Origin of the sequence: Variovorax sp. 770b2 (assembly GCF_900115685.1) — a bacterium.
Lineage (GTDB): Bacteria > Pseudomonadota > Gammaproteobacteria > Burkholderiales > Burkholderiaceae_C > Variovorax.
Genome location: NZ_FOXJ01000008.1, coordinates 224,155 through 276,526, shown reverse-complemented (window position 1 = coordinate 276,526; position 52,372 = coordinate 224,155). Strand labels below are relative to the sequence as shown.

General features: G+C 66.8%; 53 protein-coding genes, 1 tRNA gene and 1 pseudogene (1 of these 55 cut by a window edge). 21 read left to right on the top strand and 34 right to left on the bottom strand.

From position 1 onward, the window contains the following. Positions 1 to 794, bottom strand: a pseudogene (locus BM133_RS30755) (hypothetical protein); the annotation flags it as partial. Positions 795 to 1,106: 312 nt separating this feature from the next. Between BM133_RS30755 and BM133_RS30750 the strand changes: the two are divergent. Beyond that, positions 1,107 to 1,541, top strand: a complete 435-nt coding sequence (locus BM133_RS30750) for a DUF1841 family protein (protein WP_013543530.1) — start codon at positions 1,107 to 1,109, stop codon at positions 1,539 to 1,541. On the opposite strand, the gene BM133_RS30745 is transcribed toward BM133_RS30750, so the two are convergent. Beyond that, a complete protein-coding gene (locus BM133_RS30745) occupies positions 1,542 to 2,525 on the bottom strand; it encodes a LysR substrate-binding domain-containing protein (protein WP_093442671.1) in 984 nt (327 codons plus the stop codon). It lies immediately after the preceding gene. Positions 2,526 to 2,629: 104 nt separating this feature from the next. Between BM133_RS30745 and pcaH the strand changes: the two genes are divergently transcribed. After that, positions 2,630 to 3,355 carry a protocatechuate 3,4-dioxygenase subunit beta gene (gene pcaH / locus BM133_RS30740; RefSeq protein WP_093442668.1) on the top strand — a complete coding sequence of 242 codons (726 nt, stop codon included), beginning with the start codon at positions 2,630 to 2,632 and terminating at the stop codon, positions 3,353 to 3,355. A 12-nt stretch (positions 3,356 to 3,367) separates the two neighbouring features. Further along, positions 3,368 to 3,979 carry a protocatechuate 3,4-dioxygenase subunit alpha gene (pcaG, locus tag BM133_RS30735; protein ID WP_093442665.1) on the top strand — a complete coding sequence of 204 codons (612 nt, stop codon included), beginning with the start codon at positions 3,368 to 3,370 and terminating at the stop codon, positions 3,977 to 3,979. A 69-nt stretch (positions 3,980 to 4,048) separates the two neighbouring features. Here pcaG and BM133_RS30730 read toward each other — a convergent pair whose 3' ends face one another. Next, positions 4,049 to 4,744, bottom strand: coding sequence for a c-type cytochrome (locus BM133_RS30730; protein ID WP_093442661.1), 696 nt, complete (start codon positions 4,742 to 4,744; stop codon positions 4,049 to 4,051). Between the two features lie 162 nt (positions 4,745 to 4,906). Between BM133_RS30730 and BM133_RS30725 the strand changes: the two genes are divergently transcribed. The 7 genes from BM133_RS30725 (at position 4,907) to BM133_RS30695 (ending at position 14,342) form a co-directional block, all read left to right on the top strand. After that, positions 4,907 to 5,761 carry an AAA family ATPase gene (locus BM133_RS30725; protein ID WP_093442657.1) on the top strand — a complete coding sequence of 285 codons (855 nt, stop codon included), beginning with the start codon at positions 4,907 to 4,909 and terminating at the stop codon, positions 5,759 to 5,761. Next, positions 5,758 to 6,009, top strand: coding sequence for a hypothetical protein (locus tag BM133_RS30720; protein WP_093442654.1), 252 nt, complete (start codon positions 5,758 to 5,760; stop codon positions 6,007 to 6,009). The genes BM133_RS30725 and BM133_RS30720 overlap by 4 nt, the downstream gene beginning before the upstream one ends. 29 nt (positions 6,010 to 6,038) lie before the next feature. Further along, positions 6,039 to 6,626, top strand: a complete 588-nt coding sequence (locus tag BM133_RS30715) for a GNAT family N-acetyltransferase (protein WP_093442651.1) — start codon at positions 6,039 to 6,041, stop codon at positions 6,624 to 6,626. Positions 6,627 to 6,643: 17 nt separating this feature from the next. Beyond that, positions 6,644 to 7,831 carry a vWA domain-containing protein gene (locus BM133_RS30710; RefSeq protein WP_093442648.1) on the top strand — a complete coding sequence of 396 codons (1,188 nt, stop codon included), beginning with the start codon at positions 6,644 to 6,646 and terminating at the stop codon, positions 7,829 to 7,831. An 84-nt stretch (positions 7,832 to 7,915) separates the two neighbouring features. Continuing rightward, on the top strand, positions 7,916 to 9,856 hold the full coding sequence (locus BM133_RS30705; protein WP_093442645.1) for an autotransporter assembly complex protein TamA: 1,941 nt from the start codon (positions 7,916 to 7,918) through the stop codon (positions 9,854 to 9,856). Between the two features lie 14 nt (positions 9,857 to 9,870). Continuing rightward, positions 9,871 to 13,959: a translocation/assembly module TamB domain-containing protein gene (locus tag BM133_RS30700; protein ID WP_093442642.1), complete on the top strand. Its 4,089-nt coding sequence runs from the start codon at positions 9,871 to 9,873 to the stop codon at positions 13,957 to 13,959. 80 nt (positions 13,960 to 14,039) lie between these two features. Beyond that, positions 14,040 to 14,342: a hypothetical protein gene (locus BM133_RS30695; protein ID WP_093442640.1), complete on the top strand. Its 303-nt coding sequence runs from the start codon at positions 14,040 to 14,042 to the stop codon at positions 14,340 to 14,342. 52 nt (positions 14,343 to 14,394) lie between these two features. On the opposite strand, the gene BM133_RS30690 is transcribed toward BM133_RS30695, so the two are convergent. From BM133_RS30690 to BM133_RS30665, 6 genes are all read right to left on the bottom strand, one after another. Continuing rightward, positions 14,395 to 14,703, bottom strand: coding sequence for a formate dehydrogenase subunit delta (locus BM133_RS30690; RefSeq protein WP_093442637.1), 309 nt, complete (start codon positions 14,701 to 14,703; stop codon positions 14,395 to 14,397). Between the two features lie 49 nt (positions 14,704 to 14,752). Further along, positions 14,753 to 15,634 (bottom strand): formate dehydrogenase accessory sulfurtransferase FdhD, encoded by an 882-nt coding sequence (fdhD, locus tag BM133_RS30685; RefSeq protein ID WP_093442635.1) that lies wholly within the window; start codon positions 15,632 to 15,634, stop codon positions 14,753 to 14,755. Between the two features lie 19 nt (positions 15,635 to 15,653). Continuing rightward, the gene (gene fdhF, locus BM133_RS30680) at positions 15,654 to 18,530 is read right to left on the bottom strand and encodes a formate dehydrogenase subunit alpha (protein WP_093442633.1); all 2,877 of its coding nucleotides are present in this window, start codon (positions 18,528 to 18,530) and stop codon (positions 15,654 to 15,656) included. Between the two features lie 62 nt (positions 18,531 to 18,592). Further along, the gene (locus BM133_RS30675; protein WP_093442630.1) at positions 18,593 to 20,152 is read right to left on the bottom strand and encodes a formate dehydrogenase beta subunit; all 1,560 of its coding nucleotides are present in this window, start codon (positions 20,150 to 20,152) and stop codon (positions 18,593 to 18,595) included. Beyond that, positions 20,149 to 20,652 carry a formate dehydrogenase subunit gamma gene (locus tag BM133_RS30670; RefSeq protein ID WP_371286367.1) on the bottom strand — a complete coding sequence of 168 codons (504 nt, stop codon included), beginning with the start codon at positions 20,650 to 20,652 and terminating at the stop codon, positions 20,149 to 20,151. The genes BM133_RS30675 and BM133_RS30670 overlap by 4 nt, the downstream gene beginning before the upstream one ends. 161 nt (positions 20,653 to 20,813) lie before the next feature. Further along, a complete protein-coding gene (locus BM133_RS30665; RefSeq protein ID WP_093442627.1) occupies positions 20,814 to 21,689 on the bottom strand; it encodes a LysR family transcriptional regulator in 876 nt (291 codons plus the stop codon). Positions 21,690 to 21,806: 117 nt separating this feature from the next. On the opposite strand from BM133_RS30665, the gene BM133_RS30660 reads away from it, so the two are divergent. Continuing rightward, the gene (locus tag BM133_RS30660; RefSeq protein ID WP_093442626.1) at positions 21,807 to 22,043 is read left to right on the top strand and encodes a hypothetical protein; all 237 of its coding nucleotides are present in this window, start codon (positions 21,807 to 21,809) and stop codon (positions 22,041 to 22,043) included. A gap of 15 nt (positions 22,044 to 22,058) precedes the next feature. Here BM133_RS30660 and oxlT read toward each other — a convergent pair whose 3' ends face one another. After that, entirely contained in the window at positions 22,059 to 23,348 is a 1,290-nt protein-coding gene (gene oxlT / locus BM133_RS30655; protein ID WP_177224990.1) for an oxalate/formate MFS antiporter, read from the bottom strand. A gap of 694 nt (positions 23,349 to 24,042) precedes the next feature. Between oxlT and BM133_RS35270 the strand changes: the two genes are divergently transcribed. Further along, complete coding sequence (locus BM133_RS35270; RefSeq protein ID WP_177224989.1) at positions 24,043 to 24,219, top strand: hypothetical protein; 177 nt, start codon at positions 24,043 to 24,045, stop codon at positions 24,217 to 24,219. Between the two features lie 50 nt (positions 24,220 to 24,269). Here BM133_RS35270 and BM133_RS30650 read toward each other — a convergent pair whose 3' ends face one another. The 11 genes from BM133_RS30650 to oxc form a co-directional block, all read right to left on the bottom strand. Continuing rightward, positions 24,270 to 25,220, bottom strand: a complete 951-nt coding sequence (locus BM133_RS30650) for a LysR family transcriptional regulator (protein ID WP_093442620.1) — start codon at positions 25,218 to 25,220, stop codon at positions 24,270 to 24,272. Positions 25,221 to 25,287: 67 nt separating this feature from the next. After that, on the bottom strand, positions 25,288 to 26,709 hold the full coding sequence (gene pyk, locus BM133_RS30645) for a pyruvate kinase (RefSeq protein ID WP_093442618.1): 1,422 nt from the start codon (positions 26,707 to 26,709) through the stop codon (positions 25,288 to 25,290). Positions 26,710 to 26,725: 16 nt separating this feature from the next. Beyond that, the gene (locus tag BM133_RS30640) at positions 26,726 to 27,736 is read right to left on the bottom strand and encodes a 2-dehydropantoate 2-reductase (RefSeq protein ID WP_093442616.1); all 1,011 of its coding nucleotides are present in this window, start codon (positions 27,734 to 27,736) and stop codon (positions 26,726 to 26,728) included. Positions 27,737 to 27,798: 62 nt separating this feature from the next. Beyond that, positions 27,799 to 28,569 (bottom strand): fumarylacetoacetate hydrolase family protein, encoded by a 771-nt coding sequence (locus BM133_RS30635; protein WP_093442613.1) that lies wholly within the window; start codon positions 28,567 to 28,569, stop codon positions 27,799 to 27,801. Between the two features lie 50 nt (positions 28,570 to 28,619). Continuing rightward, positions 28,620 to 29,519: a succinate--CoA ligase subunit alpha gene (gene sucD / locus BM133_RS30630; RefSeq protein ID WP_093442611.1), complete on the bottom strand. Its 900-nt coding sequence runs from the start codon at positions 29,517 to 29,519 to the stop codon at positions 28,620 to 28,622. A gap of 1 nt (position 29,520) precedes the next feature. Then, on the bottom strand, positions 29,521 to 30,693 hold the full coding sequence (gene sucC / locus BM133_RS30625; RefSeq protein WP_093442608.1) for an ADP-forming succinate--CoA ligase subunit beta: 1,173 nt from the start codon (positions 30,691 to 30,693) through the stop codon (positions 29,521 to 29,523). 10 nt (positions 30,694 to 30,703) lie between these two features. Further along, positions 30,704 to 31,036, bottom strand: a complete 333-nt coding sequence (locus BM133_RS30620; RefSeq protein ID WP_371286366.1) for an HAD family hydrolase — start codon at positions 31,034 to 31,036, stop codon at positions 30,704 to 30,706. A 227-nt stretch (positions 31,037 to 31,263) separates the two neighbouring features. Further along, on the bottom strand, positions 31,264 to 32,511 hold the full coding sequence (frc, locus tag BM133_RS30615) for a formyl-CoA transferase (RefSeq protein ID WP_093442605.1): 1,248 nt from the start codon (positions 32,509 to 32,511) through the stop codon (positions 31,264 to 31,266). Positions 32,512 to 32,526: 15 nt separating this feature from the next. Beyond that, entirely contained in the window at positions 32,527 to 32,961 is a 435-nt protein-coding gene (locus BM133_RS30610) for a PAS domain-containing protein (RefSeq protein ID WP_093442603.1), read from the bottom strand. A 44-nt stretch (positions 32,962 to 33,005) separates the two neighbouring features. Next, on the bottom strand, positions 33,006 to 34,262 hold the full coding sequence (gene frc, locus BM133_RS30605; protein WP_093442600.1) for a formyl-CoA transferase: 1,257 nt from the start codon (positions 34,260 to 34,262) through the stop codon (positions 33,006 to 33,008). 27 nt (positions 34,263 to 34,289) lie between these two features. Further along, positions 34,290 to 36,113 (bottom strand): oxalyl-CoA decarboxylase, encoded by a 1,824-nt coding sequence (oxc, locus tag BM133_RS30600; protein ID WP_093442597.1) that lies wholly within the window; start codon positions 36,111 to 36,113, stop codon positions 34,290 to 34,292. A 152-nt stretch (positions 36,114 to 36,265) separates the two neighbouring features. On the opposite strand from oxc, the gene BM133_RS30595 reads away from it, so the two are divergent. Next, positions 36,266 to 36,874 carry a Crp/Fnr family transcriptional regulator gene (locus BM133_RS30595; protein ID WP_093442594.1) on the top strand — a complete coding sequence of 203 codons (609 nt, stop codon included), beginning with the start codon at positions 36,266 to 36,268 and terminating at the stop codon, positions 36,872 to 36,874. Positions 36,875 to 37,030: 156 nt separating this feature from the next. Here BM133_RS30595 and BM133_RS30590 read toward each other — a convergent pair whose 3' ends face one another. The 4 genes from BM133_RS30590 to BM133_RS30575 form a co-directional block, all read right to left on the bottom strand. Further along, the gene (locus BM133_RS30590) at positions 37,031 to 37,867 is read right to left on the bottom strand and encodes a cytidylate kinase family protein (RefSeq protein ID WP_093442591.1); all 837 of its coding nucleotides are present in this window, start codon (positions 37,865 to 37,867) and stop codon (positions 37,031 to 37,033) included. Between the two features lie 28 nt (positions 37,868 to 37,895). Then, a complete protein-coding gene (locus BM133_RS30585) occupies positions 37,896 to 39,428 on the bottom strand; it encodes a tripartite tricarboxylate transporter permease (RefSeq protein ID WP_093442588.1) in 1,533 nt (510 codons plus the stop codon). A gap of 19 nt (positions 39,429 to 39,447) precedes the next feature. Next, on the bottom strand, positions 39,448 to 39,969 hold the full coding sequence (locus BM133_RS30580; RefSeq protein WP_093442585.1) for a tripartite tricarboxylate transporter TctB family protein: 522 nt from the start codon (positions 39,967 to 39,969) through the stop codon (positions 39,448 to 39,450). 205 nt (positions 39,970 to 40,174) lie between these two features. Continuing rightward, positions 40,175 to 41,197 carry a Bug family tripartite tricarboxylate transporter substrate binding protein gene (locus BM133_RS30575; RefSeq protein ID WP_093442582.1) on the bottom strand — a complete coding sequence of 341 codons (1,023 nt, stop codon included), beginning with the start codon at positions 41,195 to 41,197 and terminating at the stop codon, positions 40,175 to 40,177. 260 nt (positions 41,198 to 41,457) lie between these two features. Between BM133_RS30575 and BM133_RS30570 the strand changes: the two genes are divergently transcribed. Beyond that, positions 41,458 to 41,532: transfer RNA gene (locus BM133_RS30570), tRNA-Arg, on the top strand. A gap of 137 nt (positions 41,533 to 41,669) precedes the next feature. On the opposite strand, the gene BM133_RS30565 is transcribed toward BM133_RS30570, so the two are convergent. Beyond that, positions 41,670 to 42,413 carry a nitroreductase gene (locus BM133_RS30565; RefSeq protein WP_093442580.1) on the bottom strand — a complete coding sequence of 248 codons (744 nt, stop codon included), beginning with the start codon at positions 42,411 to 42,413 and terminating at the stop codon, positions 41,670 to 41,672. 311 nt (positions 42,414 to 42,724) lie between these two features. On the opposite strand from BM133_RS30565, the gene BM133_RS30560 reads away from it, so the two are divergent. Further along, positions 42,725 to 43,909: an MFS transporter gene (locus tag BM133_RS30560; RefSeq protein ID WP_093442709.1), complete on the top strand. Its 1,185-nt coding sequence runs from the start codon at positions 42,725 to 42,727 to the stop codon at positions 43,907 to 43,909. 39 nt (positions 43,910 to 43,948) lie between these two features. Here BM133_RS30560 and BM133_RS30555 read toward each other — a convergent pair whose 3' ends face one another. Continuing rightward, positions 43,949 to 44,140, bottom strand: coding sequence for a hypothetical protein (locus tag BM133_RS30555; RefSeq protein ID WP_143100240.1), 192 nt, complete (start codon positions 44,138 to 44,140; stop codon positions 43,949 to 43,951). Between the two features lie 95 nt (positions 44,141 to 44,235). Next, a complete protein-coding gene (locus BM133_RS30550; protein WP_093442574.1) occupies positions 44,236 to 44,757 on the bottom strand; it encodes an STM3941 family protein in 522 nt (173 codons plus the stop codon). Positions 44,758 to 45,011: 254 nt separating this feature from the next. On the opposite strand from BM133_RS30550, the gene BM133_RS30545 reads away from it, so the two are divergent. The 5 genes from BM133_RS30545 (at position 45,012) to BM133_RS35265 (ending at position 46,749) form a co-directional block, all read left to right on the top strand. Continuing rightward, positions 45,012 to 45,197, top strand: coding sequence for a hypothetical protein (locus tag BM133_RS30545; RefSeq protein WP_143100239.1), 186 nt, complete (start codon positions 45,012 to 45,014; stop codon positions 45,195 to 45,197). Between the two features lie 134 nt (positions 45,198 to 45,331). Next, positions 45,332 to 45,667 carry a hypothetical protein gene (locus BM133_RS34920; protein ID WP_143100238.1) on the top strand — a complete coding sequence of 112 codons (336 nt, stop codon included), beginning with the start codon at positions 45,332 to 45,334 and terminating at the stop codon, positions 45,665 to 45,667. A gap of 315 nt (positions 45,668 to 45,982) precedes the next feature. Next, positions 45,983 to 46,354, top strand: coding sequence for a hypothetical protein (locus BM133_RS30530; RefSeq protein ID WP_093442564.1), 372 nt, complete (start codon positions 45,983 to 45,985; stop codon positions 46,352 to 46,354). Between the two features lie 97 nt (positions 46,355 to 46,451). Next, a complete protein-coding gene (locus tag BM133_RS35615; protein WP_256219398.1) occupies positions 46,452 to 46,574 on the top strand; it encodes a hypothetical protein in 123 nt (40 codons plus the stop codon). 22 nt (positions 46,575 to 46,596) lie between these two features. After that, complete coding sequence (locus BM133_RS35265; RefSeq protein WP_177224987.1) at positions 46,597 to 46,749, top strand: hypothetical protein; 153 nt, start codon at positions 46,597 to 46,599, stop codon at positions 46,747 to 46,749. A 351-nt stretch (positions 46,750 to 47,100) separates the two neighbouring features. On the opposite strand, the gene BM133_RS30520 is transcribed toward BM133_RS35265, so the two are convergent. The 6 genes from BM133_RS30520 to BM133_RS30495 form a co-directional block, all read right to left on the bottom strand. Further along, complete coding sequence (locus BM133_RS30520) at positions 47,101 to 47,847, bottom strand: lysophospholipid acyltransferase family protein (protein WP_093442559.1); 747 nt, start codon at positions 47,845 to 47,847, stop codon at positions 47,101 to 47,103. 26 nt (positions 47,848 to 47,873) lie between these two features. Next, positions 47,874 to 49,157 (bottom strand): dihydroorotase, encoded by a 1,284-nt coding sequence (locus BM133_RS30515; RefSeq protein WP_093442556.1) that lies wholly within the window; start codon positions 49,155 to 49,157, stop codon positions 47,874 to 47,876. Continuing rightward, positions 49,154 to 50,116 carry an aspartate carbamoyltransferase catalytic subunit gene (locus BM133_RS30510; RefSeq protein ID WP_093016831.1) on the bottom strand — a complete coding sequence of 321 codons (963 nt, stop codon included), beginning with the start codon at positions 50,114 to 50,116 and terminating at the stop codon, positions 49,154 to 49,156. The genes BM133_RS30515 and BM133_RS30510 overlap by 4 nt, the downstream gene beginning before the upstream one ends. 88 nt (positions 50,117 to 50,204) lie before the next feature. Beyond that, positions 50,205 to 50,702 carry a bifunctional pyr operon transcriptional regulator/uracil phosphoribosyltransferase PyrR gene (gene pyrR, locus BM133_RS30505; protein ID WP_093442707.1) on the bottom strand — a complete coding sequence of 166 codons (498 nt, stop codon included), beginning with the start codon at positions 50,700 to 50,702 and terminating at the stop codon, positions 50,205 to 50,207. Positions 50,703 to 50,707: 5 nt separating this feature from the next. Further along, positions 50,708 to 51,157, bottom strand: a complete 450-nt coding sequence (gene ruvX, locus BM133_RS30500) for a Holliday junction resolvase RuvX (RefSeq protein WP_093442552.1) — start codon at positions 51,155 to 51,157, stop codon at positions 50,708 to 50,710. Then, positions 51,154 to 51,753 (bottom strand): YqgE/AlgH family protein, encoded by a 600-nt coding sequence (locus BM133_RS30495; protein ID WP_042581910.1) that lies wholly within the window; start codon positions 51,751 to 51,753, stop codon positions 51,154 to 51,156. Before BM133_RS30495 ends, ruvX begins: the two co-directional genes overlap by 4 nt. Here BM133_RS30495 and BM133_RS30490 point away from each other — a divergent pair, their 5' ends adjacent. After that, positions 51,754 to 52,372: the 5' portion of a cryptochrome/photolyase family protein gene (locus BM133_RS30490; RefSeq protein ID WP_093442550.1), read on the top strand. It continues 881 nt past the right edge of the window; 619 of the gene's 1,500 nt are visible here — the first part of the coding sequence; its start codon is at positions 51,754 to 51,756; its stop codon lies beyond the right edge, outside the window.

Sequence of the window (52,372 nt, the reverse complement as noted above, 5' to 3'; positions counted from 1 at the left end):
GCATCGGCATCGGCATCAGCGTCTGCATCGGCATCGGCATCGGCATCGGCATCGGCATCGGCATCAGCGTCTGCATCGGCGTCGGCATCGGCGTCGGCATCGGCATCGGCGTCTGCATCGGCATCACCGTCTGCATCCGCATCGGCGTCCGCATCCGCGTCGGCATCTGCATCGCCGCCATCGCCGAGGCCAGGAACCAGGAACGGCACGCCGCTGCTGTCGCCGCCGCCACCGCCGCTCAGCGCGGCGCCCAGTGCCGCGGCACCCAGGGCACCCAGCGCGAATTCACCCAGGCCGATGCCGCTGCCGGCCGCGAGCTTCTTGGTCACGGCCAGGGCGGCCGCATCTGCATCGCTGTCGGGCGGGGTGACCTGCAGGTCACCCGAGGCCACATCCACATTCACTTGTTCGAGGCCGCCGGGCAGCTTGGTCGAGCCGATGGTCGCATCGGTGCCGCCGGTGAAGACGCCGGCCAGCGGCGCCTTGTTGGAAGCCGAGCCGGGGAACAGGACGTTGGCATGTCCGTCCTGGGGAACGATCACGCGGTCACCCGCGATCAGGGTCTGGTTGCCATCCACCGGGATGCGGACACCGTCGCGCATCACGGCAGTGCCGGGCGTAGCATTGGACAATGTGCCGATGCTGGCAGGCCCGGACGGGGCAATGGAGCCCGCCGAACTCGCGATGGCAGGACTGCCTAGCGGAGTGACGGTGGCTTGGGCGAGAAGCACAGGAGCTGCGCTGGATGCGGCAAGTCCTTCGGTCGAATCGGTCGATGCTTGTGGAGCGTTCATGGCAGCCTCTGTGACAAAAGATGCATGTACAGGGGCAACTTGCGTGCCGCTTTTTGCAAGCCTTGCCAACACGGCGCCGCCATCGATTCAAGTCGTTGATTTGTATGAAAAAATTTCTGAAAACCGCCGCCGCGACGGCACATCGAAACATCGCGTAAGGAGGTCATTTCGCGATTCGTTACGTAACGATGTAACGCCTCGTACCCGGAACGCCGCGCATGTTCCGGGTCGCCAAAGAGGTCGATCGCGATGGCCTTGCACTGCGTCTTCTCCTGTCTTTTTTCTCTTCGCTTTTCTTCTCCCTATCTATATATGTTCAACCCCTCCCAGGAAGACGTGCGCCGCTTCTTCTGCGACGTGTACGCCAAGCACCGGCAGGGCCTTCCGATGGAAGCGCTCGAGACCATCGCCGCCGGCTGGATCGACGAGCACCCCGAGTACCACGAGGACCTGGCCGATGCCGATGCCGCGGTGGCGCGCGTGTACGACGGATCGAACGGGCGCGAGAACCCGTTCCTTCACCTGTCGATGCATCTGTCGATCAGCGAGCAGTGCTCCATCGACCAGCCGCGCGGCATTCGCCAGGCCGTCGAGCTGCTGGCCGCGCGCCGCGGCTCGCTGCTGCATGCGCATCACGAGGCGATGGATTGCCTCGGGCAGATGATGTGGGAGAGCCAGCGCGCGGGGCGCCCGCCCGACGGCGACGGCTACGTGGCCTGCGTGCAGCGCCGCGCAACGAAAGACTGATCAGGGTTTCTGCCTACCTCGCGATGGCAACGCGCCCTGCTGCTTCGCGCCCTCGCGCAGCAACGCGGCCATCGCAACGCGCAGCGAGGAGGCCTCGGCATCGCTGCGCAGCAGCAGGCCGACCGGCTCTTGCGTGCCAGCGGTGTCGATGCGCAGGCGCACGAGCCGGCCTTGCGCCAGCTCATCGCGCGCGGCGCCGAGCGGCGTGATCCAGACCGCATCCGACACCGCCACCAGCGCGCGCGCCACCGCCACGTCGAGCGTCTGCAGCGCATGGGTCGGCAGCACCAGGCCGCGCGCCGACAGGAAGCTCTCGGTGTTGTGGCGCGGGATCGTGCCCTCGCCGTACACCACCAGCGGGTAGTCGAGCACCGCCTGCACGGGCGCCGGCTTGAGCGCGAGCGGATGGCCCGTGCGCACGGCGAACACCAGCGGCTCGGTGTAGAGCAGCTCGAAGCTGAGCCCCCCCATCAGGCGCGGATCGCTCATGCGGCCAACCACCAGGTCGAGCTCGCCGGCGCGCAACTCGTCGAGCAGCACCGCGTTGGCGGCGCTCTTCACGGCGATCTGCGCGGCGGGCCAATGCGCCCGCAGCCGCGCGAGCGCCGGCGGCAGCAGCGCGGGCGCCACGCTCGGCAACGCGCCGATGCGCAGGCGCTCGATGCGGCCGCCAGCCGTGGGCGCCACCGCCTCGGCGCTGGCCTCCAGCGCTTCGAGCACGCGCAGCGCATGCGCCAGCAGTTGCTCGCCGGCCGGCGTGAGCCCCTGCACGCCGCGGCGGCCGGCCTGGCTGCGATCGACCAGGCGCGTGCCCACGATGGCTTCGAGTTCCGACAGCGTCTTGGACACCGCGGGCTGGCTCAGCGAGAGCCGCGACGCCGCGCGCGCCAGGTGGCGCTCCTGCGCCACGGCGACGAAGGCGCGCAGGTGCCGCAACTGCACGTTGCGGACGAAATCCTGGCGAAGGTCGGCGGGTTTTTTCAATGCCTAATGGTTATGGAAAATGGAGAAATCTTCAATTTACATCATCGGATGGCGCTTCTAAAGTGGCGATTCGAGAATTCGTCCCACGACAGGAGACAACGCACATGACGACCCCCACCAAGGGCAACCTTCCCACGCTCACCCCGCGCGATTGGGAATCCCATCCCGCCTACGTCTACCCCGGCTACAAGTCCACGGTGAAGCGCGGCCCGCAGAAGCCGCTGATTCCGCTGAAGGCCTCGCTCGGCGAACTGCAGCAGCCCGTGTACGGCCACGACAGCATCGGCGAGTTCGACCATGACTTGACGCGCAACGCGCGCCGCAATGGCGAGCCGCTGGGCGAACGCATGATCCTCACCGGCCAGGTGCTCGACGAGCGCCGCCGCCCGGTCGCCAACACGCTGGTGGAGCTCTGGCAGGCCAACGCGTCCGGACGCTACGTGCACAAGGTCGACCAGCACGACGCGCCGCTGGACCCCAACTTCCTGGGCGCGGGCCGGTGCCTCACCGACAGCGAAGGCCGCTACCGCTTCCTCACCATCAAGCCCGGCGCCTACCCGTGGGGCAACCATCCGAACGCCTGGCGCCCGCAGCACATCCACCTGTCGCTGTTCGGCCAGAGCTTTGCGAGCCGCCTGGTCACGCAGATGTACTTCCCCGGCGACCCGCTGATGCAGTACGACCCGATGATCACCGGCACGCCCGAGCGCTACCGCAACCGCCTGATCGCCGACTTCAGCCTGGACATCACCGAAGAGGGCTACGCGCTGGGCTACCAGTTCGACATCGTGCTGCGCGGCGCCGACGAGACGCCGTTCGAAAACCGCTGAAAGGAATTCCCCATGTCATTGATGACCGCACAGGAAGCCGACTTCGGCCAGACCCCCTCCCAGACCGTAGGCCCCTACTTCGCCTACGGCCTCACCGCCACGCAGTACGGCTACGACTTCGACCAGCCCTTCGACGCCGTGCTGGCCCTCGACGGCGCCGCCGGCCAGCGCATCCGCCTGGAAGGCCGGGTGATCGACGGCGACGGCAACGCGATCGGCGATGCGCTGGTCGAGATCAGCCAGCCCGATGGCGAAGGCCGCTACCCGCAGACGCCCGAAGAAGCGCGCGCGCTGGGCTTTCGCGCCTTCGGCCGCGTGGGCACCGGCACCGACGCACAGAGCCGCTTCGTGTTCCACACCATCAAGCCCGGTGCACAAGCGCCCGGCGAAGCGCCGCACATCAACGTGATCGTGCTGATGCGCGGCATGCTGCTGCATGCGTTCACGCGCGTGTATTTCAGCGACGAGGCCCAGGCCAACGCGAAGGACGCGGTGCTGCAGGGCGTACCGGCCGAGCGCCGCCATACGCTGGTCGCCGAGCGCGTGGAGCAAGGCGGCGCGGTGAGCTACCGCATCGACATCCGCATGCAGGGCGCCGACGAGACGGCCTTCTTCGACGTCTGATCTCAGGGAAATCCCGGACATGAAAAAAGCCCGCATCGCGCGGGCTTTTTTTGTTGGGGAGCGAAGTGCTTACTGCGCTGCGTGGTGGACGCGCGACTCGGGCACCGTCTTCAGTTCGCCGGGCACCGAGCTGATGTAGCTGGCCAGCGTCTTGAGTTCGGCATTGGTGAACTTCTTGGGTTCGACCTGGCCGGCCATCACCGCGTTCGAGCGGCCCAGGTGAGCGTTGTTCTTCACGCGGTACGACTTGAGCGCCACGAAGAGGTAGTCGGCATGCTGGCCGGCCAGCTTGGGCACGGTGCCGTCGTTCGGGGTGTTGAAGTTGGCGCCGTGGCACTTGGTGCAGCTGTTGTCGGGGCCGTTGCGGCCGACCAGCGCGGTGATGTTGTCAGGCATGGCCTTGGCGAGCGCGGCCGGGGGCGCATCGCCTTCCTTCACGCCCAGCTGGCTGTAGTAGGCGGCCACGTCGGCGATGTCCTGCTCGGAGAGCGAATCGGCAATGGCGCGCATGGTGGGGTGCTTGCGGTCGCCGCCCTTGTACTGGGTGAGCGCGGAGACGATGTAGGTGGCGCTCTGGCCCGCGATCATCGGCACCTTGTGGATCTCGGGGAAGCTGGCCTGGTAGCCGATGATGCCGTGGCAGCCCACGCACATCTGAACCTTCTTGGACCCGTTCTGGGCGTTGCCCGTGACTTGTTGGGCTTGTGCCGTGAGCGTCACGCAAGCGACAGCAAGGGCAAACATCGTGGTCAACAGCTTGTTCATTTTGCGCGCACAATCTCGTGGAGATACAGTTTTTCGAATCAACATTCGATTATATGCAAGGGTCCCACGGGATCCCCGCAGAGGCCGCCAAGAGGCTGTGCGATGCGAGTCGAGTGTGTTCTTTTCTCCACCCCGCCTTTCCACTTCGCTTCGCGTTCACTCATGAAATTCAAGGGCTCAGACAACTACGTCGCCACTCAGGACCTGATGCTGGCAGTCAATGCCGCCATCACGCTCAAGCGCCCGCTGCTGGTCAAGGGCGAACCCGGCACCGGCAAGACCATGCTGGCCGAGGAAGTGGCCGAGGCGCTGCAACTGCCGCTCCTGCAATGGCACATCAAGTCGACCACAAAGGCGCAGCAGGGCCTGTATGAATACGACGCGGTGAGCCGCCTGCGCGACTCGCAGCTCTCGGGCGTCGAGGGCGGCGAGCGCGTGAAGGACATCAACAACTACATCGTCAAGGGCGTGCTCTGGCAGGCCTTCACGTCCGACCAGCCGGTGGCCCTTCTCATCGACGAGATCGACAAGGCCGACATCGAATTCCCGAACGACCTGCTGCGTGAAATCGACCGCATGGAGTTCTACTGCTACGAGACGCGCGAACTCATCCGCGCCAAGCACCGGCCGGTGGTGTTCATCACCTCCAACAACGAGAAGGAACTGCCCGACGCATTCCTTCGCCGCTGCTTCTTCCACTACATCAAGTTCCCCGATGCCGAGACGATGAAGCACATCGTCGCCGTGCACTTCCCCGGCCTGAAGCAAGAGCTGCTCACGGCCGCGATGAAGACCTTCTACGACGTGCGCAACCTGCCCGGCCTGAAGAAGAAGCCATCGACCTCGGAGCTGCTCGACTGGCTCAAGCTGCTGGTGGCCGAGGACATTCCCCTCGAAGCCCTGCAGAGCAAGGACGACAAGGTCGCCGTGCCGCCGCTGGTGGGCGCGCTGCTCAAGAACGAGCAGGACGTGACGCTCTTCGAGAAGCTCGTCTTCATGCAGCGCAACAACCGATGAGCGAATCGCCCCGGCCGCATCCCACGGGCCAGCTGCTCAAGCTGGGCGTGGCCCAGGCGGTGCTGTTCGTCGCGGGTGCGCTGCTCGGCCGTTGGGTCGGGCTGCTGCTGGGCCTGGATGCCTTCGGTGCCGGCGGCTACGGCAACAAGGAGATCTTCGGCATCCTGCTCATCGGCCTGGGCGGCGGTGGCGGGGTGCAGATCGCACGCGCCTGGTACGTGCGCAAGTACGGCAATCCGAGAAGCTGAAGCAACTGAACCCCGGGGGTGTTTGAAAGATGGCGTTTGTCGAACCTGTCACGCTGAAGGCCCGCGACATCGCGCTGGTGCCGCTCGCGCTCGCCCATGAAGAGGGCCTGCGCGCCGCGGCGGCCGACGGCGACCTCTGGAAGCTGCGCGTCACCTCCGTGCCCGAGCCGGAGAACACCCGCGCCTACATCGAGACCGCGCTGAAAACGCCCGACCGCTTCGCCTTCGCCGTGACCGAGGCCGCCACCGGCACGGTGCTCGGGAGCACCAGCTTCCACGACATCCTGCCCGGCGTGAAGCGCGTCGAAATTGGCTACACCTGGTACGCCGAACGCTGCCAGCGCACCCACGTCAACACCACTTGCAAGCTGCTGATGCTCACGCACGCGTTCGACACGCTCGGCTGCAACGTGGTGGGCTGGCGCACCGACAACTTCAATTTCGCCTCGCAGCGCGCCATCGAGCGCCTGGGCGCGAAGAAGGACGGCGTGGTCCGCGGCAACGCGATGCGCCGCGACGGCACCATCCGCGACACCGTCATGTACAGCCTGCGCTCGGGCGAGTGGCCCGAGGTGAAGGCGCAACTGCTGTACCTGCTCGACAAGCCGCGCGACTGAACACAAAGGAGCGCCCCATGCTCATCGATTTCTTCTACACCCTGCGTTCGGCCAAGCTGCCGGTGTCCGTCAAGGAATACCTCACGCTGCTGGAGGCGCTGCAGGCCGACGTGGTGGGCCCCAACTCCGACGGCGCCTTCGGCCTGGACGACTTCTACTACCTCTCGCGCACCTCGCTCGTGAAGGACGAGAAGCACTACGACAAGTTCGACCGCGCCTTCGCCGCCTACTTCAAGGGCGTGGAGATGCTCACCGACTTCACCAAGGAAGTGCCGCTCGACTGGCTCAAGAAGACGCTGGAGCGCGAATTCACCGCCGAAGAAAAAGCCAAGATCGAAAAAATGGGCTGGGACGAGCTCATGGACACGCTCAAGAAGCGCTTCGAGGAGCAGAAGGAGCGCCACGAGGGCGGCAGCAAGTGGATCGGTACCGGCGGCACCTCGCCCTTCGGCAATGGCGGCTACAACCCGCAGGGCATCCGCATCGGCGGCGCGGGCAAGAACAAGAGCGCAGTGAAGGTGTGGGACCAGCGCGCCTACAAGGACTACGACGACAGCCAGGAGCTGGGCACGCGCAACATCAAGGTGGCGCTGCGGCGCCTGCGCAAGTTCGCGCGGGAAGGCCACGAGGAAGAGCTGGACCTGGACAACACCATCCACTCGACGGCCGCCAATGCCGGCTACCTGGACATCAAGATGCGGCCCGAGCGCCACAACAACGTCAAGGTGCTGCTGCTCATGGACGTGGGCGGCACGATGGACGAGCACATCCAGCGCGTCGAAGAGCTGTTCTCGGCCGTGAAGACCGAGTTCAAGCACCTGGAGTTCTATTACTTCCACAACTGCGTCTACGACTTCATGTGGAAGAACAACAAGCGCCGCTTCTCCGAGAAGTTCGCGACCTGGGACATCCTGCGCAAGTACAACAAGGACTACAAGCTCATCTTCGTGGGCGACGCGACCATGAGCCCCTACGAGATCCTGCAGCCCGGCGGCAGCGTCGAATACAACAACGAGGAAGCCGGCGCCGAGTGGATCCAGCGCCTGACGCACACCTTCCCCAAGTTCGCGTGGATCAACCCGGAGCCCCAGGGCGTGTGGCAATACCGGCAGAGCATCGCGGTGATGCAACAGCTCATGTCCAACCGCATGTACCCGCTCACGCTGCGCGGGCTGGAAGACGCGATGCGCATGCTGTCCAAGTGATGCGCCGGTAGGACACCAGCAGGACGGCACCGTCTGTATCCGGAAGCTTCAGGAACCGGCAAATCTTGCTGTCAGAATCCGCCCATGGTCAGGGTGGTTTCCGTTTCTTCGCCGGCGTGGTGGCCGGCTTTGCTTTTTTGTGGCGTCCTTCTTTTGCAAGGCTGCAGCTTGCTGCCGAAAAAAGAAAGCACCGAAGGCAAGCCCGTGGCGGGCCTGGTGCGCAGCGGCGACGCCGACAGCACGCCTGCCAAGGACGGCAAGGACGAGAAAAAAGCCGACAAGCGCGACGCCTTCACCGTCGACGTGCGCGGGCCTGAAGCGGTGCGCGACTACCTTGCGCTGCACCTGGAAATCCAGCGCTACCGCGAACTCGACGACCTCGGTGCGACGGAAATCTCCCGCCTCATGGTCGCCGCCGAAGCCAATGCCCGCGAACTCCTCGGCACCCTCGGCTACTTCACCCCCACGCTGACGCTCGAACTCAACGAGACGCCCGAGAGCGCCAAGGCCCCGCGCGAGATCGTCATCACCGTCGCGCCCGGCGAGCCCACCAAGGTGAGCAACGTGCAGATCAGCTATGCCGGCGAGATTGCCAAGGATGCGGCCGACGACACCGCCGCCGAGGCGCAGCGCGACTCGATCCGCACCGGCTGGGCCCTGCGCGCGGGCCTGCCCTTCACCCAGCAGGCCTGGGACGACGCCAAGACCACCGCGCTGCGCAGCCTCACGGCCAAGCGCTTCCCGACCGGCAACATCGAGGTGAGCCGCGCCGAGGTCGATGCCGACCGCAGCGAGGCGCGCCTGAGCGTCACCTACCAGTCGGGCCCCGCGTACAAGTTCGGCCCGCTCATGCTGCGGGGCCTTTCGCGCTACGACCCCGACGGTGCGCGCCGCATCGCCCGCCTGCCCACCGGCACCGACTACGACCAGCAGAAGCTGCTCGACGCGCAGCAGCGCCTGGCCAGCAGCGGCTATTACGACTCGGTGTTCCTCACGCTGGACACCGAGAGCGGCAACCCACTGGCCGCGCCCGTCGTCGCGCAGCTGCGCGAGGCGCCGCTGCAGAAGGTGGTGCTGGGCGCCGGCTTCACCACCGACAACGGCCCGCGCCTGTCGATCGACCACATCCACAACCAGATTCCGCTGCTCGGCTGGCGCGCGGTCTCGCGGCTCTCGGTGGACAACGACATCAAGTCGCTGGGCACCGAGTGGAACGCGATCCCCGACGACAAGGGCTGGCGCTGGTTCTCCGGCGCCGAGCTCAAGCGCGAGGAATCGGGCAGCTACATCGTGGACAGCGGCCGGCTGCGGGGCGGCCGCAACAAGTCCAGCGACCACATCGACCGCAGCTACTTCCTGCAGTACGACTACGCGCAGAACCGCGGCATCAACGCGCCGCCCTCGGCCTCGGCGGTCACCGCCAACTGGGGCTGGACCGGGCGCTACTTCGACAACAACTCGGCGCCCACGCGCGGCTACGCGCTCGCGCTCGAACTGGCGGCCGGCTACACGCTCACGGGGGAGCAGACGCCCTTCACCCGCACCTATGTGCGCGGGCTGGGCATCCTGCCGATCGGCTCGGCCGAGGACACCGAATCGCGCGCCCGCCGCAGCCGCCTGCAGCTGCGCGTCGAGGCCGGCGCGGTGTCGGCCAAGGACAGCGCACAGATCCCGTCCACGCTGATGTTCCTGACTGGCGGCGACACCACCGTGCGCGGCTACAGCTACAAGCAGATCGGCACCGTGCGCGCCGACGGCCAGATCGTCTCGGGCCGCTACCTGGGCGTGGCGAGCGTCGAGTGGCAGCGGCCCTTCGTCTACAACAACAAGCTCACCGAATGGGAGAGCGTGGTGTTCGTCGATGCCGGCGCAGTGGCCGACAAGCCCGGCGAGCTCAAGCCCAAGGTGGGCGCAGGCGTCGGCGCGCGCTGGCGCAGCCCGGTCGGGCCGGTGCAGGCCGACCTCGCCTACGGCGTGGACACGAAGAAATTCCGCCTGCACTTTCGCCTCGGCTTCACCTTCTGACCCCGCAGCTTTCGATGCCGAACGAAGAAGCCGTCCCCACCCCCGTGCCCCCCGTGCCGCCCGCGGCCAAGCGCTCGCGCGCGCGCCGCGTGATGCGCGCGCTGGCATGGACCTTCGCGGGCCTCGTCCTCGCCGTGCTGCTGCTCGTCGCGGGCGCGTGGTGGTGGCTGGGCTCGAACACCTCGCTCGCCTTCGCGCTGGCGCAGGCCGCGCAGCGCCTGCCCGCGGGCCAGACGCTCGAGAGCCGCGACGTAACCGGGTCGCTGCGCACCGGCGGGCACATCGGCTGGCTCAAGTACCAGAGCGAGAGCATCGCCGTCGAGGTGAACGACGCGACCATCGGCTGGCAGTTCGCGCCCCTCTTCCAGCGCAAGGTGCAACTGGGCGAAGTGCACGCGAAACAGGTGCTGATCGAAAAGCGCGGCCCGCCGAGCGAAGAGCCCGCCAAGCCGCTGGAGCAGCTCGTGCTGCCGGTCGACGTGGACGTGCCCTTCCGCATCGACGAGGTGCGCTGGGCCGGCCCGCCGGTGCCGCAGGCGACGAACCTCACGGGCAGCTACATCTACAAGAACGCGGAGCACGCGCTCGAAGTGAAGGGCGTGGACATCGCCGACGGCCACTACAGCGCGCGCGTCAAGCTGCAGGGCCCCGCGCCGATGGCGATCGACGCGGCGCTCGATGGCCGCGTGAAGGCACCGCTGGCCGAAGACCACGACATCGATGTGATCGCGCAGGCCACCGTGAAGGGCACGCTCGCCGGCACCGCGGCGCGCCTGCAGGTCGCCGCCGAACTCAAGCCCGCTGAAGAAAACGCCGATGCACCGATGGAAGCGAAGCTGCAGGCGCAGATCGCGCCGTGGCTGCAGCAACCGGTGATCGATGCCAAGGCCGATCTCAGCAACGTCGATGCGTCGAGCCTCTGGCCCGGCGCGCCGGAGACGCAGCTGACCGGCACCGTTTCCGTCGAACCCGATGCGGACGCGGGCCCGTCCGCATGGAAGGCCTCGGCCGACATCCGCAACGCCCTGCCCGGCCCGTGGGACCAATCGAAGCTGCCGGTCGAACAGGTGCAAGGCCGCGTCGGCTTCGACGGCACCAACTGGACGATCCCCGAAGCCACCGTGCGCGCCGGCGGCGGCCGCATCGACGCCGAAGGCCGCTGGAGCCCCGCGCCCGCGCCCTGGCAGATCCGCGCCACGGTGCGCAGCGTGCGGCCCGGTGCATTGCACAGCGAACTCGCGGGCGCGCCCGTCAGCGGCCAGGTCACCGCGCAGCAGCGCGAAGACACCATCACCTTCGATGCGGCGCTCAAGGCCGAAGGCGGCGCGGGCAGCAAGTCGCTGCCCGGCTTCGCGCTCGACCGCGCACTGGCCCAGGGCCAATGGAAAGACCAGGTGCTCGACCTGCGCACGCTGCGCATCGAGGCCCAGCGCGCGAGCATCGACGGCAAGCTGCAGGTGCGCGTGGCCGACCAGGCCGCGAGCGGCAAGCTGAACCTCGTGCTGCCCGGTGGCGGCGCGCAACTTGAAGGCCGCATCGCGCCGAGCGCGGGCGCAGGCGACATCAAGGCGCGCATCGACGATGCCGACACCGTGCAGCGCTGGATCGAAGGCCTGCCCGGCCTCTCGGGCGTGTTCGCGGGCGCGACGGCCAAGGGCTCGGCGCGGCTCGACGCGAGCTGGCAAGGCGGCTGGCAGACCATCCAGCGCCGGATCCAGAACGCGAACGCACCCGCGCAGCGCGGCATCGCGGAGCCCACCCTCAAGGCCGCGCTCACCGTGCCCCGCCTCGACCTCAGCTTGCCGGCCGCGCAGGCCGGCAGCACCGCCACTGCGGTGCAGTTGCGCGAACTGCAAGCCGACCTCTCGGGCAGCCTCGCCCAAGCTGCGCTCACGCTCAAGGGCGAAGCCACCACCGGCACCCAGAAGATCACGCTCGACACGCGCGCGAGCGGCGGCATCGCGGGCGCCAACCAATGGCGCGCCGCCCTCGCCAGCCTGCGCCTGCAGGCACAGGACAGCGCCCGCCCCGGCAACCCGTGGGTCGTGGAACTGAGCCGCGAAGTCACCGCCACCATCCGCGCGGGCGCCAGCGGTAGCAATCTGGCACGCCTGGACGTCGAGGCCTCCGCCGCCTCCGCCACGCTGCGCGGCCCCGTGCCCGGCACCGTGCGCATCGACTGGCAGCCGCTGCGCTTCAGCCAGAGCGGCGCGGCGCCGAACAAGGTGTTCCGCGTGCAGTCCAAGGGCCAGATGCAGGGCCTGCCGATGGCCTGGGCCGGCGCCTTCGGTGCGAGCTCGACGCTGAGCGACCTGGGCATCAGCGGCGACCTGATGTTCGATGGCGACTGGGACATCGACGCCGGCGACACGCTGCGCGCCAAGGCCCGCATCGCGCGCCAGAGCGGCGACATCCGCGTGCTGGCCGGCGAGGCCGCGCTGGTCACACGCATCACGAGCACCGGGACCGGCACCGCGAGCGAGCGCACGATGAATTCCGCGTCCGTGGCGAACACCGAAGCCCCCGCCACGCCGGCGGGCCTGCGCCAGGCCGAGCTGCGCCTCGATGCCGAAGGCGACGCGGTGCGCGCCACCCTCGCCTGGGACAGCGAACGCGCCGGCAAGATCAACGCCGACATGAACACGCGCGTCACGCAGCGCGCGGGCGGCTGGCAGTGGGCGCCCGATGCGCCGCTGGGCGGCAGCATCAAGGCCTCGCTGCCCAACCTGGGCGTGTGGTCGATGCTCGCGCCGCCGGGCTGGCGCATCGCCGGCACGCTGGACGCCAACGCCGCGCTCTCGGGCAACCGCGCGGCGCCGCGCTGGAACGGCACGCTCGGCGCCGACAAGCTCGCGCTGCGCGCACCGGTCGAAGGCCTCGACCTGCGCGACGGGCGCCTGCGCGCCAGCTTGACCGGCGAGCGCATCGAGATCACGGAGTTCACGCTCAAGGGCGGCGCCGGCAGCTCGGCGCGCATCGGCGGCCAGAGCGGCAACCGCAGCACCGCGGCGAGCGAGGCGGGCACCGACGGCGGATCGCTCTCGGCGCGCGGCGACATGAGCTGGGGGAGCGCACCGGGCACCTCCACGCCCAGCATCCGCATGGCCCTGCAAGGCGAGTTGCGCGCGCTGCGCGTGCTGGTGCGCACCGACCGGCAGGTCACGCTCTCGGGCGACCTGCAGGCGCGCCTGGACAACGGCCAGTTCACCGTGCGCGGCAAGCTCAAGACCGACCGCGCCGTCATCATCCTGCCCGACGAAACCGCGCCCAGCCTGGGCAGCGACGTGGTCGTGCGCTCCGCCGCCAAGGACCGCGAGGCGGCCGAAGCCGCGCAGCGCGAATCGGCCCGCGCCGATGCGCAAGCGGCCAAGCCGCAGACCGCGAAGCCGCCCGACATCGTCGTGAACTTCGACCTGGGCGACGACTTCGCGGTGCAGGGCCGCGGCATCACCACGCGGCTCGAAGGCGACCTGGAGATCCGCAGCACCAAGCTCAATGCGCCGCCGCGCATCACGGGCGAAGTGAAGACCGTGAAGGGCCAGTACCGCGCCTACGGCCAGCAGCTGGATGTGGAAACCGGCGTGGCGCGCTTCAACGGCCCCTTCGACAACCCGCAACTGGACATCCTCGCGATCCGCCCGAACATCTCGCAGCGCGCGGGCGTGCAGATCTCGGGCAGCGCGCAGTCGCCGCGCGTGAAGCTTTATTCGGAGCCCGCGCTGTCCGATGCGGAAACGCTCTCGTGGGTGATCCTCGGGCGCGCCTCGGCCACCAGCGGCGGCGAGTCGGCGTTGCTGCAGCAGGCCGCGCTCGCGGTGCTGGGCAAGATCGGCAAGGCCGGCAGCGGCGGCAGCCTCGCGAGCCGCTTCGGGCTGGACGAACTCGGCTTCAAGGGCCCGGGCACCGGCGGCGACCTGCGCGAGTCGGCGGTCACGCTGGGCAAGCGGCTGTCGAAGGATTTCTACATCACCTACGAACGCAGCATCGGCGGCACCTTCGGCACGCTCTTCATCTTCTACGACCTCACGCAGCGCCTCACGCTGCGCGGACAGGCGGGCCAAACGAGCGGCCTGGACCTGATCTACACGGTGAAGTACGACTGATCGAAATCCTAGGGACTTCGATCTTGACCGGGCCGAACCCGGAGTTAACAATTCATCGACGCCTTCACCGAGGAGCGACGATGAAAAACGATGGAGACAAGGGCGGCCACAGCCCGGTGCACGACCGCCAGATGCACGACGCGCCGACGTCCTCGCGGATCGCGCTCGTGCGCAGCGCGCTGCATGTGGTGATCGCGGCCGTCGCGCTGCTGGCGATCGCCACGTCGATCCCGCACTGGGGCGGCGACAACTTCCCCGTGCTGAGCCTGGTGATCTACGTCGCGGGCATGGTGTTCATCGCGATGCCGCTGTGCCTTTGCTACGAGGCGCTGCTGAAGTCGTACACCGAGCAGCAACAGACGCGGCGAACGAGCCCGACCTGATCCGACTCAGCTCGAATCGATCCGACGCAACCCGGTTTCGCCGGGCGGCACGCTAGCCCGCGTCGCCCCCGCCCTGCGGAAACTGCTCCTTCTTGTCGGCAGGCTCGACGGCCCCGCCCGGCAGCAGGTTCGCGCGGTGGCTGCGCACCGCCGACGCCACGACCGGCATCAGGTGCGTCGCGCCGCCCGCCTCGAGCGCGCGGATCAGCTGCAGGCGCATGCTCGGCGCCCAGAACGATTTCAGGTGCGCCGCGATCGCGTCCGTCGCCATCGTCGCGTTGTCGGGCGACTGGGCCTGGAAGAAGCTGCCGATCTGGTTGGCCATCTTGACCAGTTGCGCCGTCGGATCGTGGTCGTGCATGCACTGCCTTTGAGAAGATGAAATTGCCGGTCGCTCGCTCGCGTCGGTGTCAGTGCGCGCGGCGTCCGGTCGGTGTGGATGCCTGTCCGGCCGTCGTCGTCACGCGCCCGGGGTGGCTGTAGACGGCCAGGTCGTCCTTGCGCGCGAAGCCGACCAGCGTGAGCCGCGCGCGTTCCGCCGTGGCCACCGCGAACGAAGTGGGCGCAGATACCGCCGCCAGCAGCGGCACGCCCGCCATCGCGGTCTTCTGCACCATCTCGAAGCTCGCGCGGCTGGTGACGGCGATGAAGCCCGTCGATGCATCGACGTCGTTGCTCGCGAGCGCGCCGATGAGCTTGTCCAGCGCGTTGTGGCGGCCCACGTCTTCGCGCAGCCACATCACCTCGCCCTCGGCCGAGCACCACGCCGCCGCATGCACCGCGCCCGTGGCCTGCTGCAAGGTCTGCAGCGACTGGAACTGCGACATCGCACGCGCGATGGCCTGGCGCTCGAGCGCCACGGCATCGCCGAGCACTGGCAGTTCGCGCGAGACGTGCGCCAGGCTCTCGGTGCCGCACAGGCCGCAGCCGGTACGGCCCGCGATCGTGCGGCGCCGCTGCTTCAAGCGCGTGAACGCCGCGCTCGATACCTGCAGACGCACCGTGATGCCGAGATCCGAAGGCGCAATCTCCACCGCGTAGAGCTCGTGCGCCGCATCCAGGATGCCTTCGCCGAGCGAGAAGCCGAGCGCGAAGTCTTCCAGGTCCAGCGGCGTCGCGAGCATCACCGCGTGCGAGATGCCGTTGAACTCCAGCGCCACCGGCACTTCCTCGGCCACCCAGTCCTGCACCGCATAGGCCTCGCCGCCGCGCACGCCGTGCACCGGCAGCAGCAGCGCGCCTTCGCAGAAGGTGTCGGCGCCTTCGGCGGCCGGCAAGGTGGCGATGTTCATGCCCGTTGCTGCCTGCCGTCTACTTGGCCGGAACCGTCTCGTTGCGTTTTTCCGGCAACGCACCTGCGGTCGCCAGGTCGATCTGCGTCTTGTTGAAGCGGCTGTACTCCTGCTGCCAGCTCGAAGGCTGCATCACCGGCATCACCTGCACGGCTGTCACCTTGTACTCGGGGCAGTTGGTGGCCCAGTCGGAGTTGTCGGTGGTGATCACGTTGGCGCCCGACTCGGGGAAGTGGAAGGTCGTGTAGACCACGCCCGGCTGCATGCGCTCGGACACCGTGGCGCGCAGCACCGTCTCGCCCGCGCGGCTCTGGATGCCGACCCAGTCGTCGTCCTTCACGCCGCGTTCTTCCGCGTCGTGCGGATGGATCTCCAGCCGGTCTTCGCCATGCCACAGGTTGTTGTCGGTGCGGCGCGTCTGCGCGCCCACGTTGTATTGCGAGAGGATGCGCCCGGTCGTCAGCAGCAGCGGGAACTTGCGCGTCACCTTCTCGTCGGTGGCCACGTACTGCGTGACGATGAAGCGGCCCTTGCCGCGCACGAAGGTGTCGATGTGCATCGTCGGCGTGCCTTCGGGCGCGTCGTCGTTGCAGGGCCACTGGATGCTGCCCAGTTCGTCCAGGCGCTTGTAGCTCACGCCGTGGAAGGTCGGCGTCAGCGCGGCGATCTCGGCCATGATGTCCTCGGGGCTCTTGTAGCTCATGGGGTAGCCCAGCGCCTGCGCGAGCTTCACGGTGATCTCCCAGTCGGCCAGGCCCGCCTTCGGCGGCATCACCTTGCGAACGCGCGAGATGCGGCGCTCGGCATTGGTGAAGGTGCCGTCCTTCTCCAGGAACGACGAACCCGGCAGGAACACGTGCGCGTACTTGGCGGTTTCGTTCAGGAACATGTCCTGCACCACCACGCACTCCATCGCCATCATGGCCGCGGCCACGTGCTGCGTGTTGGGGTCCGACTGCACGATGTCCTCGCCCTCGCAGTACAGGCCCTTGAAGCCGCCGCCGATGGCGGAGTCGAACATGTTGGGAATGCGCAGGCCCGGCTCCGGGTCGATGGTCACGCCCCAGGCCGCTTCGAACGAGGCGCGCGTGGTGCTGTCCGACACGTGGCGGTAGCCCGGCAGCTCGTGCGGGAACGAGCCCATGTCGCACGCGCCCTGCACGTTGTTCTGGCCGCGCAGCGGGTTCACGCCCACGCCTTCGCGGCCCACGTTGCCGGTGACCATCGCGAGGTTGGCGATGCCCATCACGGTGGTGGAGCCCTGGCTGTGCTCGGTCACGCCCAGGCCGTAGAAGATCGCGCCGTTGGCGGCACTCGCAAAGAGGCGCGCGGCGGCGCGCATTTCGGCGGCCGGCACGCCGGTGGCCTTCTCGGTGGCCTCGGGCGACTGCTCGGGCTGCGCGACGAAGTCTCTCCAGGCGGCGAACGAAGCGGTGTCGCAGCGCTCGGCGATGAAGGCGTCGGCCGCGAGCCCCTCGGTCACGATGACGTGCGCGAGCGCGGTGACCACGGCCACGTTGGTGCCGGGCTTGAGCTGCAGGTGGTGCGAGGCCTTCACGTGCGGCGACTTCACGATGTCGATGCGGCGCGGATCGACCACGATCAGCTTGGCGCCTTCGCGCAGGCGCTTCTTCATGCGCGAGGCGAACACCGGGTGGCCGTCGGTCGGGTTGGCGCCGATCACCATGATCACGTCGGCCTTCTCCACCGACTTGAAGGTCTGCGTGCCGGCCGATTCACCGAGCGTCTGCTTCAGTCCGTAGCCCGTGGGCGAGTGGCACACGCGGGCGCAGGTGTCCACGTTGTTGTTGCCGAAGGCCGCGCGCACGAGCTTCTGCACGAGGTACGTCTCTTCGTTCGTGCAGCGCGACGAGGTGATGCCGCCGATGGAGTCCTTGCCGTACTTGGCCTGCAGGCGCTTGAATTCGCCGGCGGCGTAGCCGAGCGCGGTCTCCCAGCTCACCTCCTGCCACGGGTCGCTGATGTTCTTGCGAATCATCGGCTTGAGCATGCGGTCCTGGTGCGTGGCGTAGCCCCAGGCGAAGCGGCCCTTCACGCACGAGTGGCCTTCGTTGGCCTTGCCGTCTTTCCACGGCGTCATGCGCACGACTTCGTTGCCCTTCATCTCGGCCTTGAAGGCGCAGCCCACCCCGCAGTACGCGCAGGTGGTGATGATGCTGTGCTCGGGCTGGCCGAGCCAGATCACCGACTTCTCCTGCAGCGTGGCCGTGGGGCACGCATCGACGCAGGCGCCGCAGCTCACGCATTCCGAATCCATGAAGGCTTCGTCCTGGCCCGGCGACACGCGCGACTCGAAGCCGCGGCCGCTGATGGTCAGTGCGAAGGTGCCCTGCGTTTCCTCGCAGGCGCGGACGCACCGGTTGCAGACGATGCACTTGGAAGGGTCGTAGGTGAAGTACGGGTTCGACTCGTCCTTCTGGTCCTTCAGGTGGTTCGCGCCATCGAAGCCGTAGCGCACGTTGCGAAGGCCCGTGACGCCCGCCATGTCCTGCAGCTCGCAGTTGCCGTTGGCCGAGCAGGTGAGGCAATCCAGCGGATGGTCGGAGATGTACAGCTCCATCACGCCCTTGCGCAGGTCCTGCAGCTTGGGCGTTTGCGTGCGCACCTTCATGCCGGCTTCGGCCGGCGTGGTGCACGAGGCCGGAAAGCCCTTGCGGCCTTCGATCTCGACCAGGCACAGGCGGCACGAGCCGAAGGGCTCCAGGCTGTCGGTGGCGCAGAGCTTGGGCACGTTGATGCCGGCATCCACGGCCGCGCGCATGAGCGAGGTGCCCGCGGGCACGGTGACTTCGTTGCCGTCGATCTCCAGCGTCACTTCGCGCGTCGATTCGCGTTTGGGGGTGCCGTAGTCGATTTCTTTGAGATGGTCGAGCATGTGTTCTTGTCTCCTGCTGCTTGTGTGCTGTGCGGTGCGCGATGCGTTGCGTTGCGTTGCGTTCAAGCAGCTTTGCGATCGGGGACCACGAGACCGAAGTCCTGTGGGAAATGGTCGAGTGCGGAAAGCACCGGGAACGGCGTCATGCCCCCCATGGCGCACAGCGAACCGTGGACCATGGTGTTGCACAGGTCGCGCAAGAGGATGACGTGCTCCACGCGCTTGTTGTCCGCGCGGATCTTGTCGATCACCTCCACGCCGCGGGTCGAGCCGATGCGGCACGGCGTGCACTTGCCGCACGACTCGATGGCGCAGAACTCCATCGCATAGCGCGCGAGCTTGGAGAGGTCGGCCGTGTCGTCGTGCACCACGATGCCGCCGTGGCCCACGGTGCCGCCCACGGCCGCGTAGGCCTCGTAGTCCAGCGGCAGGTCCCATTGCGATTCGGGGAGGTACGCACCCAGCGGCCCGCCCACCTGCACCGCCTTGATCGGCCGGCCCGAGGCGGAGCCGCCGCCGTAGTCGTACAGCAGCTCGCGCAGCGTGACGCCGAAGGCCTTCTCGACCAGGCCGCCATGCTTGATGTTGCCGGCCAGTTGCATCGGCAGCGTGCCGCGCGAACGGCCGACGCCGAAGTCGCGGTAGTACTCCGCGCCGCGCGCCAGGATCAGCGGCACGCTCGCGAGCGTGATCACGTTGTTGATGAGCGTCGGCTGTCCGAAGAGACCGGTGATCGCCGGCAGCGGCGGCTTGGCGCGCACGATGCCGCGCTTGCCTTCCAGGCTTTCGAGCAGCGCGGTTTCTTCGCCGCACACATACGAGCCCGCGCCCTTGCGCACTTCGAGCCAGAAGGTCTGGCCCGAGCCCAGGATGTTCTCGCCGAGGAAGCCGGCGGCTTCTGCCGCGCGGATCGCCTCGTTCATCGTCGCGATGGCGTGCGGGTATTCGGAGCGGATGTAGACATAGCCCTTGGTCGCGCCGGTGGCGATGCCCGCGATGGTCATGCCCTCGATGAGCATGAGCGGATCGCCCTCCATCGTCATGCGGTCGGAGAAGGTGCCCGAGTCGCCTTCGTCGGCATTGCAGACGATGTACTTCTGCGCGGCCGGCGTGGCCATCACGGTCTTCCACTTGATGCCGGCCGGAAAGGCTGCGCCGCCGCGGCCGCGCAGTCCCGAGTCGAGCACCTGCTGCACCACCTCTTCGGGCTTCAGGCCCAGCGCGCGGCGCAGGCCCGCATAGCCTTCGTGCGCTTCGTAGTCGGCAACGGACACGGGATCGGTGATGCCCATGCGCGCGAAGGTCAGGCGCTCCTGCTTCTTCAGATAAGGAATTTCTTCGGCCAGGCCGAGCGACAGCGGATGCGTCTGCGCGCCTTCGGCAAAGCCCGCATCGAAGAGATCGGCCACGTCGTCGATGGTCACGGGGCCGTAGGCCACGCGGCCAGCGGGCGTGCTCACCTCGACCATCGGTTCCAGCCAGAACAGGCCGCGCGAACCGTTGCGCACCATGCCGAAAGAGATGCCGCGCACGGCCGCCTCCTGCGCGATGCGCTCGGCCACGCGCTCCGCGCCCACTGCCAGCGCGGCGGAATCGCGCGGTACGTAAATGGTGATGCTCATGCGCAGTCTCCGTACTGCGCCACCAGCGCATCGAACGAACGCGTGGTCATGCGTGCGTGCGGTTCTTCGTTGATCGTCATCGCGGGCGACGAGGCGCACAGGCCCAGGCAGAAGGCCGGCTCCAGCGTGAACGTGCCGTTCTTCGAGGTGCCGCCGTGCGCGCTGCAGCCCAGGCGCAGCTCGGCGTGGGCCAGCAGCGCATCGGCGCCCATCGACTGGCAGGCCTCGGCCCGGCAGATCTGGATCACGTGGCGCGCCGCGGGTGCGGAGCGAAAGTGGTGGTAATAGGTGATGACGCCGTGCACTTCGGCGCGCGAGAGGTTCACGCCCTCGGCGATCGTGGTCACGGTGTGCGGCGGGATGTAGCCCAGCGCGTCCTGCACGTCGTGAAGGATCGGGAGCAACGCCCCCGGCTCTTCGGCGCGCTCCTGCAGCACCTGGCGCACCGCGGCCAGTTCATCGGATTCGCTCATCGTGGCGTGTCGGCCCACTTCGTTCATGCGGCGCTCCTTGCCGGGTTTTTATTCATCGTGGTCTCGCTGTCCCGGCTTTTTCATCCTACGACCGAAACCGCTCGCAGACACTGCCGATTGCCCTAGGAAAAATTGCGGTTTCCCGCTCTGAGGGCACTGTCGGGGAATACGCAGGCAAAGGCCTTGACTCAGGTCAATTTCCCGGAAACAAGGGGCCGGGCGCCACCGGCCGAGACCTCGCGCAGCCCCGCGAGCGCCGGCTCGACGATGGCCGGGTCGGCCCCCACTGCGTAGACGGCATACGCGGGGTAGAGGAACTCCGGCGTGTTCGGCACGCGCCGCAGGTGCCCCGATTCGAGGTGGCCGCGCACCACGTCGAGCCGGAAGTAGCCCGTGCCGCCTGCAGCGAGCAAGTACTCGCGCCCGAGCGGGCCGAGGCCGGCCTTCACCGCCGCGTTGGAAAGCTCGGGGAACGCGAGGCCGTGCTGCGCCGCGAACTCCGGCCCCCAGTCGACGTACACGTAGTCCGCCGGCCGCGGCACGCGCGGGCGCCTGGCGGTGGTGACCATCACGAGCTTTTCCTCGATGAGCAATTCCACGCGCAGCCCCGGCCGCTGCTGCGGCGCATAGACGATGGCGACATCGAGCACGCCGCCCGCCACCTTGTCCAGCAGGTCCTGCGGAAAGCCGACCTCGGTGCGAATGGCCAGCTGCGGCGCGGTCTGCCGCAGCCACAGCAGCCAGCGCAGCAACAGCGGGTCCCACAGGCTGATCTCGCAGCCGGCCGCGAGCACCGCCTGGCTGCCGTCGGGCACCGCCACCTGGTGGCGCGCCCGCTCCCACACCTGCACCAGCGTGGTCGCGTGCGGCAGGAATTGTTCGCCCGCGCGCGTGAGGGCTGCCCCGGACTTGTTGCGCACGAAGAGCTTGCGTCCGAGCAGTTCTTCGAGCGTTCGCACGCGAGCGCTCACCGAGGTCTGCGTCACATGCAGGCGCTCCGCGGCGCGCTGGAAGCTGCGTGTCTCGACGATCGCGAGAAAGGTCCGGGCCAGGTTGATGTCCATCGAGGCGCCCTCTTTGAATGCATTATTTTTGCATTCAACTGGCAATTAATCTCGTTTTACTTATGCAGCGGCCGGACAGAAGATGAAGGCCATTTCAACGCAACCTGGGAGCCAGTCATGCCGACCCTTGGTCAGTCCATGCAAGCGAAGGGCGCCGGGCGCCTCGCCGATGCGCTCAGGAGCCTTGCCGACGAGGCCTTCATGCTCGTGGAGGCTTTGCTCAGCCCCCGCAAGCTCATCGAGGACGTGGAGCAGATGCGCGCCTTGCAGGTCGCGGCGGACACCCTCGAAGCCACCGACCCGTGGCGAGCCGATGTGCTGCGCTCGCGCGCCTCGCGCATCGGCCTTCGCTGAAGAACGACGATGGCGTTACGACGCCTGGCGGCTGGCCTCGATGTGCTTGCGGCGCATCGGGCGCAACACGAACCACGCCATCAGCGCCGCGGCCGCATTGACCGCGCTGGCAACGATGAACACCGCATGCCAGCTGCCGGTGGATGCGGCGAGCACGCTGGACAGCGGCACCAGCAGCGAGGCCGTGCCCTTGGCGGTGTAGAGCATGCCGGCGTTGGACGCGGCGAACTTGGAGCCGAAGGTGTCGGCGCAGGTCGAGGGGAACAGGCTGTAGATCTCGCCCCAGGCGAAGAACACCATGCCGGTCAGCAGCACGAAGAGGATGGGGTTCTGGCCGTAGTAGTACAGCGCCAGGATGCCGACCGATTCGAGCGCGAAGGCGATGAACATCGTCTGCTCGCGTCCGATCTTGTCGGAGACCCAGCCGAAGAAGGGCCGCGTCAAGCCGTTGAGCACGCGGTCGATCGCCAGGGCGAAAGTCAGCGCGGGCAATACCAGTCCCATGATGTTGACCGGTACGTCCATGATCTTGAAGTCCTGCGCGATCGGTCCGAGCTGCGCGGTGGCCATCAAGCCGCCGGCCGCCACCATCACGAACATCGCGTACATCACCCAGAAGATGGGCGAGCGCAGCACTTCGGCGGGCGAGTAGTCGCGCTGCGACTGCTGGACGTTGCGGCTGGTGGATGCCGCCTTCACGTGGTCGGGTGCGCGGGTGAGCAACCAGGCCAGGGCGAAGACGATCACGCCCTGACCGATCCCAAAATACAGAAACGCAGACTCGTAGCCGCTGGTCTTGATCATCACGGAGATGGGGATGATCGTGAGGGCCGAGCCGGCGCCGAAGCCCGCGGCGGTCATGCCCGCTGCGAGCCCGCGGCGATCGGGGAACCACTTGAGCGCATTGCCCACGCAGGTGCCGTACACCGCACCGGCGCCGATGCCGCCGACGGCCGCCGCGATGTAGAGCATCGGGAGGGAGGCAGCGAACGAATTCAGCACCCAGCCCAGACCGCAGAGCACGCCGCCCACGAGCACCACGGGGCGCGGGCCGAAGCGGTCGACCAGGTAGCCCTCGATGGGCACGAGCCAGGTTTCGGTGAGCACGAAGATAGTGAAGGCCACCTGGATCGCTGCGCGGCTCCAGCCGTGCTTTTCAGCGATGGGGTTGACGAAAAGGGTCCAGCCGTACTGCAGGTTCGCGATCATCGCCATGCAGACGATGCCGATCAGCAACTGTCCCCATCGGTACGCCTCGGATCGTTTGGCGGTGACACCGTGGGTGGAATCCGATGGTGGATACATCGCGGGATTGGAACCCGCAATCGTGGTTGTTGGCCGAGTCATGGCGTTGTCCTTAATGTTTTGATGAGTCCGACGGTCTCGGGAAAAACGACGCAATCAGTCGAGTGAAAAAAGAGAAATGAATCACTTGTTTTTGCGCGTGGATGACTGTCGGACGGCACGACTCAAAAACTCTTGACCGCAGTCAAGTTCACACGAATCGCGAGCTGTTGGGACCCCCGTGATATCCCTAGCAAACGAACATCCGCATGCGCTTGCGTTGGGTGGCTTTTGGCGCTGTTGTTCAGGGCGAGATCACGGCGACGGTGGGCTCTGTTTCGCGAATGTCCTCCGGCCTGCGGCCTCCCCCTTGATTTCGCGAAACAGGGCCCACCATCACCGCGACCTCATCAGGGCGGTCGTTGATCGGCCGATCACCGCAGCGTGCCCAGTGCGCAGGGCATCGGGTGCTCCCCGCAGCGAAATCAAGGGGGAGGCCGAAGGCCGGAGGACATTCGCGGAGGGGAGTACCCGGTGGCCTGCGCACACGCCCCGAACAAAGGCCCCGAATACGGGCTTGCAATGCCCATTTGCAAGGAGAAAAATTGACCTAGGTCAAGAAACGCGAAATCAGCGTTTGCGTGCGTCTAGGGTAAACCCTAAAATTGCGGGTAATCCCTTCAGTCTTTTTGATTCAACCTTCAGGAGCATTTCCATGAGCAACACCACCCTCGATTCCCGCGCGATCCGCAACGCATCGCCCGCCACCACCACCAACGAAGATGCGCTGCGCGACCTGGTCGCCGCGATGCCCATCGTGATCATGTACAAGGCAGCCCGCGCCGCACTCGTGCAACACCGCAAGAGCATCCGCAGCGCACTGACCAACTGATCGTGCCCCGCCCCAAAGACAAAGAGCGCTTCATGCGCTCTTTTGTTTTTTCAGGGCTGTGATTGCAGATGTGATCGCAAAGGCTTGAACGGCACGATCTGCGAGATCAGCGATGCGCCATCGCTCAGCAGAAAGTCCTTGAAGGCCTGCGCCACCGGCGGCAGGCGCTTGGTGCGGCGATGCACCACGTACCAGTTGAGCATCAGCGGAAAGCCTTCCACATCGAGCACGCAGAGGCTGCCGGCCTTCAGCTCCTGGCTGATGGTGTGCGCCGAGACGAAGCTCACGCCCATGCCCGCGATCACCGCCTGCTTGATCGTCTCGGTGCTGCGGATCTCCATCGCGATGTTGATGTGCTCCAGCTCGCGCCCGAAGCCGTCCTCCATCGAATGCCAGGTGTCCGATGCCTTCTCGCGCACCACGAACGGCTCGCGCATCAGGCGCTTCAACGGAATGCCCGGCACGCCCACCAGCGGATGCGTCGGCGGCGCGACGATCACATAAGGGTGCGGCGCAAAGGCCTGGTTCGACGTGTCCAGATCGGTGGGCGGCCGCACCATGATCGCGAGGTCGGTGAGGTTGTCCGCAATGTGGGTGAGCAGCCCTTCGCGGTTGTGCACGGTGAAGTTCAGCGTCACGCCGCGGTGGCGGCTCGCGAACTCCACCAGGAGGCGCGGAAAGAAGTAGTCGCCCGCGCTGATGACCCCCACGTTGAGCTTGCCGCCCGAGACGCCCTTGAACTGCATCATCGCGTTCTCGGCCGCCTCGAACTGCTGGATGATCGCGCGGCTGATCTGCAGCAGCTCGGCACCCGCGGGCGTCAGGAAGATCTTCTTGCCGAACTGCTCGAACAGCACGTTGCCCGCGTGCTCCTCGAGCTTGGCGACCTGCGTGGAGACGGCGGGTTGCGTGAGGTGAAGCTCTTCCGCCGCACGCGAAAAACTCAAGAGCCGCGCGACGGCCTCGAAGACCTTCAACTGGCGCAGGGTCGCATGCTTCATCGGGAGAAAAAGAGGGGCTGCAATCGAAGCGCGATCGTACAGCGCGCGCCCTCCCGGCCGCCGGTTGTCACACCGGAATTCGCGCGACGTGCAACAGGTTCGTCGTGCCCGACAAACCGAAGGGCAACCCCGCCACCACCACCACGTCGTCGCCCGCCTTCGCGAAGCCTTCGGCCTGCGCGGTGCGGCAGGCGCAGTCGATCATCTCGGCCACGTCGTGCACGTCATCGACCAGCGCCGCGTGCACGCCCCAGACCATCGCCATGCGGCGCGCGGCGGCGACGTCGGGCGTCAAGCTCAGGATCGGCACCGCCGGCCGCTCGCGCGCAGCGCGCAGGCTCGTGAAGCCCGAGGAGGTGTAGGTGACGGTGGCGGCCGGCGCGAGCAGCGCGGCCACCTGGCGCATCGAGGCGCACACGGCATCGGCCGTGGTCGACAGCGCCACGTCGTGCGTGGCATCGATGCCGGTGCGGTACGACGGGTCGCCCTCCACGCGCGCGACGATGCGGTCCATCATGCCGACCGCCTCCAGCGGGTACTTGCCCGAGGCCGATTCGGCCGAGAGCATCACCGCATCGACGCCGTCGTAGATGGCCGTCGCCACGTCGGACACTTCGGCGCGCGTGGGCACGGGCGCCGCGATCATCGATTCGAGCATCTGCGTGGCCACCACCACGGGCTTTCCGTGCTGGCGGCAGGCGCGCACGATGCGGCGCTGGAGCTCCGGCACCTGCTCGGGCGGCAGCTCCACGCCGAGGTCGCCGCGCGCGACCATGATGCCGTCGGCCAGCGCGACGATGCCGTCCAGGTGCTCGATGGCGGCGGGCTTCTCCAGCTTGGCCATGATCCAGGCGCGCTTGCCGATGATCTCGCGCGCCTCGGTGATGTCCTCGGGCCGTTGCACGAACGAGAGCGCCACCCAGTCCACGCCCATCGAGAGACCGAAATCCAGGTCGTCGCGGTCCTTCGGCGTGAGCGGCGAAATCGGCAGCAGCACGCTCGGCACGTTCACGCCTTTGCGGTCGGAGATCGGCCCGCCGACGATGACGGTGGTCTCCGCAAAATCGGCGCCGTGGCTCTCCACGCGCAGGCGCAGCTTGCCGTCGTCCAGCAGCAGGTCGGTGCCGGCCTGCAGCGCCGCGAAGATCTCGGGGTGCGGCAGCGGCGCGCGGCGGTAGTCGCCGCTCGTCCTGGTGTCCATGTCGAGGCGAAAGCGCCGCCCCGCCTCCAGTTGCGCGCGCCCGCCCTCGAAGGTGCCCAGCCTGAGCTTGGGGCCCTGCAGGTCCAGCAGCACGCCGATGGGCCGGCCGAACTCCTGCTCGAGCCGGCGGATGGCCTCCAGCCGGCGCGCATGGTCGTGCTGCGAGCCGTGGCTGAAGTTCAGCCGGAACACATCCACGCCGCGCTCGAACAGCGCGCGAATGGCTTGCTCGTCGGGGGTGGCCGGGCCGAGCGTGGCGACGATCTTTGCGCTGCGTGTGCGTCTCATGGTGTGTTGCTCTTTCTCATGCCATTTCGCGAAGCCGGACCTGGCCGCGCTGGTCTTCCATCGTGCGCGCCAGCAATTTCACCAGCGTGTAGACGGTGTCGATGTGCGGCGTCGAGGTGTCGGTCAGGCGCGCCAGCTCGACCACCGCGCCCACCAGCGCATCGATCTCCGGCGCGCGGCCGGCCTCGACGTCCTGCAGCATCGAGGTCTTGTGCTTGCCGACCTTCTCGGCGCCGGCGATGCGCTTTTCCAGCGTCACGCGGAACTCGATGCCCAGCTTGTGCGCGACGGCCTGGGCCTCGCGCATCATCGCGGCGGCCAGGTCGCGCGAGGGCGGGTACTGGCAGATGTCCACCAGCGTCGAATGCGAGAGGCTGCTGATCGGGTTGAAGGTGAGGTTGCCCCACAGCTTGAGCCATATCTCGGCGCGGATGTTGTCCAGCACCGGTGCCTTGAAGCCCGCGCCGGTGAAGCAGGCCGAGACACGGTTCACGCGCTCGCTCGACGAGCCGTCGAGCTCGCCGACCGGGAAGCGATCGCCTTCGATGTGCTTCACCACGCCGGGCGCAATGAGTTCGGACGCGGGATACACCACGCACCCGATCACCCGCTCGGCCGGCACCTTCGCGCCCACCAGCCCCGTGGGGTCGACGCTGCGCACCGGCGTGCCCGCGAGCGCGCCGCCGTGGTTGTGGAAGTACCAGTACGGAATGCCGTTCTGCATCGTCACCACCATCGTCTCGGGGCCGAAGAGCTTGGGCACGTCGTTGGCCACGGCCTCGACCTGGTGCGCCTTCATCGCGAGGACGACGATGTCCTGCGGGCCGGCCTCCTCGTAGCTGTCGGTGGCCTTCACGTTGCGCGCGACCTGCTCCTGGCCTTCGGCCGAGACCAGCTTGAAGCCGTTCGCCTTGATGGCCGAGAGGTTCGCGCCCCGCACGATGAACGTGACGTCCTCCCCGGCCAGCGCGAGTTTCGCGCCGACCAGGCCGCCGATGGCGCCTGCGCCGATGACTGCAATCTTCATGTCGATCCCCAGTAGTTTTGAATGCGTTGCCGAGGCCGGCAAGGCTCCCCTTTTTCTTCGTCTCAGCCGAAGCGGTTGGAGAGCTTGCCGATGCCTTCGATGCCGATCTCCACCTGGCTGCCCGGCTTCATCGAGCCGACGCCCACCGAGGTGCCGCACAGGATCACGTCGCCGGGGTTCAGCGTCATGTCCTGCGAGATCAGGCTGACCAGCTGCTGCACGGAAAAGCGCATGTCGCTGATCGGGTAGTTCTGGCGCTCCTCGCCATTGAGCACGGTGGTCACGACGAGCGTTGCAGGATCGAGGCCGGTGGCCACTACCGGACCCATCGGGCAGAAGGTGTCGAAGCCCTTGGCGCGCACCCACTGGGCGAAGGATGCGTCGCGGTTCAGGATGTCGGCGACGGTCACGTCGTTGGCGCAGGTGTAGCCGAACACGTGGTCCAGCGCATCGGCCTCGGCCACGGCGGTGGCGGTCTTGCCGATGACGATGCCCAGTTCGCCCTCGAACACCACCTTGCCCTCGCACAGGGGCTTTCGGATCGCATCGCCGTGGGCCGCGAAGGAATTGGGCGCCTTCAGCAGATAGAGCGGCTCCGCGGGAACCGGCAGGCTCAGCTTCGCGCCGAGCGCATGGAAGTTGTTCCACAGCGCGATCACCTTCGTGGGCTCGCTGGGCGTGAGCAGCTTCAGGCCCGCGAGCACGAACACCCGGCCCGTGGGCTCGCAGCTTCCGTACATGTCGCCCTGGTGCTCGTGCACCGCATCGCCCTGCACGGTGCCGAACGTGGCCTTGCCGGCATCTTCAAAACGGACCCATTGCTGCTGTTTCATTTGTTGTGTGCTTTCTTGAAATCTGCGGGCCGTTCGACGGATCGGATCGATCAGTCGAACGGGAGGTAGTCGGGAATGACGAGCGATGCGAGCAGCTTCCCCATCTCCGCCGGATTGCTGGTCACGTGGATGCCGCACGCCTTCATCACCGCGAGTTTTTCCTGCGCGGTGCCGCGCCCGCCCGAGACGATGGCGCCCGCGTGGCCCATGCGCTTGCCGGGCGGCGCGGTGGCGCCGGCGATGAAGCCGACCACGGGCTTGCGCATGTGGTCCTTGATCCAGTGCGCGCAGATCTCTTCTTCGTTGCCGCCGATCTCGCCGACCATGATCACGGCGTCGGTGCGCGGGTCGTCGTTGAACATCTTGAGCACGTCGATGTGCTTCAACCCGCCCACCGGATCGCCGCCGATGCCCACCACCGTCGATTGCCCGATGCCGAAGCGCGCCAATTGACTCGCCGCTTCGTAGGTCAGCGTGCCCGAGCGCGACACCACGCCGATGCGCCCGCGCTGGTGGATGTGCCCCGGCATGATCCCGATCTTGATTTCGTCGGGCGTGATCAGCCCCGGGCAGTTCGGCCCGAGCAGGAGCGTCCTGCTGCCCTCCATGCGGTGGCGCGTGCGCATCATGTCGCGCACCGGAATGCCTTCGGTGATGCAGATGACCAGCTCCATTCCCGCATCGACGGCTTCGTCGATCGCGGCCGCCGCGAACGGCGGCGGCACGTAGATCACCGACACGGTGGCGCCGGTTTCCGCCTTCGCGTCCTTCACCGTGCCGAAGACCGGAATGCCGTCGAAGGACTTGCCCGCCTTGTTCGGGTTCACGCCCGCGACGAAGCACTTCTGGCCGTTGCCGTAGTCGCGGCACATCGCTGTGTGGAACTGGCCGGTCTTGCCGGTGATGCCCTGCGTGAGGACGCGGGTGTGCTTGTTGACGAGGATCGACATTTCAGTTGCTCCTCCGCCGGGCTGCAGCCACGGCCTGTTGGGCGGCATCCGCCATGTCGTCGGCCGTGAGGATCGGCAGGCCCGATTGCGCAAGGATCGTGCGGCCCAGGCTCTCGTTGGTGCCCTTCATGCGCACCACGAGCGGCACCGAGAGCTCGACCTCGCGCGCGGCGGCGATCACGCCCCGCGCGATCACGTCGCACTTCATGATCCCGCCGAAGATGTTGACCAGGATCGCGCGCAGGTTGGGGTTGCGCAGCATCAGCTTGAAGGCCTGCGTCACTTTCTCGGCCGTCGCGCCGCCGCCCACATCCAGGAAGTTGGCGGGCGAACCGCCGTACAGCTTGATCACGTCCATCGTCGCCATCGCCAGGCCCGCGCCGTTCACCAGGCAGCCGATGTCGCCGTCCAGCGCGATGTACGAGAGATCGAAACGCGACGCCTCGACCTCGGCCGGGTCTTCCTCGTCGAAGTCGCGCATCGCCACGATCTCGGGCTGGCGATAGAGCGCGTTCGGATCGAAGTTGAACTTGGCGTCCAGCGCGATCACCCGGCCGTCGCGCGTCACGACCAGCGGGTTGATCTCGGCGAGCGACGCATCGCTCGCGTCGAACGCCTGGTAGAGGTTCTGCATCAGCGTGCGCGCCTGCATCACCGACTTGCCCGAGAGACCGATGCTGCGCGCCACGATGTCGGCCTCGCTGCCCTTCAGGCCCGTCGCCGGATCGATGAGCACCTTGTGGATCTTGCCGGGCGTGCGCGCGGCGACCTCTTCGATGTCCATGCCGCCTTCGCTGGAGGCCATCAGCGCCACGCGGCCCGCTTCGCGGTCGACCACCATGGCGAGGTAGAGCTCCTTGTCGACCTCGATGCCCTCTTCCACCAGCAGGCGCTTCACCACGCGGCCTTCGGGGCCCGTCTGGTGGGTCTTGAGCGTCATGCCGAGCATCTGGCTCGCGTGCCGGCGCACTTCGTCCACCGACCACGCGAGCTTCACGCCGCCGCCCTTGCCGCGGCCGCCGGCGTGGATCTGCGCCTTCACCACCCAGGCGCGGCCGCCCAGGCGGGTGGCGGCGTCGGCGGCTTCGTCGGCCGATGCGCAGGCGAATCCACGGGGCGTGGTGACGCCGTATTTGCGCAATACGTCCTTGCCCTGGTATTCGTGGATATTCATGGCAATTGCTTTACGCGCCCAATTCGGCGCCGTGGCTTTCGGCCCAATTGAAATAGCGCCGGTTTCCGAGGCCCTGGCTCAATTCGCGCTGCTGGTGCACTTCCTTCTTCTGCTCGATCACCTCGGCCAGCGATTTGGCGTCGTAGGCGCGCAGCAGATGCGGCTGGTGCGTGCTGAGGTAATGGCACACGCGCTCGGGGCCGTCCTGGCTCTGGCGCAGCAATTGGCAATAGGTTTCGCGATCCCAGTGCCAGCGCAGGCCCAGCTCGTAGAAGGCCGCGTTGTAGGCGTTGCGCTCCGTCTCGGAGCTCCAGTATTGAATGGGCGCATCATCGATCATCATGAAATTTCTCCTGGAAATTGAATGCCGGGCGACAAATGGGTGGCGGGTCGGCATGATCAAAATGTAGATTCGATGATCGATAAATAATAGTTAAACTATTTTATTGAATGCATTTGCCATGCGTTATATGTGAATTGGCAAAAAAGGGCGCAGTCATCCATTGCAAATGGCTTTCGCCATTTGCAAGGAACACTTTATTTATCGGTCGGTCGGCGCGTGCTGTCGATTCAAATCACGCGCTCTGTGCGCAGCATGGCGATTTCGTCGACGCCATATCCCAATTGACGCAGCACCTCTTCCGTGTGCTCGCCCAACAGCGGCGCACGGGTCACGTCGGTCGCGCTGTCGGACATCTTGATGGGGTTGCCCACCGTCAGGTACTTGCCGCGCGTCGGGTGGTCCACCTCGACGATGGTCCCCGTCTCGCGCAGCGATTCGTCCGCGGCGATTTCCTTCATGGAGAGAATCGGGCCGCACGGGATGTCGAACTCGTTGAGGATGTCCATGGCCTCGAACTTGGTCTTGGTCATGGTCCATTGCTCGATGCGCGCGAAGATCGGCTTCAGGTGCAGCAAGCGCGCGGCCGGCGTGGCGTAGGCCTCGTCGGTGATCCAGCTCTCCTCGCCGATCACCTTGCAGACGGCAGGCCACACCGCGCCCTGCGTGATGAAGTAGATGTAGGCGTTCGGGTCGGTCTCCCAGCCCTTGCACTTGAGGATGGAGCCCGGCTGCCCGCCGCCCGATGCGTTCCCCGCGCGCGGCACCGCGTCGCCGAACTTGCCGTCCGGGTACTGCGGGTACTCGTGCATGGTGCCGGTGCGCTCCAGGCGCTGCTGGTCGCGCATCTTCACGCGGCACAGGTTGAGCACGGCGTCCTGCATCGGCGCGAGCACCTGCTGGCCGCGCCCGGTGTTGTTGCGCTGGTAGAGCGCGGCGACGATGCCCAGCGCCAGGTGCAGCCCGGTGCCGCTGTCGCCGATCTGCGCGCCGGTGACGACGGGCGGGCCGTCCTCGAAGCCGGTGGTCGACGCGGCGCCGCCGGCGCATTGCGCGACGTTCTCGTAGACCTTGCAGTGCTCGTACTTGCCGGGGCCGAAGCCCTTGACCGACGCGACGATCATCCGCGGGTTGAGCTTCTGGATGTGCGCCCAGGTGATGCCCATGCGGTCCAGTGCGCCGGGCGCGAAGTTCTCCACCAGCACGTCGCAGGTCTTGATCAGCGTGTCCAGGACCTGCTTGCCCTTGGGGTTCTTGGTGTCCAGCGTGATCGAGCGCTTGTTGTGGTTCAGCATCGTGAAGTAGAGGCTGTCCACACCGGGAATGTCCCGCAGCTGCCCGCGCGTGGCGTCGCCTTCGCCGGCGCGCTCGACCTTGATCACGTCGGCGCCGAACCATGCCAGCAGTTGCGTGCAGGTGGGGCCCGACTGCACATGGGTGAAGTCGAGAATGCGAACGCCTTCGAGTGCCTTGCTCATCGTGTGTCTCCTGTCTTATTTGTTCGTCGCGGCTTCGACTTCTACCAGACGGGCGCGCAACTTGCGCTCCTCGGCGAAGCGGGCGGTTTCGTCGCGCACGATGGCGACGATGCCTGAAACCTGTTGATCCTGGGCGAACAGCATGGAGACCGTGAAGGCGATGGAAAGGGTATGCCCGTCCTTGTGCAGGGCGGGCACGCGCAGCACGTCGGCACCGTATCTGGTGACCGCCGTTTCCATCGTCTTGTGATAGCCATCCCAATGCCGCTGGCGTTGTCGCATGGGGATGATGATGTCCAGCGACTGCCCGAGCGCTTCGGCTTCGGTAAAGCCGAAGATGCGCTCGGCAGCCTTGTTCCACAGCGTGATGGCACCCTCGGCATCGCAGACCATGATCGCGTCGCCGGCTCCGGCAACGAGTTGGTTCAGATCGACGGTCGATGACGACAAGGTGTGCTCCCGCTTCTTTCTCTCTATGTCTTTTCGCTGCGGCCTCAGACGGCCTTGGCTTCGCGCAGGCTCGTGATCTGGGCCTTCGAGTAGCCCAGCTCGGCCAGCACTTCCTCGGTGTGCTCGCCCAGGAGGGGCGATCCGGTGATCTCGGGCTTCAGGTCCGAGAACTTGATCGGGCTGCCCACGGTGAAGTAGCTGCCGCGCTCCTTGTGCGGCACTTCGACGATGGAGCCGCTGGCGCGCAGCGATTCGTCGTTCAGCAGTTCCTTCATCGTCAGCACCGGCGCGCATGGAATGTCGAACTTGCGCAGGATGTCGACCGCCTCGAACTTGGTCTTCTCGGCCAGCCAGACCTCGATGGTCGCGAAGATGTCGGTGATGTGCGGCTGGCGCGCCTTGGGGGTCGCGTAGTCGGGGTCGGTCTTCCATTCGGGCTTGCCGATGGCGTCGCAGATCGGCGCCCAGGCGTGGCCCTGGATGGTGAAGTAGATGTAGGCGTTCGGGTCGGTCTCCCAGCCCTTGCACTTGAGCACCCAGCCCGGCTGGCCGCCGCCGCCGGCATTGCCGCCGCGCGGCACCACGTCGCTGAACGTGCCGTGCGGGTATTGCGGGTATTCCTCCAGGTAGCCGAGGCGGTCCAGGCGCTGCTGGTCGCGCATCTTCACGCGGCAGAGGTTGAGCACTGCGTCCTGCATCGAGCAGGCCACGCGCTGGCCCTTGCCGGTCTGCTCGCGGCCGATGATGGCCGTCAGGATGCCGATGGCCAGGTGCATGCCGGTGTTGCTGTCGCCCAGCGCCGCAGCGCTCACGGTCGGCGGGCCGTCCCAGAAGCCGGTGGTCGATGCGGCGCCGCCGGCGCACTGCGCGACGTTCTCATACACCTTCAGGTCTTCGTAGTGGTGGCCGTCGCTGAAGCCCTTGACCGAGGCGACGATCATCTTGGGGTTCAGTTCCTGGATGCGCTCCCAGGTGAAGCCCATGCGGTCCAGCGCGCCGGGGCCGAAGTTCTCCACCAGCACGTCCGATTCCTTGATGAGCTTCTCCAGCACCAGCTTGCCTTCGGGCTGCTTGGTGTCCAGCGTGAGCGAGCGCTTGTTGCTGTTGAGCATGGTGAAGTAGAGCGCGTCCACATCCGGGATGTCGCGCAGTTGCGAGCGCGTGACGTCGCCGGCGCCGGGGCGCTCGACCTTGATGACGTCGGCGCCGAACCAGGCCAGCATCTGCGTGCAGGCGGGGCCCGCCTGCACGTGCGTGAAGTCGATGATCTTGATGCCGTTGAGGGGTTTGTTGTCGCTCATGTGATATCTCCTGGATGGATTTGGTAATTACTTCTTCTTCGCCGTGGCGGGGTTCAGGCTCGTGATGCGCCCGCTTTCCGTGCCCGCGGTCTCGTCGATGACGGCGTTGATGAGGGTCGGGCGGCGCGAGGCGACGGCCTCGGTGAGGGCCTTCTGCAGCTCGTCGGCGGTGGTGGCGTTGACGCCCACGCCGCCGAAGGCTTCCATCAGCTTGTCGTAGCGCGCGTTCTTCACGAACACGGTGGGCGCCACGTCGGCAGTGCCGCTCGCGTTCACGTCGGTGCCGCGGTACACGCCGTTGTTGTTGAAAACGATGATGCAGATCGGCAGGTTGTAGCGGCAGATGGTTTCCACCTCCATGCCGCTGAAGCCGAAGGCGCTGTCGCCCTCGATGGCGATCACCGGCTTGTCGGTGACCACGGCGGCGGCCACGGCAAAGCCCATGCCGATGCCCATGATCCCCCAGGTGCCCACATCGAGGCGCTTGCGCGGCTCGTACATGTCCACGATGCTGCGCGCGAAGTCCAGCGTGTTGGCGCCTTCGTTCACCACGATGGCGTCGGGGCGGGCCTTCACCTGGTCGCGGATCACGCTGAGCGCGCTGTGGAAGTTCATCGGCGACGGACGCGCGGCGAGCGTCACGGCCATCTTGGAGAGGTTCTTGTCCTTGCGCTCGGCGATGGCGCCGGTCCATTCGGTCGGCGGCTTGGCCCACTTGGCATCGATGCCGCCCAGGAGGGCCGCCACGCAGGAGCCGATGTCGCCGATCACCGGCGCGGCGATGGCCACGTTGCTGTCGATCTCGGTCGGTGCGATGTCGATCTGGATGAACTGCTTGGCGCCCTTGTCCTCGGCCCAGGTCTTGCCCTTGCCGTGCGAGAGCAGCCAGTTCAGGCGCGCGCCGATGAGCAGCACCACGTCGGCCTCTTGCAGCACGTAGGAGCGCGCGGCCGCGGCCGATTGCGCGTGCGTGTCGGGCAGGAGGCCCTTGGCCATCGACATCGGGAGGTAGGGAATACCCGTCTTCTCGACCAGTGCGCGGATGTCGGCATCGGCCTGTGCGTAGGCGGCGCCCTTGCCCAGCAGGATGAGCGGCTTCTTGGCGCCCTTGAGCAGGTCGAGCGCGCGCTTGACGGCGTCGGGCGCGGGGATCTGGCGCGGTGCCGGATCGACCACCTTGATGAGCGATGCCTTGCCCTTGACCGCGTCCATGGTCTGCGCGAAGAGCTTGGCCGGCAGGTCCAGGTACACGCCGCCGGGGCGGCCCGACAGCGCCGAGCGGATGGCGCGGGCGATGCCCACGCCGATGTCTTGGGCATGCAGCACGCGGAAGGCGGCCTTGCAGAGCGGCTTGGCGATGGCCAACTGGTCCATCTCTTCGTAGTCGCCCTGCTGCAGGTCGACGATTTCGCGCTCGCTCGATCCGCTGATGAGGATCATCGGGAAGCAGTTGGTGGTCGCGTTGGCCAGTGCCGTGAGGCCGTTGAGGAAACCGGGGGCCGACACCGTGAGGCAGATGCCGGGCTTTTGCGTAAGGAAGCCCGCGGCGGCTGCGGCGTTGCCGGCGTGCTGCTCGTGGCGGAACGAGATGACCCGCATGCCCTCGGCCTGCGCCATGCGCGTCAGGTCGGTGATCGGGATGCCGGGGAGGCCGAAGATGGTGTCGATGTCGTTCAGCTTCAGCGCATCGATGACCAGGTGGAAGCCGTCGATCGTTTCGGCCTCCGGTGCGTCGTCCGCAACCGGTTTGAGGGCCCGCACGACCGCATCGCCGTCAACGGCCCGGCTCGTGGGCTTGAGGGCGTCGTCCAGGGTCGTGGATGCCTCTTTGTCCGTTCTTACTGAAGACATGTCTCTCCTTCTGCTTTGGTGAATGGCCGAGGCCCGAGCCGGGACTATGATTCGGGGGCATGCTTTCAGGCGTTGACCTCGGTCAACTTTCCGGAAAACGGCACCGGCCAGATGAACCAGAAGTTGTTGCGAATTCGAGCAAGACGGGACCCATGACGTTGTTGGAAAACCACCCGGAAAAAAACATCATTCGCGCGCAGCTCCGGCAGAACGTCCTGCTCAAGGACCTGAGCGAGAGCGACCGCGCCGAACTGGAAGCCCACCTCGTGATCGTGGACGGCAACAAGGGCGATTTCCTGTTGCACCAGGGGGTGCGCGAGATGGAGCAGTACTTCATCCTCGACGGCATCCTCAAACGCGTCGTGAGCAACCCCGAAGGCAAGGAAATGATCCTTCGCTTCGCCGACGAGCACGACATGGAAACCAGCTACGCGGCGCTGCGGCTGGGCACGCCGACGCCCTACGGCATCGTGTGCGTCACCAAGGCCCGCGTGGCGAGCCTGCCGCTCAAGGAATGGATCACCTTTCTCGACCGGCATGCCCAGACCAAGGAACTGTTCGAGTACCTGGTGATGAAGGGAATGAGCGAGATCATGGCGCACACGATCACGCTGCACCTGCTGGATGCGCCGGGGCGGGTGCACCGGTTCATGCGCAAGCACCCCGAGCTGGAAGACCGGATTCCGAGCAAGGAGCTGGCTTCGTATCTCAATCTCTCCGCAGAAACCCTTAGTCGGCTTCGCAAGCGCGGGAAGATTTGATTTCCGCGGGGGCATTCAGGGTGGGTGCACAGGCCACCGGGTGCTCCCCTCCGCGAATGTCCCCCGGGCTTCGCCCTCCTCCTTTATTTCGCTGCGGGGAGCACCCGATGCCTGCGCACTGGGGCACGCCGCTGGTTTGTCGCGGCTGCTATGAAGTCAGGTTTGCTTGGCTGATGCGAAACGGCGGGAAGTGGCCATCAGGCGCAGCTGGTTGTGCACACCGGTCACGCCAGTCACCGCGGCCGCAACCGCTTCGGTCTGCGCGCGCTCTTCGGAGTTGAGGACGATGCCGCGCAGGATCACCTCCCCCTGGTTCGCATCGACCGTCACGCGGATGTCGCTGGTCTCGGTCTCTTCCTTCAACGCCGCCTTCACGCGCGCCTGCAGCGCCATGTTCTTGAGCAGCGTGCGCGACTCGGGCGTCTCCGCGAACTCGGGCCGCGCCACCAGCTGGCTGATCTGCTCGACGCAGCTGTCGACCGTCACGCGGTCGGTGTTGAGCACCAGGTCGTAGAGCACCGGGTCGCCCCAGGTCACGCCGAACTGCGCATGCATGCGCGCCGCGTGCGCCTGGTCGCTGCGGCGGATCTCGGCTTCGGCGAACGCGGCGTCGTCGGTTTCCAGGTCGCCCATCAGCCACTCGACGCGCTTGTCGAGCGAGCGCGTGATGCGCACGCACACCACGTGCGGCACGGGCCGCAAGAGGCACGTTGCGCCCCAGCCGCGCAGCACCACGTTGCCGCGGTCGGCCAGCGCGAAGAGCTCGTCCGCCGTGTAGAGCGCGACGCTGCGCTGGTCGGTCTTCAGGCGCTCCAGGAGGCCCGCCTTGCCGCCGCGCAGGCGGCCGATGAGGCTCTTGGAGACCTGCATCTTCTCGGCCACGTGGTCGATGACTTCGTGGCGCATCACGGCAAGCGAGAGCGTTTCCGCGAGCTTGACCGACACGTCCTTGGCGAGGGAACCCATCTCCTGGGTCAGTGCGATGACTGGCATGTGCGTGCTCCTTGTTTTTGCTTCTGGCTCAATCCACCGGACGCTCGACGGCGAACTCGTCGGGCTTCTTGGGCGGCTTGATGAAGGCGATGGCCTTGGAGATCAGCGGCCAGAACAACAGCACCAGGGCCAGCGTCGTGATGCCGCCCACCAGCGGGTTGGAGAACATGATCATCACGTCGCCTTGCGAGACCAGCATCGCCTGGCGGAACGAGTCTTCGGCCTTGTCCCCGAGCACCAGTGCGAGCACCAGCGGCGCGAGCGGGAAGTCGAGCTTCTTGAACAGGTAGCCGATGACGCCGAAGCCGAGCATGAACCAGATGTCGAGCATCGCGTTGTGCACGGTGTAGGCACCGATGGCGCAGATCACGATGATCACCGGCGCGATGATCGAGAACGGAATGCGCAGGATCGAGGCGAAGAGAGGCACCGTGCTCAGCACCACGATCAGGCCCACGATGTTGCCCAGGTACATGCTGGCGATGAGGCCCCAGACGAAGTCCTTCTGCTCGGTGAACAGCAGCGGCCCGGGCTGCAGGCCCCAGATCAAGAGGCCGCCCAGCAGCACCGCGGCCGTCGGCGAACCGGGGATGCCGAGGGCCAGCATCGGCAGCAACGCGCTGGTGCCCGCGGCGTGCGCCGCGGTCTCGGGGGCGACGACGCCTTCCATCTGGCCGGTGCCGAACTTGGAGCCCTTCTTGGACATCTTCTTCGCGAGGCCGTAGGCCATGAACGAAGCCGGTGTGGCGCCGCCGGGCGTGATGCCCATCCAGATGCCGATGAGCGAGCTGCGCAGCGAGGTGACCCAATACTGCGGCAGTTGCTTCCACGTCTGCAGCACGACCTTGGGGTCGATCTTGGCGCTCTTGCCGGAGAACTTCAGGCCCTCTTCCATCGACAGCAGGATTTCGCCGATGCCGAAGAGACCGATCACCGCGATCAGGAAGTCAAAGCCGCGCATCAGCTCGGGCTGGCCGAAGGTCAGGCGCAATTGGCCCGTGACCGTGTCCATGCCGACCGAGGCGAGCGCGAAGCCCAGCGCCATCGACGCGAGGATCTTGAAGGGCGAGCCTTTCCCCATGCCCACGAAGCTGCAAAAGGTCAGCAGGTACACCGCAAAGAATTCGGGCGAGCCGAACTTGAGCGCGAACTTGGCCACCAGCGGCGCGAGGAAGGTGATCATCACCACCGCGATGAACGCGCCCACGAACGACGAGGTGAAGGCCGTGGTGAGCGCCGCGCCCGCATTGCCCTGCTGGGCCATCGGATAGCCGTCGAAGGTGGTGGCCACCGACCACGGTTCGCCGGGGATGTTGAACAGGATCGAGGTGATGGCCCCGCCGAACAACGCACCCCAGTAGATGCACGACAACATGATGATGGCCGAGGTCGGCGACATCGTGAACGTGAGGGGCAGCAGGATCGCCACCCCGTTGGCGCCGCCCAGCCCCGGCAGCACGCCGATGAGCACGCCAAGAATGATCCCCACGAACATCAGCGCGATGTTCATCGGGGTCAGGATCACTGCAAAGCCCTGCATCAGGGCGCTGATTTCGTCCATTTCGCTGTGCTCCGTGAGTTCAGTAGCCGAGGAACCTGAGGGGGTCGAGCGCGCCTTTGAAAAGCGGCACCTTGAACCACACCTCGAACATGCAGAAGAAGACCGTGTTGACCGCGAGCGCCGCGACGACGCTCTTCACCCACGAGTACTTGCCCAGCACGATCATGAAGAGCGCGATGTAGACCGCCGATGCGACATACAGCCCCACGAAGGTGATGCACAGCACGTACACGGTGGCCGGCACCAGCACCGAGAGCACGCGCTTCAGCTGCACCGAATCCACGAACACCTCGGTGTTGCGGTTCTTGCCGAGCAGTGCCTGGTACAGGATGCCCGCGCCCGAGATCGTGATGATCACGCCGATGAAGAACGGGAAGTAGCCCGACCCCGGCCCATCGCTCGTCCAGCCCGCGCCCAGCTTGCGGGCCTCGAACACCACCACCAGTCCGATGACCAGCAGCAGCGCCGCCACCACCGCCTCGACCACGTAGGTGGCGACGCCCGAACGCGCCGCCCCATCGGAAATTTCTTCGTGCTCCATGGAGCCCCCGTCATGTTTGTAAGAAGGAAGACAGCGCGGTGCTCGACGCACGCTGACGAACCGGAACCCGTTTCGGCTGATAGACCCAACCCGTTCCGGCTGATAGACCCCAATCCGTTCACGCTGAGCCTGTCGAAGCGCTGCGCAAGGCTTCGACGAGCTCAGCCCGAACGGTGGTCGATCGGTCGATCGGCTGCGGGTCGTGTTACTTGTTGCTGGCCAGGAAGCCCGCGTCGGACATCAGCGTGCGGTGCGTCGCCTCGGCGGTGGTGAGCCAGTCGGCGAAGGGCTTGCCGGTCATGAAGGTCGGGTTGAAGGCACCCTTCTCCATGTATTCCTTCCACTCCGGCGTGGCGGCCACCTTGGTGAGCAGGTCCGTGTAGAACTTCAACTGCTCGGGCGTGACGCCGGCGGGCATGAAGATGCCGCGCAGCATCGTGTACTTGGTGGGCACGCCCGCTTCCTTGCAGGTGGGCACGTCGTTCCACGATTGCGTGTCGGTCACCTTCGCCTTGAAGGGCATGCGCTCGTCGTCGAACACGCACAGCGCGCGCAGCTTGCCGGCGCGCCATTGCGCGACCGCCTCGATCGGGTTGTTGACGGTGGAATTCACGTGGCCGCCCACCAGTTGCACCGCCACTTCGCCGCCGCCCTTGAAGGGCACGTAGATGAACTTGGTGCCGGTGGCTTTCTCCAGCGCCACGGTGATGATCTGGTCTTCCTGCTTGGAGCCGGTGCCGGCCATCTTGAACTTGTTGGGACCCGCGGCCTTGGTGGCGGCGATGTATTCGCCGGCGGTCTTGTAGGGCGCCTCGACGTTGGTCCACAGCACGAACTGGTCCAGCGCCAGCATCGCGACGGGCGTCATGTCCTTCCAGTTGAAGGGCACGCCGGTGGCCATGGGCGTGGTGAACAGGTTCGACAGCGAGATGATGATCTTGTGCGGATCGCCCTTGGCCTCCTTCACCGCCAGGAAGCCCTCGGCGCCCGCGCCGCCGGACTTGTTGACCACGATGAGCGGCTCTTTCATGAGCTTGTACTTGATGACGATGCCCTGCAGCAGCCGCCCCATCTGGTCGGCGCCGCCGCCGGTGCCGGCGGGGATCACGAACTCCACGGGTTTGGTGGGTTCCCAGGCGAAGGCGGGAGTGGCTGCGGCCAGTGCCAGGACGGCCGCGCCAATGGCTTTCGCAGGCCAGCTGCGGGCGTGCGAAGCGATGTTCTTCATCGTCATGTTTGTCTCCAGTCGGTGTAGGGTGCGCCCTTTGTTATTGTTGGATCTGAGCGGAGATACGAACAGGGCGGATGTTGCGCGCAGGCGTTCTGCGTCAACTTGACCGAGGTCAACTTCTCGGAGATTTCGTATGGGGGTTAGCCCGCGCTGGCCGGTTTTTTGCAGTGCAGCGAAGCGGCGGCAGGAACCCTATAAAATCGCGGCGCGCACCGGCAAACCCTCGCCGGCCGGGCACCGAGCCCATCGCGCCCGTCGTCTTCGTAGTTCAATGGATAGAACGGGGTCCTCCTAAGACTCAGATACAGGTTCGATTCCTGTCGAAGGCACCACCAGCCAGCGGATAGAGCAGCCAGGTTTCATCGGACCGCGGGGCGGCTCTGCGTGGCGCCCCCGTACACAGCGCCGATGGCCCTGATGCCGGCCGGGGCGATCCGGTGGCAGCCGAGGCGCCGGCCCATGGCCGTATTCAGTCCCCAAACCCCAGGAGCCGCGCGAAGTCCTGCACCCGCTCGCGCGGCATCCTCGCCCGATTCACCTCGGCCTCCGGGTCGCCGTATCCCATCGACATGCCGAAGGCAGTCACTTCATCCGCCGGCATCTGCAGGTGCGCCGCGATCGGCTCGTGGAACTGCGCGAACGCGACCTGCGGGCAGGTGTCGATGCCGCGCGCCTTCGCGGCGATCATCACGCTCTGCGCGAAGAGGCCCAGGTCGATCCAGCTGTGCGCCTTCAACCGGCGGTCGATGCTGAAGACGAGGCCCACCGGCGCGCCGAAGAACGCGTAGTTGCGCTCGGTCTGGCGCGTGCGCGCGGGCGTGTCGTGGCGCTCGATGCCGAGCGATGCGTAGTAGCGCGCGCCGAAGTCCGCGAGCCTTGCGCGGTAGGTGTCCGGCAAGGGCTCGGGGAAGTGCTCGGGCGCGGGTGCGGTGCCGGCGCGGGACGCGGCGACCAGCGCGTCGGTCAGTTCGTTCTTGACCGCGCCGCTGACCACATACACGCGCCAGGGCTGGATGTTGGCGCCGCTCGGTGCGCACGCCGCATCCGCCAGGATTTCTTCCACGAGCGCGCGGCCCAGCGGCTGCGCCTTGAAGGCGCGCGTCGCCCGGCGCGAGCGCACGACGGTGGCCACGCATCGCGCGATCGCCTCCTGGGACCATCCGGTGGCCGGCTGGGCCACGTCCGGTGCTTCGATGAGGGTATCGGCCGTCATGGTTTCGTCTCCTGCTGCTGAATGACAGGGGGCGATCATGGGCGAGGCATGCAATGAACGGAACTGATGGTTTTGCAGTTCCATATTGCATGCCGTTCAAGAGCATTTGGATGCGCAACGTGCACAGCGGACGGCGACGAAACGCCCGCCCATAGACGCCGGGCAGAGGGAAAGTGCATGGCCTGCACTTTCCTCTTGAAGAACCATCAGTTCCATTTCATTCGTCGTGCGCCGAACATCGCGATTTGGCCCGCGATGGCATGGACACGTTTTCCGAACGGCACGCCATCCCTCTGCATTTGCACAAGATCATGGATCCTCGATTGATCGTTCTGGCCCTAGGCATGTTCGCCATGGGCACCGACAACTTCGTCGTTGCCGGCATCCTGCCCAGCGTGGCCTCTTCGCTCGGAACCTCCGTCAGCCTGGCCGGCCAGATGGTGGCCGTGTATGCGCTGTCGTTCGCCGTCCTCGCGCCGGTGATGGCCGCGGTGGGCGGCGGATGGCCGCGCAAGCCGATGCTGGTCGTCGCGCTCGGCATCTTCGTGGTGGGCAATGCCATCACCGCGATGGCCACCGACCTGCACACGGTGCTGCTCAGCCGCGCGCTGGCGGGCCTGGGCGCGGCGATGTTCTCGCCGACGGCGCTCGGCGTCGCGTCCGCCATCGCGCCGCCCGGGCGCAGGGGCTACGCGCTGTCGATCGTGACCGCGGGCCTCGCGGGCGCGACGGCGCTCGGGTCACCCCTTGGCACGTTCATCGGCGGGCTGGGCGGCTGGCGAATGACGCTGTGGTTCGTGGCAGCCCTCGGGCTCGTCGCGATGCTCGCCGTGTGGTGGCTGCTGAACGCGGTGCGCCCACCCGAGCGCATCAGCCTCAGGGAGCGCTTCGCGCCGATCGGCGACGCGCGCGTTGCGCTGGCACTGCTGACCAACGTGTTCGCCAACGGCGGGTTGCTGATGGTCTACACCTATGCGGGCCTCGTGCTGGACCGCGCGACGGGCGGCAGCGAGCGAACCCTCGCGGCCGTGCTGCTGGTGTGGGGCGTGTCGGCCACCGTGGGGAACCTGTTCGCCGGCCGGCTCGTGGACCGCTTCGGGAGCCGCAGCGTGATGAATGCATCCCTGGCCATCGCCATCGCCGTGTTCTGCGCGCTGCCGTGGGCTTCGGCATCCATGGCGGGCACGGTCGTCTCGCTGGTGCTCTGGGGCTTCTGCGGCTGGGCCGTCATCGTGCCGCAGCAGCATCGGCTGGTGAAGATCGCACCCAAGGTGGCCCCGCTGCTGCTGGCCTTGAACAACACGGCCACCTACGGCGGCCTCGCCTGCTCGAGCATGCTGGGCGGGCTCGTGCTGCTGTTCATCGACAGGCATTACCTCAGCCTGATCGGCGCGGCCATGATCCTGGCGGCGCTCGTGCTGGCGGAGGCGACGCATGCGGTCATCGCCCGCAGGGAAGACAAGGCACAGGGGCGCTTCCCGGAGCTGCAGGCCTGAGCCCGGCAGCACCATTCATTCACTCATTCACTCATTCATTCATCGAGGCTCGGGCACCGTCCGCTCCTCGATCCAGTGCGTGCCTTCGCCGAAAACCTCGTTGCCCACCTCGACCATGATCTCCAGGTCGCGGCGCAGCACGGCCGTCTCGGGCTTCCAGCTCGCGGCCGCCTGGATCTGGTGCTTGAGGTGGCTGACGTCGAGCGACCAGCCCAGGCGGATCTCTTTCATGGCAGCCATCATTGAGCAACGCGTGCCGCGAGGCAAATTCGGGACATGTCCCTGCGCGCGCACCCGAACCAAGGTTTACCTGCGCGTCGTCTTCATCACCGCCCGGGCGCACCCGTGTCCGCCTGCCTGAAGCGCTCGATGTGCCCGAGCAATTCTTCGAGCGGCACCGGCAGCGAGATCTGCGGGATGTTGATGACGAAGCCCACCAGCGACGAGTTGGCCTTCATCAACATGCGCTTGAGCGGGGACGCCTTGGCAAGGTAGTCCTGCGGGTTTCGCAGCGACACGCCGAGAAACTTCTGCTGCTGGAACTTGACGACCTGCGCATCGACCACATCGGACCACGGGATGAAACCGGCGGACAGCCCCGATGCGTTGTCGGTGATGCCGGTGCGATCGATCGTGATCGCCGGCTTCCTCGATGCGAGCCGGCCCAGTGCAAACAGCGCGACCGCGCCGAAGAAGACGATGCTTGCCCAACCGGCCAGCCACCCCATCGCCTCATCGCCCCGGATGGGATTCATCAGCAGCCAGATGCCTCCGGCAACGAACAGGGCAGCGCCCAGGAGGATCAGGCTGACGCGCAGGCGGCTGGGGTAGATGACGACAGGAGTCATGTGAAGCGAGGTCCATCCCTGGAAGTGAAAAAAGCTGCGGCAGGTTAACGCCTCCGCACGGCAATGCAAAACGGCCGCCGTGCATGCGCTGTGCACGCGCCGGGACAGCGCCAAGACAGGGCCATTCACGCGATCCACGCAGTTCAAGAAGTTCTTGCAATTGAGGCAGCCCTTTGCGGCAAAACGTCTCACTGGAAATTCCCCCGCCCCGCACCTCCTCGCCTACGCTAATGAAGACGGGAGGACAGCAACAGATGACGAAGAAAAAAGAACCCGAGGAACGCCCGCGAAGGGGCAGGCCGACGTTGCCGGACGACGTGCGCGCGATGCATGGTTCGATCCGCCTGACGCGCGACCGTTGGGCCAAGCTGAGGCGCCTGGGCGCGGCGTGGCTCGGCAAGGTGGTCGATCAGGCGAAGGAGCCGGCGCCAAGGAAATGAACGCCGCGTCTCAGGGCGTGTCGCGGTCTGAATCAAGACCGCGATCTTCTGAGGCAATTCAGGCGGCTGGAACGACGCAGAAACATCGAACCAGCCTGACCACAACGTGCACCAAGTTGAAAGCAATACACATCATGGCTACCAAGAAGTCTAGCAAGCCCCCAACGAAGACCCCCAACCCTGCCGAATCGGTCCACACGACACCGCAGCCCCCCGCAGAAAAGGACTTCCTCGACGCCGAGCGGCGCGACGTCATCCGCATGGCATCGTGCGAATCGCTCGACTGGATCGCCATCCTCCAGTCGCTCTGCGCGTCCGACACCTTCGATGCGCCGACGCTGGCCCACCGGCTCCCCGGCATCTTCAAGTGGCTCGATGAACTGAACGGCATCGTCCTCTCCGCCATCGACGATCCGAGCGACGACACCGCCGCGCTGCGCCGGCGCCTGAGCCAGGGAAGCGCGAGGTGAAAGGAATCGACGGGTAGATGAATGAATGAATGACCCAAGCCGCTGCCAGTCAGCGGCTTTTTGCTGGCTCCACGGGACCGCCTTGCGGCATCGAAAAAGTCTCTCGATGCGATGGCACGGAGCGCATCTGCGAGGCGTGCCTGTTCTCGGAGAACCAGGCCGCCGAAGACGCGTTCTGGGGTAGAAGATTTCATTCACTCGCGGCGTCGTGTCACATTTGGGAACGGTACTTCACCTTGGCGATGTGAGCGAGTGCCTGCGGCCGGGCGTTGGACGCTTCATCAGGGCTGCTTCACGCCCTCTTCAGGAGATGAAATGTTGAATCCCCGAACCGTTCTCAAGCTGGCCGCCGCAGGTGTGGTTGCCGCAGGTGCCCTGTTCGCCGGCGCATCGGCCAATGCGGAGACCCACTGGTCCGTTGGCGTCAATCTGCCGGGCGTGGTCATCGGCCAACCGGCGCCCGTCTACTACGAGCCAGCGCCTGTTTACTCACGGCCGGCGCCGACGTACTACCAGCCCCCGGCGCCTGTGTATTCCACGCCCGCGCCCGTGTACTACGAGCCGGGCTCCCGCTGGGACGAGCGTCGCGCGGAGCGTTGGGAAGAACGCCGCGCGGAGCGCCAGGAATGGCGTCGCCGGCAGTGGGAGCGTGAGCACTATCGTCGCCATTACGAAGACCGCGATTGATGCTTCCAGGCATCGGGAGAACTATCTTCGGATTGACGAGGGGTGATCGACCGGGCACTCTCCGCGGCATTCGCATCCGTGGCGAGAGGAGCTTGAAATGTCGATCAGTCCCACCCTTCGGAGCACCCGCGCCTTCTTCCTCGACAAGCGCAACGTTGTTGCGTTGCTGGCCATGCTGGCTTCACTCGGTTCGTGGCTCGTCTTCTGGTTTGGAGAGTGAGCCCTTGGTTGCGCGGATTCTCTTGCTCGTCTTCCTGAAATTCATCGCGGCCATTGCGATGCTCGCGGGCCTTCACGTCGGCGCGATGGCCGCGCTGGGCTGTTGTCTCGGCATCGAGGTCCGGCGGATTTCCCTGGGCTTCGCGGCTGAGCGCGTCGTGCAGGGCCACGGTTGAGCGCGTCGTGCAGGGCCACGGCTGAGCGCGCCGCGCAGGGCCGCAGCCGAGCGCTCCTGCTGTCTTGTAGGCACACGCCCACGCACACGGTTTGCCTTCTCCCGCAAGCACCGGCCGGGCGCGCGGCCACTGTAGAGGCCTACTTACCTCACGGAGACCTCGATCATGAAAAGCATCATCCTTTGGCTCTGCGGTGTGCCGCTGATCGTGATCATCGGATTGAAGGTCTTCGGCATTCTCTGACCACCAGAGAGAGATAGAGAGACAGATCACCGCTTCCTCCTCACGGCGCCTCCTGCGCCGTTCAAGCGCCCTTTCGAGGGCGCTTTTTTTTTCGCGCGGCTCGGTGCCTCAGTGGGTCTCGCGGCGCAGCTGCTGCACGTCTTCATGCAGCGACTGCGCCCAGCCGCGGCGTTCGCGGCCGTGCGAATCCTGCGGCTCGCCGAAACGCACGATGGCCAGGAGCGGCGGCGCGCGCAGTGTGTTCCACAGCGAGGCGACCAGGCTGTCGTCGTCGATGTAGCGCGGGGCCTGGCTGGTCTCGCCGGTGGCGGCATCGGCGAAGCGCAGCGCGGCGGGCAGCACCGGCGCGCCGGAAGAAATGGCCGCCTGCAGCAGGTTGGCGTGAAAGGGCAGCAGCCCGCGGCCGTCGCTCGTGGTGCCTTCGGGGAATACGCCGATCACGTCACCCTCGCGCAGCGCTTCGGTCATGTGGTGCACCACGCGCAGCGCGTCGCGGCGGCGTTCGCGCTCGATGTAGAGCGAGCCCGCACCGGTGGAGAGCGTGCCGATCAGCGGCCAGTGCTTGACGCCCGACTTCGACACGAAGCGCACATGGCGCGCCGCATGGATGGCGGTGATGTCCAGCCACGAGAGGTGGTTGCTGATGATCAGCACCGGCCCCGCGGTCGGCGGCGTGCCCTGCACCTTGAGCGTGATGCCCATGATCTCGAGCATGCGGCGCGACCATTCCTGCACGCGCGCATTGCGCTCGGCCTGCGACAAATTCGGGAAGGCGAAGCGGATCGTCCACCACCCGGCCAGCGCATGCCCCACCGCGTGCAGCAAGCGCCAGCAGGCCTTCAGCGAATGAACCATGGCGGGCGAGTTCTATTTTTCTTTTTTCAGCCGTGGACGACGCGGCCCGCGACCAGCGTGTGGCGCGCGCGGCCCTGCACCGGATAGCCGGCGAACGGCGTGTGCTTGCCCTGGCTCTTGAGCGCATCGGGCTCGACCTGCCATTCGAGCGCGGGGTCGAAGATGCAGAGGTCGGCCACGCCGCCTTCGACCAGGCGGCCGATGCCGGTGCCCGCATCGGCCGTGGCCAGCAGGCGCGCCGGCGCAGAGGTGATGACCTCGATCGCCCGCGCGATGCCCGCGCCGCTGCGCTCGCCCCACTGCAGCGCGAGCGGCAGCAGCAGTTCGAGGCCGGTGGCGCCGGGCTCGGCTTCGGCAAAGGGCAGCGTCTTGGCGTCGGCCTCGACCGGCGTGTGGTCGGACACCAGCGCATCGATGGTGCCGTCGGCCAGGCCGGCCGAGAGCGCGTCGCGGTCGCCCTGCTGGCGCAGCGGCGGGTTCAGGCGCGCGCGGCTGTCGAAGTAGCCGATGTCGGTGTCCGCCAGGTGCAGCGAGTTGATGCTCACGTCGCAGGTCAGCGGCAGCCCTTGCGCCTTGGCCGCGCGCACCAGCGCCACGCCCGCGGCGCTGGAGATGCGGCACAGGTGCACGCGGGCGCCGGTGCTCTTCATGAGTTCGACGATGGTGAAGATGGCGATGGTCTCGGCCGACACGGGCACGCCCGAGAGGCCCAGGCGCGTGGCGAGCGGACCGCTGGCGGCCACGCCCTTGCCCAGGTCGCGGTCTTGCGGGCGCAGCCACACGGTGTAGCCGAAGGTGCTGGCGTAGAGCAGCGCGCGCTGCAGCACCTGCGTGTCGGCCAGCGGCACGTCGGCCTGGCTGAAGCCGATGCAGCCGGCTTCGGTGAGCTCGGCCATCTCGGTGAGTACGCCGCCGGCGAGGTTGCGCGTGAGCGCGCCGAGCGGAAAGAGGCGCGCGCGCTGCAGCTTCTCGGCGCGGAACTTGAGCATTTCGACGAGGCCGGGCTCGTCGAGCACGGGGTCGGTGTCGGGCGGGCACACCAGGCTGGTCACGCCGCCCGCGATGGCCGCGGCCATTTCGCTCTCCAGCATGCCTTCGTGTTCGTAGCCCGGCTCGCGCAGGCGCGCGGCGAGGTCCACCAGGCCCGGTGCGACGACGCAGCCCGCGGCATCGATGGTGCGGTCGGCCTTGAAGCCGGCGGGCAGGTTGCCGATGCCGGCGATCTTGCCGTCGGCGATGGCGATGTCGGCCTTCTTGTCGGTGCCCGACGCGGGGTCGATGACGCGGCCGTTGGTGATGAGAGTGTTCATGCTTCGTTACCCGCGACGATGCTCATGACGGCCATGCGGACCGCGATGCCGAAAGTGACCTGCGGAAGGATCACGCTCTGCTTGCCGTCGACCACGGCGGAGTCGATTTCCACGCCGCGGTTGATGGGCCCCGGGTGCATCACGATCGCATCCGGCTTGGCCAGCTGCAGCTTCTCGGGCGTGAGGCCGTAGGTCTTGAAGAACTCCTGCGACGAGGGCAGCAGCGCGCCGCTCATGCGCTCGTTCTGCAGGCGCAGCATGATGATCACGTCGCAGTCCTTGATGCCCTCTTCGAGCGTGTGGCACACGCGCACGCCCATGCCGGCCATGTCGCCGGGCACCAGCGTCTTGGGGCCGACCACGCGCACTTCGGCGCAGCCGAGCGTGGTGAGCGCGTGGATGTCCGAGCGCGCCACGCGCGAGTGCAGCACGTCGCCGACGATCGCGACCGTGAGGTTCGAAAAGTCTTTCTTGTAGTGGCGGATGGTGTACATGTCCAGCAGCCCCTGCGTGGGGTGTGCGTGGCGGCCATCGCCGGCATTCACCACGTGCACATGCGGTGCCACGTGCTGCGCGATCAGGTAGGGCGCGCCCGACTCGCTGTGGCGCACCACGAACAGGTCGGCCGCCATGGCGCTCAGGTTGGCGATGGTGTCCAGGAGCGACTCGCCCTTGGTGGCCGAGGAGCGCGCGATGTCCAGGTTGATGACGTCGGCCGACAGGCGCTTGGCCGCGATCTCGAAGGTGGTGCGCGTGCGCGTGCTGTTCTCGAAGAACAGGTTGAACACGCTCTTGCCGCGCAGGAGCGGCACCTTCTTCACCTCGCGGTCGCTCACGCTGGTGAAGTTGGCGGCGGTGTCCAGGATGTGCGTGACGATGTCCTTGGGCAGCCCCTCGATCGACAGCAGGTGGATGAGCTCGCCGTTCTTGTTGAGCTGCGGATTTCGCTTGTAGAGCATTACTTGCAGGCCTCCCGCCGGGCCGCCCCAAGGGAGGCCGGCGCCCCCTCGGGGGGCAGTGAATACACGAAGTGATGAACGTGGGGGTTCACTTGTTCTCCTCCACCTTGAGGCTGAAGGCGCCGTCGTCGGCGCGGGCCAGGGCCAGCAGTTGCGTGTCGGGCAGGGTGAGTTTTGCGGCCGCGAAATCGGCCGCCACGGGCAACTCGCGCCCCCCGCGGTCGACCAGCACCGCGAGCCGCACGCAGGCCGGGCGGCCGAAGTCGAACAGCTCGTTGAGCACCGCGCGGATGGTGCGGCCGGTGTAGAGCACGTCGTCCAGCAGCAGCACGTCGGTGCCGTTCACGTCGAAGGGGAGCGAGGTCTGCGCGCTGGCCGAGAGGCCGCGGCGCGCGAAGTCGTCGCGGTGCATGGCCGAGGAGATGATGCCGGGCGCGCCGGGCAGGCCCAGGTCCTTCTGCAGCCGCTCGACCAGCCAGGCGCCGCCGGAGGTGATGCCCACCAGTTTGGTTTCGGGGCGCAGCAGCGCCTTCACGCCGGCCAGCAGCCCTGTGTAGAGCGCTTCGGCATCGGGAATGGCGGAAATGGAACTCACGGGAGACTCCTCAAAAATTGCTCCAAGATGATGCAGGCGGAGGCCGCGTCGGCGTCTCTTGCGCCCGAGGACAGCGCCTCTGTGGTGCTGTAGCGCTCGTCGACCTCGAACACCTGCAGGTTGAATCGACCCCGCAGCTGGCGCGCGAATTTCTGCGCGCGGCGGGTGTTCTCGTGCGGGGCGCCATCGGGGTGGTAGGGCACGCCGATCACCAGCGCATCGGGCTGCCATTCCTTGATGCGGGCCTCGACCTGCGCGAAGCGTGCATCGCCCTCGGCCTTGATGGTGGCCTGCGGAGTGGCGGAGGCCAGCAGGCGGTTGCCGCTGGCCACGCCGGTGCGCTTCAGGCCGAAATCGAAGGCCAGGAAGGTCTGGAAATGGGAGGGAACGGGAACAGGAACGGAAGAACTGGCGGGAGCTGGAGCGTCTGGCATGACGGCGCTCATGCGTGTCCGGCGTCCGGCGAGAGCTTCCAGGCTTCCAGGCCCAGCAGCAGCAGCGCCCTGTCGTAGCGTTGCTCGATCGGCGTATCGAAGATCACGGCCGGGTCGGCCAGCACGGTGAGCCAGCTGTTCTCGGCCAGTTCGGACTCCAGCTGGCCCTCGCCCCAGGCCGCGTAGCCCAGCGAGACCAGCACCTTGCGGGGGCCCGCACCGGTGGCCAGGGCCTCCAGCACGTCCTTGGAGGTGGTCATCTCCAGCCCGCCGGGGATGGTCATGGTCGAGGCGTAGACCGACTCTTCGGGCTTCTCGGCCTGCGTGAAGACCGGTTCGTGCAGCACGAAGCCGCGCTCGGTCTGCACCGGGCCGCCCTGGAAGACGGGGGCGTCGCCCAGCTCGGGGCGGGCCAGGTGCAGCTCGATCTTCTCGAACAGCACCTTCAGGTTGATGTCGCTGGGTTTGTTGATCACCAGGCCGAGCGCACCGCGCTCGCTGTGTTCGCAGAGGTACACGACGCTGCGGTTGAAAGTTTTGTCTTCCATCCCGGGCATCGCTATCAAAAAGTGATGCGTGAGGTTCATCGGGGCAGAATCGGCGGCCATATGCCACCCATTTTACTGGCCGTCGACAAGACCTACCCCAAGGGGCTCATGTGGTTCCGCCGAGACCTGCGGGTGGACGACAACGCGGCGCTCTACCGGGCCCTGCGCGCATGCCGTCAGGTGGTCTGCGTTTTCGTGTTCGACAAGGCGATCCTGGAGGTGCTGCCCAGTGCCGACCGGCGGGTCGAATTCATCCGCGAATCGCTGCTGGAACTGCAGGCGGAGCTGGGCGCCTTGAGCGGCGGGCTGATCGTGCGGCACTCCCACGCGGTGCAGGAAATCCCCGCGCTCGCGAGCGACCTGGGCGTGCAGGCCGTGTTCGCCAACCGCGACGACGAGCCCGATGCGCTGGAGCGCGATGCCAAGGTGCTCGGCGCGCTGGCCAATGCGGGCATCGCCTTCCACACCTACAAGGACTCGACCGTCTTCGACCGCGACGAGGTCATGACCAAGACCGGCCAGCCCTACACGGTGTTCACGCCCTACAAGCGGGCGTGGCTGGCGAAGGTGGATTCGTTCTTCCTCAAGTCGTACCCGGTGCGCAGCCACGCCGAGGCGCTGGTGCCGCCGCCCGAGGCCTACCGGGAGCCGATGCTGTCGCTGGGCGAACTGGGCTTCG

What these genes read in the sequence shown, in the direction of transcription:
- BM133_RS30750 (WP_013543530.1), top strand. Translation starts at nt 1,107, where the DNA reads ATGTTCAACCCCTCCCAGGAAGACGTGCGCCGCTTCTTCTGCGACGTG.
- pcaH (WP_093442668.1), top strand. Translation starts at nt 2,630, where the DNA reads ATGACGACCCCCACCAAGGGCAACCTTCCCACGCTCACCCCGCGCGAT.
- pcaG (WP_093442665.1), top strand. Translation starts at nt 3,368, where the DNA reads ATGTCATTGATGACCGCACAGGAAGCCGACTTCGGCCAGACCCCCTCC.
- BM133_RS30730 (WP_093442661.1), bottom strand. Translation starts at nt 4,744, where the DNA reads ATGAACAAGCTGTTGACCACGATGTTTGCCCTTGCTGTCGCTTGCGTG.
- BM133_RS30725 (WP_093442657.1), top strand. Translation starts at nt 4,907, where the DNA reads ATGAAATTCAAGGGCTCAGACAACTACGTCGCCACTCAGGACCTGATG.
- BM133_RS30720 (WP_093442654.1), top strand. Translation starts at nt 5,758, where the DNA reads ATGAGCGAATCGCCCCGGCCGCATCCCACGGGCCAGCTGCTCAAGCTG.
- BM133_RS30715 (WP_093442651.1), top strand. Translation starts at nt 6,039, where the DNA reads ATGGCGTTTGTCGAACCTGTCACGCTGAAGGCCCGCGACATCGCGCTG.
- BM133_RS30710 (WP_093442648.1), top strand. Translation starts at nt 6,644, where the DNA reads ATGCTCATCGATTTCTTCTACACCCTGCGTTCGGCCAAGCTGCCGGTG.
- BM133_RS30705 (WP_093442645.1), top strand. Translation starts at nt 7,916, where the DNA reads ATGGTCAGGGTGGTTTCCGTTTCTTCGCCGGCGTGGTGGCCGGCTTTG.
- BM133_RS30700 (WP_093442642.1), top strand. Translation starts at nt 9,871, where the DNA reads ATGCCGAACGAAGAAGCCGTCCCCACCCCCGTGCCCCCCGTGCCGCCC.
- BM133_RS30695 (WP_093442640.1), top strand. Translation starts at nt 14,040, where the DNA reads ATGAAAAACGATGGAGACAAGGGCGGCCACAGCCCGGTGCACGACCGC.
- BM133_RS30690 (WP_093442637.1), bottom strand. Translation starts at nt 14,703, where the DNA reads ATGCACGACCACGATCCGACGGCGCAACTGGTCAAGATGGCCAACCAG.
- fdhD (WP_093442635.1), bottom strand. Translation starts at nt 15,634, where the DNA reads ATGAACATCGCCACCTTGCCGGCCGCCGAAGGCGCCGACACCTTCTGC.
- fdhF (WP_093442633.1), bottom strand. Translation starts at nt 18,530, where the DNA reads ATGCTCGACCATCTCAAAGAAATCGACTACGGCACCCCCAAACGCGAA.
- BM133_RS30675 (WP_093442630.1), bottom strand. Translation starts at nt 20,152, where the DNA reads ATGAGCATCACCATTTACGTACCGCGCGATTCCGCCGCGCTGGCAGTG.
- BM133_RS30670 (WP_371286367.1), bottom strand. Translation starts at nt 20,652, where the DNA reads ATGAACGAAGTGGGCCGACACGCCACGATGAGCGAATCCGATGAACTG.
- BM133_RS30665 (WP_093442627.1), bottom strand. Translation starts at nt 21,689, where the DNA reads ATGGACATCAACCTGGCCCGGACCTTTCTCGCGATCGTCGAGACACGC.
- BM133_RS30660 (WP_093442626.1), top strand. Translation starts at nt 21,807, where the DNA reads ATGCCGACCCTTGGTCAGTCCATGCAAGCGAAGGGCGCCGGGCGCCTC.
- oxlT (WP_177224990.1), bottom strand. Translation starts at nt 23,348, where the DNA reads ATGTATCCACCATCGGATTCCACCCACGGTGTCACCGCCAAACGATCC.
- BM133_RS35270 (WP_177224989.1), top strand. Translation starts at nt 24,043, where the DNA reads ATGAGCAACACCACCCTCGATTCCCGCGCGATCCGCAACGCATCGCCC.
- BM133_RS30650 (WP_093442620.1), bottom strand. Translation starts at nt 25,220, where the DNA reads ATGAAGCATGCGACCCTGCGCCAGTTGAAGGTCTTCGAGGCCGTCGCG.
- pyk (WP_093442618.1), bottom strand. Translation starts at nt 26,709, where the DNA reads ATGAGACGCACACGCAGCGCAAAGATCGTCGCCACGCTCGGCCCGGCC.
- BM133_RS30640 (WP_093442616.1), bottom strand. Translation starts at nt 27,736, where the DNA reads ATGAAGATTGCAGTCATCGGCGCAGGCGCCATCGGCGGCCTGGTCGGC.
- BM133_RS30635 (WP_093442613.1), bottom strand. Translation starts at nt 28,569, where the DNA reads ATGAAACAGCAGCAATGGGTCCGTTTTGAAGATGCCGGCAAGGCCACG.
- sucD (WP_093442611.1), bottom strand. Translation starts at nt 29,519, where the DNA reads ATGTCGATCCTCGTCAACAAGCACACCCGCGTCCTCACGCAGGGCATC.
- sucC (WP_093442608.1), bottom strand. Translation starts at nt 30,693, where the DNA reads ATGAATATCCACGAATACCAGGGCAAGGACGTATTGCGCAAATACGGC.
- BM133_RS30620 (WP_371286366.1), bottom strand. Translation starts at nt 31,036, where the DNA reads ATGATGATCGATGATGCGCCCATTCAATACTGGAGCTCCGAGACGGAG.
- frc (WP_093442605.1), bottom strand. Translation starts at nt 32,511, where the DNA reads ATGAGCAAGGCACTCGAAGGCGTTCGCATTCTCGACTTCACCCATGTG.
- frc (WP_093442600.1), bottom strand. Translation starts at nt 34,262, where the DNA reads ATGAGCGACAACAAACCCCTCAACGGCATCAAGATCATCGACTTCACG.
- oxc (WP_093442597.1), bottom strand. Translation starts at nt 36,113, where the DNA reads ATGTCTTCAGTAAGAACGGACAAAGAGGCATCCACGACCCTGGACGAC.
- BM133_RS30595 (WP_093442594.1), top strand. Translation starts at nt 36,266, where the DNA reads ATGACGTTGTTGGAAAACCACCCGGAAAAAAACATCATTCGCGCGCAG.
- BM133_RS30590 (WP_093442591.1), bottom strand. Translation starts at nt 37,867, where the DNA reads ATGCCAGTCATCGCACTGACCCAGGAGATGGGTTCCCTCGCCAAGGAC.
- BM133_RS30585 (WP_093442588.1), bottom strand. Translation starts at nt 39,428, where the DNA reads ATGGACGAAATCAGCGCCCTGATGCAGGGCTTTGCAGTGATCCTGACC.
- BM133_RS30580 (WP_093442585.1), bottom strand. Translation starts at nt 39,969, where the DNA reads ATGGAGCACGAAGAAATTTCCGATGGGGCGGCGCGTTCGGGCGTCGCC.
- BM133_RS30575 (WP_093442582.1), bottom strand. Translation starts at nt 41,197, where the DNA reads ATGAAGAACATCGCTTCGCACGCCCGCAGCTGGCCTGCGAAAGCCATT.
- BM133_RS30565 (WP_093442580.1), bottom strand. Translation starts at nt 42,413, where the DNA reads ATGACGGCCGATACCCTCATCGAAGCACCGGACGTGGCCCAGCCGGCC.
- BM133_RS30560 (WP_093442709.1), top strand. Translation starts at nt 42,725, where the DNA reads ATGGATCCTCGATTGATCGTTCTGGCCCTAGGCATGTTCGCCATGGGC.
- BM133_RS30555 (WP_143100240.1), bottom strand. Translation starts at nt 44,140, where the DNA reads ATGAAAGAGATCCGCCTGGGCTGGTCGCTCGACGTCAGCCACCTCAAG.
- BM133_RS30550 (WP_093442574.1), bottom strand. Translation starts at nt 44,757, where the DNA reads ATGACTCCTGTCGTCATCTACCCCAGCCGCCTGCGCGTCAGCCTGATC.
- BM133_RS30545 (WP_143100239.1), top strand. Translation starts at nt 45,012, where the DNA reads ATGACGAAGAAAAAAGAACCCGAGGAACGCCCGCGAAGGGGCAGGCCG.
- BM133_RS34920 (WP_143100238.1), top strand. Translation starts at nt 45,332, where the DNA reads ATGGCTACCAAGAAGTCTAGCAAGCCCCCAACGAAGACCCCCAACCCT.
- BM133_RS30530 (WP_093442564.1), top strand. Translation starts at nt 45,983, where the DNA reads ATGTTGAATCCCCGAACCGTTCTCAAGCTGGCCGCCGCAGGTGTGGTT.
- BM133_RS35615 (WP_256219398.1), top strand. Translation starts at nt 46,452, where the DNA reads ATGTCGATCAGTCCCACCCTTCGGAGCACCCGCGCCTTCTTCCTCGAC.
- BM133_RS30520 (WP_093442559.1), bottom strand. Translation starts at nt 47,847, where the DNA reads ATGGTTCATTCGCTGAAGGCCTGCTGGCGCTTGCTGCACGCGGTGGGG.
- BM133_RS30515 (WP_093442556.1), bottom strand. Translation starts at nt 49,157, where the DNA reads ATGAACACTCTCATCACCAACGGCCGCGTCATCGACCCCGCGTCGGGC.
- BM133_RS30510 (WP_093016831.1), bottom strand. Translation starts at nt 50,116, where the DNA reads ATGCTCTACAAGCGAAATCCGCAGCTCAACAAGAACGGCGAGCTCATC.
- ruvX (WP_093442552.1), bottom strand. Translation starts at nt 51,157, where the DNA reads ATGAGCGCCGTCATGCCAGACGCTCCAGCTCCCGCCAGTTCTTCCGTT.
- BM133_RS30495 (WP_042581910.1), bottom strand. Translation starts at nt 51,753, where the DNA reads ATGGCCGCCGATTCTGCCCCGATGAACCTCACGCATCACTTTTTGATA.